The sequence below is a fragment of the Phaeobacter piscinae genome (assembly GCF_002407245.1).
In the GTDB taxonomy this organism is placed as follows: domain Bacteria; phylum Pseudomonadota; class Alphaproteobacteria; order Rhodobacterales; family Rhodobacteraceae; genus Phaeobacter; species Phaeobacter piscinae.
The window spans coordinates 968,518-1,026,188 of record NZ_CP010681.1 but is presented as its reverse complement, the minus strand read 5'-3'; the positions used below and the strand labels follow the sequence as shown (position 1 = coordinate 1,026,188).

Below are 57,671 nucleotides of genomic sequence, written 5' to 3'. Positions count from 1 at the left end.
GCAGCGCGTCGGGTTTGCCGACGACCCCAACAGTCGCCACCGCCGGATGCGTCATCAGGCAATCCTCAATCTCCGCCGGGCCGATGCGGTAGCCAGCGGAGGTAATAACGTCATCCTCACGCCCGACAAAGCGCAGATAGTCCCCCTCCCAGATGCCGCGATCTCCGGTGACCAGCCAGTCGTCGCGAAATTTCTCCGCCGTCGCGTCGGGGCGCTTCCAGTATTCCAGCATCATCGACGCAGCCCCCCGGCGTACGGCGACGTCGCCCTCATCTTTGGTGGGGGTGCCGTCGGTGTCTATAACCTCAACCACACATCCCGGAACCGGCTTGCCGATACAGCCCGGCCGCACGGGGAAATCTGCGGCGCAGGAGGTCACCGTCATGTTGCATTCGGTCTGGCCGTAGAATTCATTGATGGTCACGCCCAGGTGACGTTGGCCCCAGGCGAGCATCTCTGCGCCCAGGGGCTCTCCGCCGCTGGCGACGGAGCGCAGACCGTCGAGCCCCTGCCCCGCCGCCTTCAGCAGGCGCAACGCAGTGGGCGGGAAAAACACATTGCGCACATCGCCCTGACGAATGATCTCGGCGCAGGCCTCCGGCGTAAATTTGTCCAGCCGGGCGGCGACAACCGGCACGCCCAGCGCCAGACCCGGCATCAGCACATCGAAGAGGCCGCCGATCCATGCCCAATCCGCAGGGGTCCAAAGGCAGTCACCCGGCTGTCCCAGATGATCATGACTGATGGCCACGCCCGGCAAATGACCAGAGAGCACCCGGTGACCATGCAGCGCGCCCTTGGCGCTGCCAGTGGTGCCGGACGTGTAGATGAGCACGGCCGGGGTCTCTGGCGTGGTTTCCGCATAAGGCAGGAGATGCCCGCTGTGATCTGCGCTTGCCGATAGGATATCTGTCACCAGCAGCGGCTGCGCCAGCACGCCCAGCTGCGCCGCGCCTGCGCCATCCGTCAGCACCAGCTCAAGCCCCGCATCGCCAATACGCGAGGCCAGCGCATCGTGCTGGAACAGCTTGAACAGTGGCACGGAAATGGCGCCGATTTTCCAGATCGCGAGATGTGCCACGGCGCAATCGACAGATTGGCTGAGCAACACACCGACACGGTTGCCGGGCTGCACTCGCCGCATCAGATCGCGCGCCATCACATCGACCATTTGCCGCAACTCACCGTAGCGGACATCGCGCCGCGCCCCGGTGGTCAGATCGATGAGGGCGACCTGCTCGTCCGGATGATCCAGCGCCTGCGCCGCCATGTTCAGACAGGCGGGAAACTGCCAGCCACCGTCGGCGCGCAATCCCGGGTACGAAGTATGTCCAGACATGCCGCTCATCCCAAGCCCTTCGAAGAACGCATAACTGATATGCAGTTTTTCCCTGCATTCCCAAAGGGAAAGCGCGCCGCTTCTTGATCCAGATCAGTGTTCTGTCGCTGCCTGAGGCGCATACGTTCTTTGCAAACAAACGACCCGATCACGATAGAAGAGGGATAATCCCAATGACCCGTATGGTTTCCGCCCTGGCTCTTAGCGCTGCACTGGCAGCTCTGGCCGGCCCCGCCCTTGCCCAGTCCCAGGGGGATTGGACCCTTGGCGTCGGTATCGCCAACGTCAATCCAAAGTCCGACAACGGCACCGTTGCGGGCGCGGCTGCGACGATTGACGACGATACCGCACTCACCTTCACTGCGGAGTATTTCATCCGCGACAACATCGGTATCGAACTTCTGGCCGCCAGCCCGTTCGAACATGATATCTCCTTGAACGGCGCCTACACCGCGACCACCAAGCATCTGCCGCCGACCCTGTCGGTCAACTATCACTTTCCGACACAAACCCAGTTCAAACCCTTTGTCGGCATCGGCATCAACTACACCACCTTCTTTGAGGAAAGCTCCCCCGCGGGCGTGATCTCGCTTGATGACAGTGTTGGGCTGGCGCTGAACCTTGGTGCGGACTGGCAGATCTCTGACCGCGGCGCACTGCGGGTGAACGTCCGCTACATGGACATCGAAACCGATGTGACCCTCAATGGCGCCAAAATCGGCACCGCCGAAATCGATCCGGTCACAGTGGGCTTTGGCTACGTTCACCGCTTTTGATCCTTTTGACGAGTAGCAAACTGAGACGAGTGCTTCAGGGAGGGGCGGCGTGCCGAATGGCGCGCCGCTTTCTCGTTTTGCGAATAAGAAACCGCGCAGCATAAGCCCGGGCTGACCGACCGACCGCCCTAAGGCCCAAGCGTGGTTACATCTGGCCCATCAATTCGCGGCCAATCAGCATCCGGCGAATTTCCGACGTGCCCGCACCGATCTCCATCAGCTTGGCATCGCGGAAAATCCGGCCAACCGGGTTGTCAGAGAGATAGCCCGCACCACCAAAGGCCTGCACCGCCTGATGCGCCTGGGTCATCGCGACCTCGGACGCATAAAGGCAGCAGGCCGCCGCATCCTGACGGGTTACGGTGCCCTTGTCGCAGGCCTTCGCAACCTCATAAACATAGGAACGGGCCGTGTTCATCGCAGTGTACATATCCGCGATTTTGCCCTGCATCAGTTGGAAGTTCCCGATGGGCTGGCCGAACTGCTTACGCTCTTTCATGTAGGGCATCATCTCATCCATGCAGGCCGCCATGATGCCGGTGCCGATCCCGGCCAGCACCACGCGCTCATAGTCGAGTCCAGACATCAGAACGCGCACACCCTTGCCCTCTTCGCCCAGCACGTTGTCAAAGGGGACTTTCACGTCTTCAAACACCAGCTCGGCAGTGTTGGAGCCACGCATCCCCAGCTTGTCGAAATGCTGCGAGGTGGAGAAGCCTTTCATCTCTTTCTCGATCAGAAAGGCCGTAATCCCTTTTGACCCCGCATCCGGATCTGTCTTGGCATAGACCACCAGCGTGTCAGCGTCAGGACCGTTGGTGATCCAGTATTTATTGCCATTGAGGCGGTAGTGGTCATTGCGCTTTTCCGCGCGCAAGGACATCGAGACGACGTCCGAGCCGGCGCCCGCCTCGGACATTGCCAGCGCGCCAACATGCTCACCAGACACCAGGCGCGGCAGGTATTTGGCTTTCTGCTCGGCATTGCCGTTCAGCTTGATCTGATTGACGCAGAGATTCGAATGCGCGCCATAGGAAAGCGAGACCGAAGCACTGGCCCGCGCAATCTCCTCAACCGCAACAGTATGGGCCAGGTAGGACATGCCAGCGCCGCCGAACTCCTCAGGCACGGTGATGCCGAGAAGACCCAGCTCCCCCATCTCCTGCCAGAGTTCCGACGGAAATTCGTTCTTCTGGTCAATCTCCTGCGCCATCGGGCGGACGCGCTCCTGCGCCCAGCGGTGCACCATGTCGCGCAGGGCGTTAACATCTTCGCCCAGATCAAAACTCATGCTTGCATTGAACATCTTGCCGGTCCTCCCGAGTCGTCGCGGATTATTTGAACATGTGTTCATTTATGCTGATCCAAACTCTCGCGTCAAGCGCCATGGCGAGGCCACTTTTGTTAGTGAGTTGACTCACTCATTTTTACGCTCTACCCAAAGGGCTGGAAAGGACGACTCATGCAGAAACGCCAGAAACGCGCGAGCGAAAAGCAGACAAGGCTGGTGCAGGCGGGCGCCGAACTGTTCCGGTCCAGAGGATATGACGGCACCAGCCTCACCGACGTCGCCAAGGCCGCAGGCGTGCCGCCGGGCGGAGTGTTCTACCATTTCCGCACCAAGGCCGACCTCGCCGACGCGGTGATGCAGCAGCATCACCGGCATTTCAGCGGCCAGCTTCAGCAGATCGAGACCGCCACCCCGGATCCGCGTAAGCGCCTGCGCCTCTTTTGGGAGGGCGCCGAAAAGCTGGCCGCCGACCGCGCGGCGCTTGGCTGCCCGGTGCTGGCGCTGGCCGGGGACATGGCCGCCGATCCGGCCCGCCCGGAGGCCGCGCAGGAACACCGCAAGCTGGTCATGGCGCATACCCTGGGCTGGCTGGCCGCGCAGTACCGCGCGCTTGGCCTTGGCGCCGCGCAGGCGGATACCGCGGCCGCGGGCCTGTTTGCCACCATGCAGGGCGCATTTGCGGTGGGCCATGTCATGAACGACGCAGATATTATCCGCAGGATTTTTTCGGACAAACGCCAGGAACAGGAAAAGGCAGGATTTTTATGACGAAATATTTGGGTGACCAGGCTTGGTCACAGGCCACCGGCGGCATTCTGCGCCGACGCGACCGTGTGGCGCTGATGCGGCAGCTGGCCGGGATGCAGCTGGGCGAGCTTGCCCGCCGGCTGGGGCTGGCAAAAGGCCCCGCCGCATTGCCGCTGGACGTGGCAGACATCCCCGTGCCCGACAGCGCCACCTGTCGCGCCGCCGAGGAGCACGTGGCCGCCAGCCTGTCCCACGCTCTCGACCTGCACAGCCACCGGACCTATTACTGGGGCATGTTCCTGGCTCATAGCGAAGGCCTGCGCCCGGACCCCGAGCTGCTGTATGTCTCCGCCCTGCTGCACGACCTGGGCCTGTCCGCCGGCGAAATGCCCAAGGCCCGGAGCTGCTGCTTTGCGGTGAACGGCGCCCGGCTCGCCGGCTTGTTCCTGCAACAGCAGCAATGGGACAGTGCCCGCCGCCGGAGCGTGTTCGAGGCGATCTCGCTGCATCTCAACCTTGAGGTTCCTGCCTCCCGCCACGGCGCCGAAGCGCGGCTGCTGGCGCTTGGCGCGCATCTGGATGTGACGGGGCGCAACCTGCACCGGCTGCACCGGCGCAACGCGGGCAGCGTGCTGAAGCGCTTTCCCCGCGACGGCTTTGCCGAGGAGATCACGGCTTCGGTCAGCGCAGGGCATCACCCGCACACGCGGGCCGGCATCTTAAGCAAGCTGGGCTTCAAGGATCTGGCGCTGGCCAACCCGCTGGACCGCCCCCGGGCCTGACCCGGCCTCACCCCTCCTGAAACACCGCCCCGACCTCGGCGCGGATGATGCGGGCGATCTGGGCGCAGTCGGCCAGGCTGAAGGTCAGCGGCACCCGCATGTCGACGATCCCGGCCAGGATGCGGTCGCTCTGCGGCAGGCGGGGGGTCTCGGCATAGCGCCAGCTGTCATAGCGCGAGGTAAAGGCAACGGGTTCGGGCGTGCCGAACCATTTCAGCTCGACCCCCCGCGCAGCACAGCGCCGCAGGACTTCCCGAACGGCCTCCTCGCGCCAGTCCAGCAGCAGGAACTGAATGGAGGAGCCAACATAAGCCTCTTTTTCGGGGCGTTCGACCACCGTCAGGCCCGGCGTGTCGCGCAGGCCCTCCTCGACCTGGCGGTAACGGGCGTTCCAGCGCTGCACCTGCTGTTCAAGATCACGCAGCTGCGGGCGCAGGATTGCGGCGCGAACATTGTCCATCCGCCCCGAGATATTCGGCGTCTCATATTTGATGCGTTCAAACACCTCAGGTCCGGGCGCAGCGCGATGGCGGGAATAAAGCATATAAGACCCAGAGAGCATAATTGCGCGCGCCGCAATCTCTGGATCAGAGGTCACCAGCAAGCCACCCTCGCCTGAGTTCACATGTTTATACGTCTGGCAGGAATAGCAGCCGACCACTCCGTGACGCCCAGATAAAACCCCGTTCCAGCGCGCCCCCATGGTGTGGGCGCAATCCTCGATCACCGCGACATCCGAAGCGTCGCAGATCGCCATCAACCGGTCCATATCACACAGATGCCCGCGCATATGCGATAGCATCAGAACGCGCGGGTGCCCGTCGACCGAAAGCTGCCGCTCCAGATCCTCCAGATCCAGTGTCAGCGTCTCGTTAACGCCAACGTAGACCGGCACTGCGCCCACGGCCGCGATTGACCCGGGCACCGGCGCCAGGGTGAAGGCATTGGTCAACACTCGATCGCCAGGCTTTACACCGACGGCACGTAAGGCGGTCGCCAGAGCATAGCCGCCAGAAGCCACCGCCAACGCGTACGGTGCCTCCATTTGGGCGGCAAACTCCTCCTCCAGAAGGGTCACCTCGCCAGCCTCATCACCCAACACGTTATAGCGGTGCAAGCGACCGTGGCGCATCACCTCGACAGCGGCCTCGATGGCCTCTTCTGGGATGGGTTCCTGCTGGGTGAAGCTACCGGTAAAGATTTCTGTCATGCTGCGTTTGTCTGCGCCTGACTACATAAGGTCAAGCCCCCGGCCTGCGGCCTCAAAGCACCGTTAAATCGGCAGCAACCGCGCTGCCAGTGCGGGCAGATCCTCAAACCTGTGCAACAAAGCCTCCGGCCGCAGCGCTTCGAGGTCGCCGCCAGACGGACCAAAGGTGACCAGTACCGAGGCAACACCGGCGGCAGCAGAGGTTTTGCGGTCGGTATCAGAGTCGCCAATCAGGATGCTCCGCTCCGGGTCACCGCCAGCCCGGCGGACGGCCTCGCGCAGGGGGGCGGGATCAGGTTTGCGCACAGGCAGGGTATCGGCTCCCACCAGCGAGTGAAACGCATCCCGTACACCCAGGTTGCGGGTCAGCTTCTCGGCCAGCGCCTCAGGCTTATTGGTGCATATACCCACACGAAACCCGTCCGCCTTCAATTGCTCGACCGCGGCCATGGCACCGGGATACATCACGGTATGGTGGTCAATCGCATCGCGATAATGCTCCAACAGCTGCGGGTAATATTCTTCAACGGTTTCTTCGTGATAGTGATCAACCCGCTTCAGTCCGGTCGTCAGCATGCTTTTTCCGCCACGCAGGGCTACGCCCGCATCCCGCGGCAAGGAAAGCAGATCCCCCAACCCCATCTGACGAAAACAGGCGTTGGCAGCGGCCAGCAAATCGCCAGATGTATCCGCCAAAGTACCGTCAAGATCGAAGATAACCGTACGCATATCTGCCCCCTCTCGGCGCGTTTTCGCCACCGCTTGTTGCAACCCGCAACCTTGTTTGATGGCGCTTTGCCTTGCGCGCCTGCTGTTAGCGGATAAAACGGGGGCGCTGAAAAGACAAAGAGAAAACACCACATGAGCACCGCCCTCGTCATTCTGGCCGCAGGCAAAGGCACCCGGATGAACTCCGACCTGCCCAAGGTTTTGCATCCCATTGCCCACGCCCCGATGCTGGAACACGCGCTATCCGCAGGGCGCGCGCTGAACCCGGAACGCACAATTGTTGTGGCCGGTCACGGGGCAGATTATGTGCGCGCCGTGATGGCTGATATCGACGAAGAGGCTGAAATTGTTGTTCAGGAAGAACAGCTTGGAACGGCCCATGCGGTTGCGCAAACCCGTGACGCCTTGTCCGATTTTGAAGGCGATATCGTCGTGCTTTATGGCGACACGCCCTTCGTCAGCGCCGAGACATTGCAGCGGATGCTGGCCGCGCGACAGAACGCCGATCTGGTGGTGCTTGGCTTCACCGCGGCTGATCCCGCGCGCTATGGCCGGTTGGTCATGGATGGCGACAGCCTTGAGCGGATTGTCGAATATAAAGACGCAACCGAGGCGGAGCGGGCGATTGATTTCTGCAACTCAGGCCTGATGGCAGGCAATGCGGCGCAGATGTTTGCGCTGATTGACCGGGTTGATAGCGTTAATGCCTCGGGTGAATATTACCTCACCGATCTGGTCGAATTGGCACGCGCCGATGGGCTGCGGGTCACAGCTGTGTCCTGTGATGAGGTTGAGACCCTTGGCATCAACTCTCGCGCTGATCTGGCCCGTGCGGATCGCGTTTTCCAGCAGCGCAAACGCGCCGAGCTGATGGCAGATGGTGTCACGCTGATGGACCCTGAGACCGTCTATCTGGCCTTTGACACAGTCATCGGTCGCGACACAATCATCGAACCCAATGTCGTGTTTGGCCCCGAGGTCACGGTGGAAAGCGGGGTGTTTATCCGGTCCTTCTCCCACTTTGAGGGCTGCCACATCTCGCGCGGTTCCAAGGTTGGCCCCTACGCCCGCCTGCGTCCCGGTGCGGAGCTGGCCGAGAACACCCACATCGGCAATTTTGTGGAAATCAAGAACGCCGAAATCGCCGAAGGCGCCAAGGTCAATCACCTGAGCTATATCGGCGATGCCAGCGTGGGCGCAGCGACAAACATCGGCGCGGGCACCATTACCTGTAACTACGACGGCGTGATGAAGCATCGCACCGAAATCGGCGCCGGTGCCTTCATCGGCTCCAATACCATGCTGGTCGCCCCGGTGCGCATTGGCAATGAAGCCATGACCGCAACCGGCGCGGTCGTCACCAAATCGGTTGAGGACGGCGCGCTGGCGATTGCCCGTGCTGAACAACAAAACAAACCGGGCCGCGCGCGCAAGCTGATGGACATGCTGCGCGCGAAGAAGGCCCGTCTGAGCGAAGGAGCCGAATAATGTGTGGCATCGTCGGCGTTCTTGGCAATCACGAAGCAGCCCCCATTCTGGTCGAGGCGCTGAAGCGGCTTGAATATCGCGGCTATGACAGCGCGGGCATCGCCACGGTCAACAGCGGCACTCTGGATCGCCGCCGTGCGGTGGGAAAACTGGTGAATCTCTCTGATCTCCTGGTGCACGAGCCGCTACCCGGCAAATCAGGCATAGGTCACACCCGTTGGGCCACCCATGGCGCCCCAACCATCGGCAATGCCCACCCGCACCGGGCCGGTGGAGTCGCGGTTGTCCACAATGGCATCATCGAGAATTTCAAGGATCTGCGCGGCGCGTTGAACGAGAAAGGCATCACCTTTCAAACCGATACCGATACCGAAACGGTCGCTTTGCTTTGTGAGGCGTTGATCGCTGATGGCCGGGCACCCATCGAGGCCGCGCGTGAAACCGTCGGGAGGCTGGAGGGAGCCTTCGCACTCGCCTTCCTCTTTGAGGGAGAAGAGGATTTGATGATCGCCACCCGCAAGGGATCGCCCCTGGCAATCGGCCATGGTGACGGCGAAATGTTCGTTGGCTCCGACGCCATTGCGCTGGCGCCCTTCACCGATCAGATCACCTATCTGGAAGAAGGCGATTTTGCCGTCCTGACGCGCAATAGCGTCGAGATCTGGGATCAACGCGGTGCAATTGCCAACCGCGAGAAACGCCAGATCCAGCTAGTGAATGCCCGCATTGACAAGGACGGGCACAAGCACTTCATGGCCAAGGAAATTGCCGAACAGCCGGTGGCCATTGACCGCGCCCTGAAGGCCTATCTCGGCGACGACGGGCAGCTGGCGCTACCGGCTGAACTAGATTTCACCCAGATCGAACGGCTGACCATGGTGGCCTGCGGCACCGCGTTTTATGCCTGCATGGTTGCGAAATACTGGTTTGAGCAAATCGCCCGGATGCCGGTTGAGGTCGATGTCGCCTCCGAATTCCGCTACCGCGAGCCGCCGGTCTCGGACAAGACGCTGGCGTTGTTCGTTTCACAGTCGGGCGAGACCGCCGACACGCTGGCGGCGCTGCGTTACATGGACGGCAAAGCACAGCAGATCGTCGGGTTGGTCAATGTTCCCGAAAGCTCAATCGCACGCGAGAGCGACGTGGTGCTGCCGCTCCACGCGGGCCCCGAAATTTCTGTCGCCTCAACCAAGGCGTTCACCTGCCAGCTGTCGATTCTGCTTCTGCTGGCTCTGCGCGCGGCTGAGCAACGCGGTCTGCCACTGCCGGATGACATGCCTGCCGATCTGCGCGCCCTGCCCGGATTGATTCACCAATCACTGGCCGGAGAGACGCAAATCACCGCCTCAGCGCGCGGGCTGGCCAAGGCGCAGGACATTATCTTCCTCGGACGCGGGCAGCTTTATCCGCTGGCTTTGGAAGGCGCGCTAAAGCTCAAAGAGCTGAGCTATATCCACGCAGAAGGCTATGCCAGCGGCGAGCTGAAGCACGGGCCAATTGCCCTCATCGATGAAAAGGTGCCGGTGGTGGTCCTCGCCCCCCGTGATGCGCTGTTCGACAAGACCGTCTCCAACATGCAGGAGGTGATGGCGCGCGGCGGCAAGGTGATCCTTGTGACGGATGCGGAAGGGGCTAAAATCGCGGGCGATGGCACCCATGAGGTCATTGTAATGCCGCAAGTCCCCGACACGCTGGCACCGATCCTCTATGCGGTACCTGCGCAGCAGATCGCCTATTACACCGCAATCGCCAAGGGCACCGATGTCGACCAGCCGCGCAACCTTGCCAAATCGGTGACCGTGGAATGAACATGCTGACGATTGAGGTGGCATTGGCCGCGCTGGAGGCCGCTGCAGAGCCTGCGCGCGCGACCCAGATGGCGGGCTATCACAAGCAAAAACGCCGGGTGCTAGGCGTACCGAACCCGGTGATCAACAGCCTCAGCCAGGAGTGGCGCAAGATGCTCAGCGCGCAGGATGACGGCCTTACCGCCCGTTGCGTGCTGGCACAGGAGCTGTGGGCCAGCGATGTGTTCGAAGCCCGGATTGCCGCGGGCAAGCTGCTGACCCAAGCCCGGATCAAGGAGGACGCGCCGGTCTGGGATCTGTTGCAAAGCTGGGTGCCGGATTTTGACAGCTGGGCCATTGCCGACCACGCCGCCTCAGCCATTCAGAAACGGCTTCAGGCGCAGCCCGGGCGGCTGGACACAGTTGAGGGCTGGACGTCCAGCGACCACATGTGGACCCGCCGCGCCGCATTGGTTTCGACCCTGCCCTGGGCAAAACTGCCCAATCCAAAACCTGAAGAGCTGGCCGCGCGTGAACGGATCCTCGGCTGGGCTGCACGCTACGTGCCCGATCGCAACTGGTTCATTCAGAAAGCCATCGCCTGGTGGCTGCGCGATCTCAGCAAACATGATGCCGACCGCAGCCGCGCGTTTCTGGCCGAACATGGCGCGGCGATGAAACCCTTTGCCCGGAAAGAAGCGGCCAAATATCTAGTGTCCGCCGGTGAACCCACCGCAGATGCAGCCACCAGCGACAACCCATAGTCCGATACACTAAGAAAAGGCGCTAGGGAGACATCCCAGGCGCCCTTTTTCATCGCTTCAGGATGTCAGATCACCCCGCTGGCAACACCTGCACCTCGACCAGCTCGGTCAATGGCAGCCCCAGTGCGCGCATCGCATCAATGGACAAGCGGCTTCCGGCTCCGGTATCGCCGCCGATGGGCCGCAGGGTCAGCGTGACCTCTGTGCCGCGCGGCGAACGCACGCGGGCTGTCTGCGGGCTATCGACCAGCGGCGTCTCCATCCACAGACCCGATTGCGAGGGGTCGCCCAAGCTGGCGACGGTCGACGCGCGCCCGGTGTAGCCTGCGGTCACACCGGCAGAGGCGCTCTGCCCTTCTGCCGCATCCAAGGGTGCCTGTTCGACACCCGGGGCCAGCGGCACGGTATTGGTGGCGGTATCGGTGGCCGACTCCCCGGCGGTGCCAGCGGACGTCCGCCCGCCCAGAACCGATGAATTCCACTGCAACGGGCCACAGGCCCCAAGCAGCACGACAGAAGACAGGATCAAAACAGAATAACGCATAGCGCGACACTAGCTCTCACCTCACGGCTTTGCCAGCGGCAATCCCCGTTTCGGCTAAACTCAGGCCTTGCCGCAAGCGCGCCCCCGCTTTACCTAAGAGGGATGACTGCTCCGCTTATCGATCCCTTCGCCCGCGCCATCACGTATCTGCGTGTCTCGGTCACTGACCGCTGCGATTTTCGCTGCGTTTACTGCATGTCCGAGAACATGACCTTCCTACCGAAGAAGGAGCTGCTGACGCTGGAGGAACTGGACCGGATGTGTTCGACCTTCGTCAATCTGGGTGTTGAGAAGCTGCGCATCACCGGGGGCGAACCGCTGGTGCGTCGGGGCATCATGACCTTTTTCCGCTCCATGACACGCCATCTCGAAAGTGGCGCGCTGAAGGAGCTGACGCTGACCACCAATGGCTCTCAGCTGGAGAAATACGCGCAGGACCTCTACGACGCGGGTGTGCGCCGGGTGAATGTCTCTCTCGATACCATCGATGAGGGCAAATTCGCCGAGATCACCCGCTGGGGCCGCCTGCCGCAGGTGCTGCGCGGGATTGACGCCGCACAGAAGGCCGGGCTGCGGATCAAGATCAATGCGGTCGCTCTCAAGGGCTTCAACGAAGACGAGCTGCCCGCCATCACCCGCTGGTGCGCGGGGCGTGATATGGACCTCACCTGGATCGAGGTCATGCCAATGGGCGATATCGGCAACGAAAACAGACTGGGTCAATACTGGTCGCTGAAAGACGTGCGCCGCGCTTATGACGATCACTACAATGTCACCGATCTGGCGGAGCGCACGGGTGGGCCGGCGCGCTATGTGCGGTTGGAAGAAACCGGTCAGAAAATCGGCTTCATCACGCCGCTGTCGCATAATTTCTGTGAAAGCTGCAACCGCGTGCGGTTGACCTGCACGGGTGAGCTGTACATGTGTCTGGGTCAAGAAGACATGGCAGACCTGCGTGCGCCCCTGCGCAATCATCCTGAGAATGATCAGGCGCTGGAAGATGCGATCCGTGCCGCGATCACCCTGAAACCCAAAGGCCATGACTTCGATTATTCGCGGCAGAAGCTCGACGGGCAAATGCCCCGCCACATGAGCCATACCGGCGGCTGATATGTCCAGCCGCAAGACCAGCGCAGCGCCGCTGTTGTTTCACCTCTACCGCGCGGTCACTGCGGCGCTGGCGCCGTTTGCCTATCGCAAAGTCGCAGGCAAGCTCGCCGATCACGGCGTGTCTGCTGCCCGCCAGCGCGAACGGATGGGCTATCCAACAGAGCCGCGCCCAACACCCCAAACACCCGATGGCCACCCTGCGCCGTTGCTGTGGTTTCACGGTGCTTCGGTCGGTGAAAGCCTGGCCGCGCTGAGCCTGATCGACAAACTGGCCCCCCGCCTGCCCGGCGCGGAATTCCTACTGACTTCGGGCACCGCAACTTCTGCCGAGATGATGGCCAAGCGTATGCCCGCCAATTGCCGCCACCAGTTTGCGCCGCTGGATGCTACAGCCCCCGTGCGCCGCTTTCTGCGGCATTGGCAGCCGGATGCAGCGCTCTTTGTCGAAAGTGAGCTGTGGCCGGTAACGCTGGACGCGGCCAAACGCTCCGGCGTGCGGTTGGCATTGGTCAATGCCCGACTGTCGGCCCGCTCCATTGCGCGGTGGAAATCCAAACCGGCCACCGCTGCCTTTGTGATGCAGCATTTCGATGTGTTGCTCAGCCAGAACCCGCAGATGGGCCAGAGCCTGATCGACCTTGGCGCCCCGGCTGATCGCGTCCATCCCAGCGGCAACCTGAAGGCCGGGTCCGCACCGCTGCCCGTCGATAAGACCGCCCTTGCCTCCGGTCAGGCCGAGCTGGGAGCGCGCCCGCTCTGGGTCGCAAGCTCCACCCACCGTGGAGAGGAGGAGACCGTGATCGCCGCGCATAAAGCACTGCTGGCCGAGACCCCCGACCTCTGCCTGTTGCTGGCGCCCCGTCACCCGGAGCGCGCAACAGAAGTGATCGCGCTGATCAAGAAGGCGGGCCTCAGCGTTGCCCGTCGCAGCGCAGGCGATGCCCTCACCCCTGACACGCAGGTCTATCTGGCGGATACGCTGGGCGAGGTCGGCACATGGTATGTGCTATCGCCCATCGTTTTTCTGGGTGGCTCCCTTGCCCCCATCGGCGGGCATAATCCGTTTGAAGTGGCACAGGCCGGCGCCGCCGTCATCACCGGCCCGGGCTATTCCAACTTTGCCGAGACCTATCCACCGCTGATCGACGCCGGTGGAGCGGTTGAGGTCAGCGACGCCCCAACGTTGGCCGGCGCAGTCCAGCATTGGTTGACGGATGACACCGCCCTTAACACGGCTCGCACTGCTGCGCGCGGCGTGGTTGAGGCGCAGGCGGCAGCCCTTGACGGTGTGGTGGACCTGTTGATCACCCATCTGGCGCTCCCTTCGCCCAACACGCGCAACTGATCGGAGCCGCCAGATGGCCGACCTGCTTGTCACCAACTTCAATCGCAATTTCACCGGTGTCTCGGCGACCGCTGCGAATGTGGTGCGTCAACAGGCCGGACGGTACCAGATGGCGTTGGTGGGACGCGCCCTGCCCGGCTGCCTGGATCCGATTAGCATCGCCGCTGCCCGCGCGGCCTCACGCCATCATGACCCCGCCAAACCCTTCGCGATCTGGCACGTCCGGCGCAACACCGAAATGCGTGCCGCGATCTGGGCGCGCGACGTCCTGCGCCTGCCGGTGCGGATCGTTTTCACCTCAGCGGCGCAACGGCGGCATTCAGCGTTTCCGCGCTGGCTGATCTCGCGCATGGATGCGGTGATCGCCACCACCGAAGCTGCCGCAACCTATGTCCCTCATGTGCGTTCCGTGGTGCCGCATGGGGTCGACACCGATCTCTTCACACCGGCGGAGAACCGCGGCTCGGCATGGGCCGCGCTTGGCTATGGTGGCCAGCAAGGGATTGCCACAATCGGACGTATTCGGCCCGAGAAAGGCACCGATCTGTTTGTTGACGCTATGCTGCGGCTCTTGCCGAAACACCCCGGCGCTGTCGCTCTGGTAATCGGGCGTGCCACACGAGAGCATCAGGGCTTTTTGAAGGGCTTGCAGGCAAAGATCGCCGCGGCGGGCCTTGGCGAACGCATTCTGTTTCCCGGCGAAATCCCGGCAAGCGATCTGCCGCGCGTGATGCGGGCGCTGTCGCTGGTGATGCAGCTGCCCCGCTACGAAGGCTACGGTATGGCTCCGCTGGAGGGGTTGGCCAGTGCTGTGCCCTTTGTCGGTTCAGACACCGGATATTATCGTGCCTTTTCGGCGCAAGGGACCGTCGGCACCGTGGTGCCGTTGGAGGCCGCCGACGCCGCGGCAGAGGCCGCAGGTCAGTTGCTGTCAGCACCCGAAGAACTGTCACGCCGCGGACAAGCTGGTCGCGATTTGGCGGTCCACGCCTTCAGCGCCCGTGCGGAGGCAGATGGCATCGACGCCGTATATCAAAAGCTCTGGTCCGCAGGCTAAGCGCGAGCAGCCTCTCAAGCCCCCTAGATAACGCCAAAAAGAATCGCCTGCCCACAACGGGACAGGCGATCCTCTTAGCCGGTCTTTTGCCTCAGTGATCAGGCGGCGGGCATCCGCTGTTCGACAATCTCTGCCCACCAGCTGCACCCGGCAGGAATGGCCTCATCGTTGAAGTTATATTCGGGGTGGTGCACGGCAGCGGTGTCGCCGTTGCCAACCAGAATATAGGCACCGGGGCGCTCTTCCAGCATGAAGGCAAAATCTTCGCCACCCATCACAAGGGGCGCATCATCGCAGCCACCAGAGATATCCCGCGCCACTTTCGCGGCAAACTCGGTCTGTTCGTCATGGTTCACCATCACCGGATACCCCCGGTGGTAGGTCACTGCCGCCGTACCGCCAAAGGTCGCAGCGATGCCGTCGCAAATCTCATTGATCCGCTTCTCCGCCAGATCGCGCATCTCGCCAGACATGGTCCGCACTGTCCCCTTGATCTGAACGCTCTGCGGGATCACGTTGAAGGCCTTGGAGGAGGTCTCAAACGAGGTCACCGAAACCACGATCTGATGCACGGGATCTGCATTACGCGACGCGATGGTTTGCAGCGCCAGCACGGCCTGCGCCGACATCACGGTCGTGTCGATAGTTTCCTGAGGCTTCGCCGCATGACCTCCGCGCCCTTCAAAGGTGATGTCGAACTGATCGGTCGCCGCAAAGAATGCGCCCGGGCGGATCGCGAAGGAGCCAACCGGACGGCCCGGCCAGTTGTGCATGCCGTAGACTTCCTGGATGTTCCAGCGATCCATCATGCCGTCGTCGCACATTTCCTTGCCACCGCCGCCGCCTTCTTCGGCGGGCTGGAAAATCACCACCACGGTGCCGTCGAAATTGCGGGTCTCAGACAGGTATTTGGCCGCCCCCAACAGCATTGCAGTGTGGCCGTCATGGCCACAGGCGTGCATCGCGCCATCGGTCTTGGAGGCATAGTCCAGGCCAGTCTGTTCATGGATCGGCAGTGCGTCCATATCGGCTCGCAGACCGATCACCTTGCCGGAACTGTCAGACTTGCCCTTGATCACGCCAACAACACCCGTGCGGCCGATGCCGGTGACAATTTCGTCGCAGCCGAACTCTTTCAGCTTCTCTGCAACCAGCGCGCTGGTGCGATGGGTCTCGAACAGGATTTCAGGATTTTCATGGATATCACGTCGCCAAGCGGTGACTTCGCTTTGCAGTTCGGCGAAACGGTTCTTCACAGGCATGGTAAGGTCCTTTTTCTCTATCAATGCGCTGACGATCTTGGTCCGCGCTGTTTTCAGTTGAATGACGGTTGATGCAGACGACCCTTTCCCATCAGGGCAGTGGTAGCCGCTGTTCGATCAGGGTGACGAACCAGCTGCATCCGGCTGGGATGGCATCGTCGTTGAAATCATAAGCCGGGTGATGCAGGCCAGCCGAGGGTCCATTGCCAACACGGATCATGGCACCGGGGCGCTCCTCCAGCATGAAGGAGAAGTCCTCTCCGCCCATGGCCAGTGCCACCTCCTCACAATCGCCCGCCACCGCCAGCGCTGCCGCATGGGCGCATGTGGTCGCCTCCGCATCATTGATGGTCACGGGGACACCGTTCACAAACTCCACCTCCGCAGAGCCGCCAAAACTCTGCGCAATTCCGGCAGTGACAGCACGCAGCCGCTCTGGGATCTGTGCCCGGACTTCTGGTGAATGAGTGCGAATGGTGCCTTTCACCTCCGCCCGGTCCGGGATGACGTTATACGCCTTTGACGATGTCTCTGCCGAGGTGATCGATAAAACCCCCTGCATCACGGGATCGACATTGCGCGACACGATGGTCTGCAGGGCTGTGATCAGAGAGCACATCATCACCGTGGTATCGGCGGTTTCCTGCGGTTTGGCCGCATGGCCACCGCGTCCTTGCAGACGAATAATGAACTCATCGACAGAGGCCAGGATCGGCCCCGGGCGCAGGGCGAATTTGCCCAGTTCAAGCCCCGGCGAATTGTGGATGGCATAGACCTCATCAATACCGAAACGGTCCATCAGACCATCCTTGCACATGGCCTCAGCGCCATTGCCGCCCTCTTCGGCGGGCTGAAAAATCACCACCGCAGTGCCATCGAAGTTGCGCGTCTCTGCGAGGTATTTGGCCGCTCCCAGCAACATCGCAGTATGGCCGTCATGGCCGCAGGCGTGCATTGCGCCCTCAATCTGCGAGGCGTGCGGCAGGCCGGTGTCTTCTGCCATAGGAAGCGCATCCATATCGGCACGCAGACCAATCGCCCGGTTCTGCGTATCGCTGCGGCCCCGGATTAGTCCGACAACACCGGTCCGACCGATCCCCGTCACCACCTCGTCGCAGCCGAAGGCACGCAGCTTCTCGGCCACCAGTGCGCTGGTGCGATGTGTCTCGTAGAGGATTTCCGGGTGCTGATGGATGTCCCGACGCCAGGCGGTGATTTCGGCGTGCATTTCAGCAAAGCGGTTCTTCACGGGCATCGGGTCATCCTCAGGCTGCGGGCATACGTCGTTCGACCAGCTCGGCGAACCAGCTGCAGCCCAGCGGGATCGCCTCATCGTCGAAATCATAGGCCGGATGGTGGCACATGGCGGTGTCCCCATTGCCAAGGAAGATATAGGCGCCCGGGCGCTCTTCCAGCATGTAGGAGAAGTCTTCCGATGGCATGATCGGATCCGTGTTGTCGCTCACCTTGGGCGACACGGCGCGCGCCGCCTCCACCGCATAGCCGGTCTCAGCTTCGGTATTCACGGTCACCGGATAGCCCGGCATCCAATTGACCTCAGCCTGCGCGCCGTAGGCCGAGGCGATATCCTCCGCAATGCGGCGCACGCGGGTTTCGGCCTGGCTTCGGCATTCCGTGTCGAGCGTCCGCACGGTGCCCTGCAGCCGAGCCGAATGGGCGATCACATTGGAGGCGGTGCTGTCGGTTTCAAAGGTGCCAACGGTCAGCACCACACGCTTCAGCGGGTCGATATTACGCGCCACGATCGACTGCAAAGACACAACAATCTGTGCGGCCACAAGCGTGGTATCAATCGCCTCATGCGGAGTAGCCGCGTGCCCCCCTAGCCCGGTCACGGTGATCTCGAATTCATCGGAAGACGCCAGTAGAGGACCGGAGCGAATGGCAAATTCCCCAACCGGAATGCCCGGCGCATTATGAAGGCCATAGACCTCCTGAATACCCCAACGCGCCATCATGCCGTCATCGCACATCGCCTTGCCTCCGGCACCGCCTTCTTCTGCCGGCTGAAAGATCAGCACTGCCTTGCCGTCAAAATTGCGGGTCTCAGCCAGATATTTCGCAGTGCCGAGCAGGATCGAGGTATGGCCATCATGGCCGCAGGCATGCATCAGCCCCGGCGTCTGGGAGGCGTAATCGAGCCCGGTCGCCTCGGTGATTGGCAGCGCATCCATATCGGCACGCAGGCCGATAGCGCGGCCCGAGGTGTTGGTCTTGCCCTGGATGACGGCGACGACCCCGGTTTGGCCAACACCGGTGGTGATGTCTGTGATGCCAAAGCTGCGCAGCTTCTCCTCGACAAAAGCGGCGGTCTTATGCACCTCATAGAGCAGTTCCGGCATCTGATGCAGGTGACGCCGCCAACCGGTGATCTCAGCGTGCATTTCAGACAGGCGATTCTTGATCGGCATGGGCATCTCCCTAATATTGGTCCGCTGTCCCAGCTGCATCGCTGGCTGCCAAGCAACGAAAACACTGTTTCCAATGGCGCGAGCAGGCGGATAGCCGCATCAACGGTGAGGTCTGCGGCCACTCTCTTTCAGAAAACTTGCCTTATCAAGTAATGAGGTGCAAGCAGATCGCCGTCGGCCATGATCAGCCCGAGCAGAGCCCTCGAAATCGGCGCAGGCCAGTCGTCAGGCTGCGAGCCGGTCAACAAGCTGCTGCATGAACCGATGGCCCGCGTTGAACTGCGATACCTCGATATACTCATTTGGCTGATGCGCCTGCGCGATATCACCAGGCCCGCAGATCACAGCGGAATAACCCGCTTCCTGAAACTGCCCCGCCTCGGTCCCATAGCTCACCACATGGGTGCCGTTGTCGCCGGTGAGCGCACGCACCAGAGTTTCGGCTTCGCCTTCGACCTCGGGAACCAGGCCCGGCACATTGAACTTCTTGCTGACATCAATGCGGGTGTCGGGATGGACCGCCTGCATCTCTGCCTCGATCTCGCGCAGCTTCGCCAGATAGGCCGCTTCCCACTCGGCCGCAGATTCGCCAGGAACAACCCGGAAATCCATCACGAAACGGCAAACTTTTGCCGTGATGTTATGGGCCGTGCCGCCATTGATCATACCGACGTGGCAGGTGGTGAAGGGCGGCGTGAACAGGGATGCAACGTCATCCGGTGTCTTGGCCATATTTTCCGCATTGCGCGCATTGGCCCAATCAATCAGCCGGGCCCCCTGCATGATGGCGCTGACACCCGTGTGCATGAGAGAGCTGTGCACCTCAAAGCCCACCAGATGGGTGCTGTAGCCAATACCACCCTTGTGCCCGGTCACCGGGCGCATCACCGAAGGTTCCCCAACGATGACACAGGATCCCTTGGGTAGAACGTCCTGCATTGCGGCAATCATCGGCGGCGCGCCGGTGCAGCCCACCTCCTCATCAAAGCTGAGCGCCAGCTGCAAAGGCCGTGCGACACCTCGGTGGTGCGCCGCCACTAAAGCCCAGATCGCCAAGGCGTCAAAACCTTTCATGTCGCAGGTGCCGCGACCAAAATACTTGCCGTCCCGCTCAACCACGGTGAAGGGATCGCTGTCCCAGGGCTGCCCCTCAATCGGCACAACATCCGTATGCCCTGACAGCACCACAGCGCCCTCGACCTCGGGGCCGACATGGGCAAAAACCGCCGCCTTATGCGGCTGATCGGGACCCACCCAGCGGTGCGCGGTGATGCCGTGACTGGCCAGATAGCCCTCAACCCAATCCACCAGCGGCAGGTTGGTTTCGCTGCTGACGGTGGGAAAAGAGATCAGCTTGCTCATGATCTCCAGCGGGGTGAGCTGCTCTGCCATGTTCTTAATAACCGCTATCAGTGGTCAGAACAAAATGCCCCGGTTCCACCTCCATGTACTGCGAGGGTTCGGGCTGGTAGTTCAGATCATGGATCGGAGACGGGATCGGTTTGAAATTCAGATCCTTCTCCGATTTGCGCTGGTTCGGATCAGCGATCGGCACCGCCTTCATCAGCGCTTGCGTATAGGCGTGTTGTGGGTTCTCAAACACGCGCGCCCGCGGTCCGAGTTCGACAATGCGGCCCAGATACATCACGCCAACCTGATGACTGACGCGTTCGACAACGGCCATATCATGGCTGATAAACAGGAACGACAGCCCCAGTTCGGACTGAAGTTCCATCATCAAGTTCAAGACTTGCGCCTGCACCGACACGTCCAACGCCGAAACGGCCTCATCCGCGACAATCAGTTTCGGATTGAGTGCAAGGGCGCGGGCAATAGCAATCCGCTGACGCTGACCACCGGACATTTCATGCGGATAGCGGCGCATGAAGCTGCGCGGCAAATGCACCCGATCAAACAGGGTGGCGACCCGGTCCTGCAGTTCTGAACCAGAAGCCAGACCGTAGTTGCGCATCGGTTCCGCCACCTGGTCCAGCAGCTGCATCTGCGGATTGAGAGAGGCAAAAGGATCCTGAAAGATCATCTGCATATCAAGCCGCGCCTTGTGCAACTCACTCTGGTTCAGGCCAAGGATATCGCGGCCTTCGAATTCCACCGCACCGGATTGCGGCTCCACCAAGCGCAGGAGCGACCGACCGGCAGAGGATTTGCCGCAACCAGATTCACCAACCAGCGACAGGGTCTGCCCCTTGAACACCTTGAAAGACACATCTTCGACCGCATGCACGTTGGCCACGGTACGGCGCAGGATGCCTCCCTTCACCGGGAAACGGGTCACTAGGTTGCGAACCTCCAGCAGCACTTCGTCGCTGCCCTTGATGGGTGCGATTTCCTGCTGCTCCACACCCATCAGCTTCATCGGCTCCGGGTAGTCTTTGCCGCGCATCTCGCCCAGCTTAGGAACCGCCGCCAACAGGGCTTTGGTGTAGTCATGCTGCGGGTTCTCGAAGATCTCCGTGACGGTGCCTTCCTCGACCTTGTTGCCACGGAACATGACGACCACACGGTCTGCCATCTGCGCGACCACCGCCATATCGTGGGTGATGAACATCACGGCTGTACCGGTTTCCCGCTTCAACCGGTCCATCAGCGCAAGGATTTCAGCCTGAATGGTCACATCCAACGCCGTCGTCGGCTCATCCGCGATCAGCAGACGCGGCTCGCAGGCCATCGCCATCGCGATTACCACCCGCTGACGCATCCCGCCCGACAATTCATGCGGATACTGTTTCAGGCGGCGTTCCGGCTCTGGGATGCGAACCTCACGCAGCAGCTCCAGCGCGCGTGCTTCGGCGTCTTTCTTGCTGAGGTTTTTGTGGATCCGCAGCCCTTCTGTCAGCTGACGCCCAACTGTGAACACCGGGTTCAGCGCGGTCATCGGCTCCTGAAAGATCATTCCGATCTCATTGCCGCGAATCTGTTTCATCAGCGCCTGATCGGTTTTGCCGAGATCCACCTCACCTCCTTCGCGGCGGTCAAACAGCAGCTGCCCTGAAGTGATATCGCCGCCACCAAACTCAACCAAACGCATCAGCGACAGCGAGGAGACCGATTTCCCAGACCCGGATTCGCCAACAATGCAAACGGTTTCGCCGGGATTAACGTCGAAGGAGACATCCTTTACGCCCACCACCGGGCCGTCTTTGGTCTGAAACTCCACCCGGAGCCCTTTGATTTGCGCGATTGGTTGATCCAGCACCGTGACGTCCCCTTCGTATTCTTCTTTTTCGATGGCGTTGACAGGAAGGTGTACGCACCTGCGCTGACCCCGTCAAACCCAGGGCCAGAGCCTGCGCAATTTTTTCTCGGCTGCAAGTCTTGCATTTTGGCAGGAGTCTGTATTCGATACCCGCAGTGCAGCCACGCCTGCCTCCGGTTGCAAGCCAAGATCGCGGTAACGTGACCGCAGCCACAACCCGGCAGAGACCGCGTGCTCAACCGCACAAACCACAGCGATGTGGCAAATCTCCGGGGTGCAACAGACCCGGTCAAAAGAAGGCACATACGTGTCCGACAAGGAGTGAATTATGAAAATTAAGACCCTTTTGCTGGGTGCAATTGCGTCCGCCGCGCTTGCCCCCGCAGCCTTTGCCGAACGGGGATCGGACGGCCAGGTTAACATTATTTATTGGCAAGCCCCCTCCATCCTGAACCCGTTCCTGTCGGGCGGCACCAAGGATGTGGAATCTGCGTCGCTGGTGATCGAACCGCTGGCACGCTACGACCCACAGGGCGAAATGGTTCCCTATCTGGTTGAAGAGATCCCGACTGTCGACAATGGCGGCGTGAGCGAAGATCTCACCTCGATCACCTGGAAGATCAAGCCGGGCCTTCTTTGGTCTGATGGCACGCCCTTCACCTCCAAGGATGTGAAATTCACCGCTGACTACTGTATGCACCCCGAAGGCGGCTGCGCACAGGTCACCAAATTCGAAGGCGTCACCAGCGTCGAAGCGGTCGACGATCTGACCGTCAAGGTCACTTTCGACAAACCGACCCCCTTCCCCTATGGCCCCTTTGTTGGCGGCGAAAGCCCGATCATCCAGGCTGCGCAGTTTGCTGATTGCGTCGGTGCCAAGGCACCCGAATGCACCACCGCCAACTTTGCGCCCATCGGCACCGGCCCGTTTGTCGTCGATGAGTTCAAGCCTAACGACGTGATCACCATGTCGGCCAACCCCAACTACCGTGACCCGGCGAAGCCTGCCTTTGCCAAGGTTCTGTTCAAAGGTGGCGGCGACGCAACCGCAGCAGGTCGTGCCGTTATGGAAACCGGCGAGTTCGACTATGCTTGGAATCTCCAGCTGGCCCCCGAAGTCATCGCGCAGATGGAAACTGGCGGCAAAGGCGTGCCAGTCGCGGGCTTTGGTCCTCTGGTTGAGCGTATCATGCTGAACAACACCAACCCCGATCCGGCGCTTGGCCCGGATGAGCGTTCGGTGATCCGCCCGCATCCGTTCCTCAGCGATCCGGCGGTCTACAAAGCCATGTCACTGGCCATCGACCGTCCGCTGCTGGTGGAAATCGGCTATGGCAAGGCAGGCAAAGTCGGCTGTAACTGGGTTCCTGCCCCTGCAGCCTTTGCGTCGGATACGTTCGACTGCTCCACTCAGGATCTCGCCGCCGCTAACGCGATGCTGGACGAAGCCGGCTACAAGGACACCAACGGTGATGGCGTGCGGGAAACTCCCGACGGCAAGCCAATGAAAATCCTGTACCAGACATCGACCAACGCTGTACGTCAGGATTTCCAGGCGCTGATCAAACAGTGGTGGAGCGAAATCGGCATTGAGACCGAGCTGCGCAACATCAACTCTTCGGTCTTCTTCGGTGGTGATCCGGGTTCCCCCGACACCTTCCAGAAGTTCTATGCTGACGTCGAAATGTACGCAAACACCTTTAACGGCACCGACCCGCAGTCCTATCTGGGCAACGGTCTGTGCGACAAGGCACCGCGTCCTGACAGCCAGTGGCAGGGTGAGAACATCTCCCGCTTCTGCGATGAGGAATTCGACAAGCTGCACGCCGAACTGTCCCAAACGGCTGGTCTGGAAGCGCGCGCGGAAATCGCCAAGCGCCTGAACGATATCATCGTCGAAAAAGGTGGCATGATTCCGCTGGTTCACCGTGGTCGTCTGTCCGCGCGCTCCAACACCCTGGGTGGCGTGGATCTGAACGTCTGGGACACCGAGCTGTGGAACGCAGCTGACTGGCACCGCACCGAGTAAGCGTCAAACGCCTGCAGTGGCCCCGGTAATGCGCCGGGGCCTCTTGCCATTTACGTCCGAATGACGTCATTGCATCGGCCAGAAATGGATCTCAGGCAAAAGACCGCCCAGTTCCACCCCATTCTTCCAATTGCAAAGGCGCCTACTGGATGCTGACCTTTACAATCAGACGCCTTGTTCTGTCGGTTCCGACGCTTCTGTTCATCAGCCTTGTTATCTTTTTGCTGCTTGAACTCGCGCCCGGTGATCCGATGGCTCAGGTTCCTCTGACCGTCCCCCCCGAAGTCAAAGAAAAGATGCGTGAGGCGCTTGGCCTTGGCCAACCCGCGCATATCCGATTCTGGAAATGGATCGTACAGTTCTTCTGGATCGAACCTCAGGTTCTGATCGACCATTATTTAGGCACTAGCTTTTCAGCCGGTGACCTGCGCGTAATCTCTTGGCAGACCCGCTCGCCGGTGATGGATATCGTCGTACAGCGCATGCCGCAGACCCTCTGGGTTGTGGGCACGGCCTATCTGGTGGCGATCGCCATCGCCCTGCCTATTGGCATTTATTCGGCCTACCGCCAGTATAGCTGGTTCGATCAGGTCGGCACCTTTGTGTCGATGGTCGGCTTCTCGGTGCCGCCGTTCTTCTCAGGCGTGTTGGTGATCGTGATTTTCTCGGTGCAGCTTGGCTGGTTCCCCTCGATCTATGACACCACGCATGTGGTGAACAGTTGGGACTCCTTCGTTAAACAGCTGCAACAGATGGTCATGCCGGTCATGGTTCTGGCGTTGCAAATTACCGCACAGCTCAGCCGCTTCATGCGCGCTTCGATGCTGGACAACCTCAATCAGGATTATGTCCGCACCGCCCGCGCCAAAGGCCTGAGCGAATATGTGGTTGTGATGGTCCATGTGCTGCGCAACTCGATGATCCCCGTGGTTACCGTGATTGCGCTTGGTATTCCGGCCATCTTCGGCGGTGCGATCATCACCGAACAAGTGTTCAAGGTAAACGGCATCGGCCAGCTGCTAATCGGCGCGATTGAGGCCAACGATCTGCCGATGGTGCAAACGCTGACCTTTATCTTTGCTGTGCTCATCGTGTTGTTCAACCTGATCGCAGATGTGCTCTATGGCATTCTAGACCCGAGGATCCGCTATGACTGATAAGGACCGTCTGGTTCCCGACGAAGGGATTGCCCCCGCCTCCACTGCCCTGCCCGCCGCAGGTGCGATGGAAGAGCTGGACCAACCGCCCCGCAGCCAGTGGCTGGATGTGTGGGATCAGTTCAAATCGCACAAAGGCGCCATGCTTGGCGGTGCGCTGTTTCTTCTGATCGTTCTGACGGTCTATCTTGGTCCGTTTTTCTGGGATATCGATGCCACCCGCATTGATATCCGCGCCCGCAATCAGGGCCCCAGCTGGGCGCACCCCTTCGGGACCGATCAGCTGGGCCGCGACATGCTGGCCCGGATGATGGCAGGGGGGGCGACTTCCGTTTCCGTTGGTCTGACCGCAATGCTGCTGGCGCTGTTCCTCGGCTCGCTGGTGGGCGTATTGGCGGGGTTCTTCAAGCGCCTCGACGGGCCGCTGATGCGACTGACAGATCTGTTTCTGGCGCTGCCTTTGCTGCCGCTCCTCCTGGTGATGATGCTGCTGTTCCGCGAGCCGCTGAACGCGACCTTCGGGCCGGAACAGGGCATCTTCATCCTGATCGTGGCTTCCATCGGCATCACCAGCTGGATGCCCACCGCACGGATTGTGCGGGGCGATGTTCTGGCGATCAAGGAACGGGAATTCGTGTTGGCGGCGCGCTCCATCGGGACCACCAACAGCAAGCTGATTTCGCGCCACATCCTGCCCAACGTGCTGTCACCGATCATGGTGTCGGCCACACTGGGCATTGCGACCGCGATTATCACCGAGTCGGCCTTGTCCTTCCTCGGCCTCGGCTTTCCGCCGGATTTCCCGACTTGGGGACGGCTGCTCTATGATGCGACGGATTATCTCCAGCAGTATCCTGAGCGGGTGTTCTGGCCCGGCATGGCGATCTCTCTCACCGTGCTGAGCGTCAACTACCTCGGCGACGGCCTGCGCGACGCGCTGGACCCTCGGATCCGGGGGCGCTGATACCGAAGACGCAGTACTGGGCATAACACCCCTACACATTCAAATAAAAACATATCAATCGGCCACTCCCTCAGAGTGGCCGATTTGTTTTTACCCACTGCAAGCGCGGCGGGACGTCTGACCCAGATAGATCACCTCGGACGGAATAATTTCCTGCACGATACGCCATGTCATCTGGCCTCAAGGCTTGCTGCCTGCCGAAAAAACGGTCATTTCGGGAAAATATTCCAAAAGCGATGGATCCCGTCGCACTCCTATCGCAGTCACGGAGACCGCATATGTTCGAAACACTTGGCTTTGAAGACACCACCGCCCGTTCGGTTTCGGTCCTGTTTGCCTTGGGTGTCGGGATCCTCTTTGGTGGGCTGGCGCAGCTGACCCGGTTTTGTTTTCGCCGTGCTGTAGTCGGCGCGGATCGCCGTCTAGCCGCTGGCGTCTGGGCCATGGCGCTCGCGGTTGCGGTTCTGGGCACCCAAGTCGCTGTGGCGCTTGGCTGGATCAGCTTTGGTGAACACCGCCTGATGGTGGCCGATCTGCCCGTGGCAGCGGTGGTCCTTGGCGGGTTGATGTTCGGTGCCGGCATGGTGCTGACACGCGGCTGTGTCTCCCGGCTGATGGTGCTGACCGGCAGCGGCAATTTGCGCGCGCTGGTGGTGATCGTGATTTTCGCCATCGTCGCCCATGCGACACTTAAGGGCGTACTGGCTCCGCTCCGCACTTGGATTGGCGGCCTGACGGTCCCCATAGGCGACTACTCCTCTCTTGCGGCCTTGGCCGGAGGACCACTGGTCGTGGCTGCGCTGATCGCCCTTGTCGCTGTCGCAGTCGCCCTGAAATCTGGAAACCGCGCTCTGCCCCTTCTTGGCGGGGCACTGATTGGCGCGCTCGTGCCCCTCGCATGGGTGGGCACTGGCTATGTGCTGTTCGACGAATTTGACCCGATTGCCATGGAAAGCCTCTCCTTCACCGCGCCATCAGCGGAGACCCTGTTCTACACGCTGGCGTCCAGCGCCGTACCGGCTGGCTTTGGCACGGGTCTGGTCGGTGGCGTGCTAATCGGCGCACTGGTCACCGCGCTGCTGAGTGGCAGTTTTCACTGGCAGAGCTTTGAGAGCCCGCGCCAGACCGTCCGCTACCTCAGCGGCGCTGTGCTGATGGGCGTTGGCGGTGTTCTTGCAGGCGGGTGCACCGTCGGCGCAGGCCTTGCGGGTATTCCGACACTCAGCCTGGCTGCGGTGCTGGCACTGGCGTCGATTGCGGCAGGTGGCCTGGCCGCAAATGCCTGGCTCAATGCAGCCGCTTCCGGATCTGGCGCACAGCGAGCCACACCATCAGTACAACCGGCAGAGTAAGGGCTGCCGTCATCATCCCCTTGCTGAGGCCCAGAACCGCGGCAAGGGGATAGAGCGCATAGGACGCCAGTGACACCGCATAGTAGCTGATCGCCACCACAGACAGCCCCTCCACCGTATGTTGCAGCCGCAGCGCCATATCCGCGCGGCGGTCCATGCTTTCCAGTAGCGCCTGGTTCTGTGCGGAGCGTTCTACATCAACGCGGGTCCGCAACAGCTCCCCTGCCCGCCGCGCGCGATCCGCCAATGTGGCCAGCCGTCCTTCGGTTGATTTTACGGTCCGCATGGCCGGTTCAAACCGGCGCAGCATGAACTCGGCAAAGGTTTGATACCCTTCAAATCGCGCCTCCCGCAGCAGGGCAATGCGCTGGTTGACCAGCGCATCATAGGCCCCTGTCGCCCCAAAGCGGAACGCCGCCTGCGCCGCCATCGCTTCCAACTCTGCCGAGACGATCAACAGCTGCGACAGCGTCTGTTCGGCAGGCATGCGGTCGCCGGTCATCTCCACCATCATCTCACTCAGATGGGTATCCAGCGCCCCGATTGTGGGGCTGAGGCCACGCGCCCGCGAAAACCCCAGCATCGACATGGCGCGATAGGTTTCAATCTCGCAAAGACGCTGCACCACCCGGCCAATCCGCTGGGCGCCCGTCTCCGTGTTCGGAAAAACGGCGAACCGCATGTGGCCTGCCGGGTCGATCCGGAAATCCCCAGCCACCACACAGCTGTCATCCAGCACCCGCGCAACGGCCAGACTCTCAGGCACAAACCAATCGGTCAGCGCCCGGCGTACATCCGCAACCTCGCCGCGCGGCAGGACCCGCAGCATCAGCGAGGTGATGCGCTGCCCCGGCGCCTCGGACAGCCAATCAGAAGGGAACACATCGAAATCCGCAGGATCGTAAGGCCGCTCGCTGATGCCGTCGAAATACAGCGTGTAAGACACGAACTCGGTATGCTGTTCCCATTTCAGGGTATGGCGCCCCAGCTGTGCGGAATGATGTGTCGCGCCCGGTTTCGGATGCGGCACCCCGTGCCGGTCCAGTAGCTCAATGAGATGGGCAAGATCCCGGCTGCGATCGCGATGCACCGCCTCCTGCGGCTGCTTGATCGCAAGATAGATCACCGTCGACGGATTGCTCATCGTCGGGAACGGGCGGGCGTGCAGCTCATTTGCCAGCTGGTAACGCAGCGGGTGGTCTTGAATTGGCGGCATCTGTGGTCTCCCTGAGCGGCAGACCACAGGTTAGCGGAGGCGAATTGACCTGTAAAGAATTACGTTATTTCAATGCCTTAACTGGATACAACCGTATACAATCGAGGCAAGCCTGACGCCAGACGAGGGCATTATGCCGCCTCAAACACCTCAATCGCCGCATTCAAACCATTGATGGCCGCAGGCATTCCGCCATAAACCGCCATCTGCCAAATCACCTCCAGAATCTCTGCCTCACTTGCGCCCGCCGAACGGGTGTGCGCGATATTTACCTTCAACTGCGGCGTTGTCTGACCGCCAAGCGCCGTCAGCGCGGCAATCGTACAGAGCTGCCGTGTGCGCAGGTCCAGGCCATCACGCGCGTAGTGGCGTCCATAGGCCCATTCCACCAAGCTCTCCGCCATTCCCGGCAAATGTGCGTCGTAGCGCTCTGCCAGGATCGTCTCCAGATTCGGGTTCATCTCTGCCAGCAGCTTGCGGCCATTGGTCAATGCGTCAGACATCTGCGCTGTCCTTTTCCAGGTCATGGTAGATCGCCACCTTGCGATCCATCAGGGCAAGCGTGTCATGAAGCTGCTCCAGCTGGCGGCGGATCACCTCGCGGTGGGCTTCCAGCATTTCTCGCCGTTCGGCCAGTGTTTCCCGCCCCTTTGCCCGTAATCTGGCATAGCGGACGCGGTCCGCCTGCTTCATCCCTGTGGCGTTCAACTGCCCCAGAAAACGGATCCAGCCGAGGATATCGCGGTCATAGACCCGCCGCCCGGCGGCATCCCGCGCGGGCGGCTCTATCAGCCCGATCTTCTCGTAAAAGCGCAGGGTATCCACGCTCAGGCCAGTGGCCATCGCCACGTCTGAAATCTTCATGCACGTCTCTCTTGCTGCCCACCCACCATGGGTGAGTCGGGACACCCTAGCGGCTGGAGTACACTCCAGCTCAAGCGGTATCTGCAGCCCGCCCAATCGGTTGCCACAATTCTATTGGATTGCCCTCAGGGTCGTGCAACCGCGCGAAATAGCCGATCTCACCGTCCCACTCCGGCCGTGTCTCCACTGAAATATCCGCGGCCTGCAACTGCGCGATCATCGCGGCCAGATCCGTTACCCGGAAATTGATCATCCACTGTTTGCTTGTGTCTCCAAAATAGTCGGTGTCCTCAGCAAACGGGGCAAAGACAGTATAGCCGCCTCCCTGCATCCAGGGTGTCCCCCCAACGGGGTCAATTCCCAGATGGTCATTGTACCATCGGCTGAGCGCTTCGGGGTCTTTGGCGCGGAAGAACACGCCGCCTATGCCTTGGGCCTTTTCCATATCATCCTCCTCGGCTGCCCTATGATAGCACAGGCCCCAGTCCGCATTGGCCAATAAAAAGAGCGCCCCGTCAGGAGCGCTCTTTCGGTGTGTGCAGCGATGAGCCGAACAATCAGCTGATCATGGTCAGCAGCTTGTCGAGGCTGGCCTTTGCATCGCCATAGAACATGCGGGTGTTTTCCTTGAAGAACAGCGGGTTCTCGATGCCGGAGTAGCCCGTGCCCTGACCGCGTTTGGAGACGAAGACCTGCTTTGCCTTCCAGCACTCCAGCACCGGCATGCCGGCGATCGGCGAATTGGGGTCTTCCTGTGCCGCTGGGTTCACGATGTCGTTCGAGCCAATGACAATCGCCACATCCGTTTCTGGGAAATCGTCGTTGATCTCGTCCATCTCCAGAACGATGTCATAAGGCACCTTGGCTTCCGCCAAGAGCACGTTCATGTGACCGGGCAGACGTCCTGCAACCGGGTGGATCGCAAAGCGGACGGTTTTGCCCTTGGCCCGCAGACGACGGGTCAGTTCCGCCACATTCTGCTGGGCCTGCGCCACTGCCATACCGTAGCCGGGGATGATCACCACAGAGTCAGCCTCCTCCAGCGCGGTTGCCACGCCGTCGGCGTCGATGGCGATCTGCTCACCGTCGATCTCCATCGCCGGGCCCGCGGTGCCGCCAAAGCCGCCGAGGATCACCGAGATGAAGCTGCGGTTCATCGCCTTACACATGATGTAGCTGAGGATCGCACCGGAGGAACCAACCAGCGCGCCGACCACGATCAACAGATCATTGCCGAGCGAAAAGCCAATCGCCGCCGCGGCCCAGCCCGAGTAGCTGTTCAGCATCGAGACAACCACCGGCATGTCGGCGCCGCCGATGCCCATGATCAGGTGGTAGCCGATGAACAGTGCCGCCAGAGTCATCAGGAACAGCGGGAAGAGGCCGCCAGTGTTGAAATACCAGATCAGGCAGATCAGCGAGAGCCCGGCCGCACCGGCGTTCAGCATATGCCCACCGGGCAGCTTGGTGGCCGCCGAGGACACTTTGCCCGCCAGCTTGCCATAGGCAATCACCGAACCGGTAAAGGTCACAGCCCCGATGAAGACACCAAGAAACAGCTCAACCCGCAGGATCGCGATCTCAACACCGTCTTTCTTGGCCAGCAGCGCGCCAAAACCTTCAAGCGCCTTCTTGGCGGTGTCATCCATCGCCAGAACACGACCCAGCTCAATATGGGCGATAAAGCCCACAAAAACCGCTGCAAGACCCACCAGAGAATGCATCGCCGCCACCAGTTGTGGCATTTCGGTCATCTGCACGCGTTTGGCAACATAGGTGCCAATGATGCCACCTGCAGCGATCAAGGCGATCGACAACAGCCACAGACCAGCACCCGGCCCGATCAGGGTTGCCAGCACCGCCAGCGCCATACCCGCAATGCCGTACCAGACCGCGCGCTTTGCGCTTTCCTGCCCGCTCAGGCCGCCCAGCGACAGGATGAAGAGAACAGCCGCAACCACATAGGCGGCAGTTGTAAAGCCAAAGTCCATAATCCCGGCCTCCTTAAGATTTCTGGAACATGGCAAGCATGCGCCGGGTGACGAGGAAACCGCCGAAGATATTGATCCCGGCCATGAATACCGACACTGCCGCGAGGAAGATCACCAGGAATGATCCCGATCCGATCTGCATCAGCGCCCCAAGAATGATGATCGAGGAAATCGCATTGGTGACAGCCATCAGCGGCGTATGCAGCGAGTGTGCAACACCCCAGATCACCTGGAAGCCCACAAAACAGGCCAACGCAAACACGATGAAATGCTGCATGAAGCTGGCGGGCGCAAACAACCCCACCAGCAGCACCAAGGCCCCGCCAACAGCCAACAGAGTGACCTGATTTTTGGTCTGCTGCTTGAAAGCCTCGACTTCCTGCGCCCGCTTCTCTTCAGGCGTCAGCTCCTTCACCTCTTTCTTCGGTTGGGCCGCGATGGCCTGCACCTTGGGCGGTGGCGGCGGGAAGGTGATTTCCTTCTCGAAGGTCACTGTCGCGCCACGGATCACATCATCTTCCATGTTGTGATTGATCTGACCGTCCTTCTCGGGCGTCAGGTCAGTCATCATGTGACGAATGTTGGTGGCATAAAGCGTCGAAGCCTGCGCCGCCATGCGGCTGGGGAAATCGGTATAGCCGATGATGGTCACGCCGTTTTCGGTCACGACCTTCTCGTCCATCACCGTGCCCTCGACATTGCCGCCCTTTTCAGCTGCAAGGTCAATGATGACGGATCCAGGCTTCATCGCCGCGACCATATCCTCAAGCCACAGCTTGGGGGCCTCGCGGTTGGGGATCAGCGCGGTGGTGATGACGATATCAACATCAGGGGCCAATTCGCGGAACTTGGCCAGTTGGGCCTCGCGGAACTCGGGGCTGGAGACAGCTGCGTAGCCACCGGTTGCCGCGCCATCCTGCTGGCTTTCCTCAAAATCAAGGTAAACGAACTCTGCGCCCATGCTTTCGACCTGCTCGGCCACTTCAGGGCGCACGTCAAAGGCATAGGTGATCGCGCCAAGGCTGGTGGATGCCCCGATGGCGGCCAGACCGGCAACACCGGCGCCCACCACCAGAACCTTGGCGGGCGGCACCTTGCCTGCCGCCGTGATCTGACCGGTGAAGAAGCGGCCGAAATTATTGCCCGCCTCGATCACCGCGCGATAGCCCGCAATATTGGCCATGGAGGACAGGGCGTCCATCTTCTGCGCGCGGGAAATCCGCGGCACCATTTCCATCGCGATCACATTGGCGCCCTTGGAGCGTGCAAGCTCCATACCGGCCTCATTGCCGCCCGGATTGAAGAAGGAAATCAGCGTCTTGCCCGCTGTCATCCGCTTCAGTTCCGTCTCAGTCGGCTGGCGCACCTTGGCCACGATATCCGCCGCTTTCCATAGCGCGGCCGGTGTTTTGACGATCTCAACGCCAACAGCCTCATATGTGGCATCTGCAAACCCAGCCGCCGCGCCTGCACCGGTCTCGATCGCACAGGTATAGCCCAGCTTTTGCAGTTGAACCGCAGAGTCCGGGGTCATCGCAACCCGCGCCTCGCCGTCGAATACTTCTTTTGGCGTGCCTATTTTCACCTTGTCGGTCCCCCTCATTGTCCCCGCGCCAGACTTACTGAGCACGTATCGCAAATATTTTGACTACATTGCGCAACATTTTTGCGCAACAGTTTCGCTGCGTCGCCGCAACGGATTGCCGCGGTGCCGCAAATCCATCACAGCCATCGCCGTGTCTTCTGTTCATACCGTGCCCAGTCCGCGCGGAACTGCCTGCGCAACCGGTTTTCGTCCGGCAGAATGAACCGCCGCTCCAGCACCCAAACGAAAATCGGCAGCAGCGCCAGCGACAGCACCGCATCAAACCGCAGGATCAGCCCCAGCAGCAACAGGCAATCACCGAGATAAATCGGATTGCGACTGCGTTTGAAAATGCCGGATTGCACCAGCTGGCTGGGCTGCCCATGCGGGTGAAGCGTAGTCTTCTGGCGCCGCAATTCCGTCACGGCCAGCAGTATCAAAACGATCCCCCCGCCGATCAGCACACCGCTGAGAAACCCCACAAATGCGCCGATTGCGCCCCCCGAGAATCCAAGCCCCAACGGCAGAAACCGGGCCTGGCACCAGGCCAGCACCGCAAAGCCCAACAGCCACACCGGAGGCACGTCGATCCATTTCATTGCAGGCGACACTCCGGGTGATCCTTGTCAGATTTGATGCGCATCAGCGGCAGTTTTCCCTCATGAGGCCAGAAGGTCCACCCTTCGGAGCGCTCTTCCGAAGGATAAGGACAAATTGCCCTGAATGGTCGTGAAACGGCGAATCCGTTCCATTTGCGGCATGATCCTGCACAAATTGTTGTGGATAGCCACGTATACTTTGGCATGCCCAAACGGGTGATCAGCGCAGACGGCGCCAATCACCGGTCACAAGTGCGTCAATGGCCAAAGCGACAGCCCCCCTGCGGCTATTCCCACTCCATTTCCTCATAGACGCGACCGGCATTCTTGGTCGCCAATTCCTCGAAGGTATCGAGCTGCTGCCAGCGGGCCTGATCCACGTAATAAGCCGACGCCAGATCGCCGCCCTCTTCGAGATGGGCACCAATCTTGCTGCGCAGATCCACGAGGTAGTCCAGCGTGTAGCGCCGCACCTGATCGAAATTGGTCGGATGGCCGTGACCGGGGATCACATAGGTTGGATCCAGCGGTTCCAACTTTTCCTGCCAGGTCTCAATCCAGCAGCTGGTGCAGGTATGTTCAAAAATCGGCAGCATCCGCTCGTGAAACGCGATATCCCCGGCGATCAACATTCCCCACTGCGGAATCCAGACCTGAGTATCGCCAGGATCATGCGCCGGGCCCAGATGCAGGATCTGAAAATCGACGCCCCCCAGCGACAGATCATAGCGATCCTCAAAGCTGAGGTTGGCAGGCTCAATCCGTGTCGCGCCCGCGCGGTCCTTATTGTAGCTCTGCATGCCTTGCAGGATGAAATGGCCGTTCTCTTTGACCTCTGCCGTGGCCTCTACATGGGCCAGAACATCCACGCCCTGATCGCGCCAATAGCCATTGCCCAGCATTGCATGGCCCTGACCATTTTCATTGATCACCAGCACCACCGGCTGATCGGTCAGCGCTTTGATCTCCGCATGCAGCGCAGCCGCCAGCGCGTCCGACGCGCCCGCATTGATGACGACAACACCCTGATCCGTCACGACAAAGCTGAGATTGTTGTTGTGTCCCGCGTTCTCATAGGTTGGTGGTGCGGTGGCCCCGATAGCGGAAAATACCTGCGGGATCACCTCCACAGGTTTGGAATACAGCTCGGACTGGGGGTATTGATCGGCGATATCTTCGCTCGCCAGCGCAGCTGCGGGCGATATCAGCGCGGCCAAAAGGCCAAGGGCCAGAGTTTTCATGTTATCCTCCATCTGCAACGGGGGCCTGTCGCCACCTTTGGCCTGACATTCACACATTGGAATATTTATGTAAACAACCTCTCGGAGGTGATCCGAAACGGGACAATTCCCCTGCCCCTGAAATGCCCGACAAAGTGACGGAACGGAGATCTTGCCTGCCTTCGCGCGGCGGTTAGGCTCTTCCCACAGCCGGGAGATATCCCGGCAAAGAACACCAACACCCAACAGCGGAGCAAGGCCATGACACTCAAAGGAAAACACGCGTTGATCACCGGCGGCGGTACCGGCATTGGCCTGGCGATGGCACAGGCGCTGGCCGCAGAAGGTGCAGAGGTCACCATCACCGGACGCAGGCAAGAGGTTCTGGAGGAGGTCGCAACCGACGGGCTGCACCCGTTGGCAATGGATGTGCGTGACGAAGCCGATGTCATCGCCAAGATCGACACCGCCACTGCCGCCCGCGGGCCGATCCAGATCTGCGTGCCCAATGCTGGCATCGCCGAGGGCAAGGCCCTGCACAAGATGTCGATGGAGTTCTGGCGCAATATGATGGCCACCAATCTGGACGGCGCCTTTTTGACGATCCGCGAATCCATGAAATCCATGCGCCAGACCGACTGGGGCCGCGTCGTCACCGTCTCTTCCATCGCGGGCCTGCGTGGCCTGCAAGGCGCGCCCTGCTATTCGGCCAGCAAACATGGGCTTATCGGCCTGACACGCTCGCTGAGCGAGGATTATCTGGGCACGCCTTATACCTTCAACGCCCTCTGCCCCGGCTACGTCGATACCCCGATCATCGACCGGAACGTGACCTCAATCTCTCAGCGCGCGGGCGTCAGTGAGGAAGACGCACTGAAGATCATGGTTTCCGCCAATCGTCACAAACGCCTGATTCTACCCGATGAGGTGGCCGCAGCGCTGCTGTGGCTTTGCGGTCCCAGCTCACAGTCGATCAACGGGCAGACAATTGAGATTGCCGGCGGGCAAACCTGATGACACGAGAAGAGTTCAACGCGTTCTGCGCCAGCTTTGCCGCCACGTCCCATGTGGTCCAATGGGGCAATGCCGACGTGTGGAAGGCAGGGGGCAAGGTTTTTGCCATCTGCGGCTGGGCTGATGGCAAAGACGCCTTTACCTTCAAGACCGGCGATATCGCTTTTGAGGTCCTGCAAGAGCGTCCGGGCGTCCGCCCGGCGCCCTATCTGGCGTCGCGCGGGATGAAATGGCTGCAGCATTTCAAGGACCCCGGCCTGAGCGACACGGAACTGAAAGAGCAGATCAGCCTGTCCTATCGTCTCGTCACCGCTGGCCTGTCCAAGCGCAAACGCACCGAGCTGGGCATCCCCGAGCCGCAGCCGGGTGGCGCCCAGAGCGGGGATCCTGGATCCTAATCTCTGGACAGGGGCGGCACGATGCGATAGCACTCCAGAAACTTTAAGCATAAAATATGCTGACCGCCAGATCACCCATGCTCACGAGGTTCAGATGACCGATTTTGCCGCGACCAAGGCCATGTTCTCCCTGCCGGAAGGGATGATCTACCTCGATGGCAACTCTCTCGGGCCAATGCCCCGCGCCACCGCAGAACGGGTGCGCAGCACGATTGAGGACGAATGGGGCGAGATGCTGATCACCGGCTGGAACAAGGCCGGTTGGATGCAGAAACCCACCGCCATCGGCGACCGGATTGCGCGTTTGATCGGCGCAGAACCGGGCCACGTGGTGATGGGAGACACCCTGTCGATCAAGGTCTATCAGGCCGTCGCTTCGGCGTTGGAGCTGAACCCAACCCGCAAGGTGGTGCTGTCCGACAGCGGCAACTTCCCTTCCGACCTCTATATGGTTGAGGGGTTGGTGAAATCGCTAGGCCCGGACTACGCCCTGCGCGTTGTCGCGCCGGAAGAGGTCAGCGCCCATATCACCGATGACATTGCGGTGCTGATGCTGACTGAAGTGGACTATCGCACAGGGCGCAAACACGACATGAGGGCGCTGACAGAACAGGCCCATGCCGCAGGGGTTGTAACGGTCTGGGATCTGGCCCATTCCGCAGGCGCGCTGCCGGTGGATCTGGCTGGCTGCAAGGCAGATTTCGCGGTCGGCTGCACCTATAAATACCTCAACAGCGGCCCCGGTGGTCCCGCTTTCATCTACGTCGCCCCCCGCCACGCAGATGCCGCCCGCCCGGCCCTGTCCGGCTGGCTGGGGCACGCCGCACCGTTTGATTTTGACCTGAACTACAAACCCGGCAACGGCATCGAACGTATGCGGGTCGGCACGCCACCTGTGCTGCAACTCGCAGCGCTTGAGGCGTCGATGGACATTTGGGATCTGGCCGATATGGCCGATGTGCGTGCCAAGTCGATTGAACTTTGCGATCTGTTCATCGCTGAGGTCGAAGCCCGCTGTCCCGATCTCACCCTTGCCTCCCCTCGCGATGGCGCTGGCCGTGGCAGTCAGGTCTCATTCCGCTTCCATGAGGGTTACGCCGCCATGCAGGCGCTCATTGCCCGTGGCGTGGTCGGTGACTTCCGCGCGCCTGATATCATGCGCTTTGGCTTTACTCCGCTCTACATTGACGAGGGCGATGTGCGGGCCGCCGTCGATATCATCGAGGATGTGATGACCAACGCGCTGTGGGACAGTGCCGAATACAAGACCCGCAACGCCGTCACCTGATGATGGCTCTGCCCGCATACCGCGTGCCACTGTGCCGTCCGGCTGGCTGGGTCGCCCTGTGGCGGCGGCTGGCCCAATGTGGCACGCTCAATTCGAGAAAGGCTCCTGTTTCCGCAATCTGATACACTTCCGGAACACCAAGGAGCCTTTCCATGTCCACCCCCTATGACCCCGCAAAAGAAGGCGCGCAGATGTCGTTTGACGGACGCATGTCCTACGGCGACTACCTGTCGCTCGACACGCTGCTGACCGCGCAGAAGACCTGGACCAACACCCATGACGAGATGCTGTTCATCATCCAGCATCAGACCTCGGAACTGTGGATGCGCCTCGCCATCCACGAGCTGACCGCCGCCCGCGCGCGCTTGCTGGATGACAAGCCGCATGAGGCCTTCAAGATGCTTGCCCGTGTCGCCCGCATCTTTGAACAGCTGAATTCGGCCTGGGATGTGCTGCGTACCATGACACCCTCCGATTACACCGCCTTTCGTGATGAGCTGGGGCAAAGCTCGGGCTTTCAGTCGCACCAGTACCGCCAGATCGAATTCATGCTCGGCAATCGCAACAAGGCGATGTTGCGCCCCCACGCCCACCGGCCCGACATTCTGGCCCTGTTGGAGGAAGAGCTGAGCCAGCCCTCGCTCTATGATGTGGCGCTACGGACGCTTGGCCAGCGCTTCGACCTGCCGGATGAGGTGCTGAACCGCGATCTGTCAGAGGCCTACACGCCCCACCCCGTGGTCGAGGCTGCCTGGTGCGAGGTCTACCGCAACACTGAGGCGCATTGGGATCTCTATGAGCTGGCAGAAAAGCTGGTGGATTTTGAGGATTACTTCCGCCGCTGGCGCTTCAATCACGTGACCACGGTCGAGCGCGTCATCGGTTTCAAGCGCGGCACCGGCGGCACTGGTGGTGTCAGCTACCTGAAACGGATGCTGGAGGTGGAACTGTTCCCCGAACTCTGGCACCTGCGCACCGTGCTCTGACGCGCCACTCCCTGAGGCAGGCCTGCTTGGTCTGCCTCAGCGCGGGGACAGCCCCACCGCAAACAGCTGCGCCAGCTGACGCACACCTGCGCGATAGCTGGCGTAATCCGCAGAGGTGTGTTTCACGCCCTTCATCGCGCTACAAAATGTCCGTGCGACCTCTTCGGCCGTGCCTGTCAAACGAATGGTGCCCGTCGCAGCCATCTCAGCCAGCCATGCCGCGTAAACATCCCGCAAAAGCGCCTCGCCTGCGTCGATATGATTCCCGGCACTGCTCAAGCTGGCTTCCAGCACTTCCATTCCATGGGGCGTGTTCAACATTGCTTCCATCGCCTCACCGCCCTGCGCCTCAAAGGCCGCAAGCAGTTGCGCCGCTGCTGTGCCTTTGGACGTCAGCGCCGCGCGGAGCCGGTCAGCAGTCTCCGCATAATGCGCATCAATCAACGCTTTCAGGATCGCTTCCTTGTTCCGGAAATGCAGATAGACCGCCGGGCGCGACATGCCCGCCCGCCTTGCAATGTCGTCCATCGAGGTCTTGCGATACCCGTAGGTCGCAAATCCCCCCCAGGCCGCTTCAAGAATGGCGCGTTGTTTCGGATCGCTGGGAGCTTTGATCATGAAATCGCTTCTGACACTTCACCTCAATTATGTCAATTGACAACCTGACAAAATAGGCTAATTGTGTCAACACGTCAGCCAATCGAGAAAGAGCCCGCCATGTCCACCACCCTTCGCATCAATGGAACCTCTCATCAGGTCGATCTGCCGGACGACGTGCCCCTGCTGTGGGTGCTGCGGGATGAGATTGGTCTTACCGGCACAAAATTCGGCTGCGGCGTCGCGGCCTGCGGCGCCTGCACGGTGCATATTGATGGCGAGGCGGTGCGCTCCTGTCAGGTGGCACTCTCCGACGTCTGGGGTGATGTCACCACAATCGAAGGGGTCGGAACACCCGACACAATGGCCGTTGTGCAAAAGGCATGGGTCGCCAATCAGGTGGCCCAATGTGGCTACTGCCAGTCCGGCCAAATCATGCAGGCAGCGAGCCTCCTGGCAGAGAACCCCTCCCCCAGTGACGCAGAAATCGACGAGGCGATGCAGGGCAACCTCTGCCGCTGCGGCACCTACCCGCGTATCCGCGCCGCCATTCACGACGCTGCCAGCATGATGAGAGAGGTCTGATTCATGGCCAGCCTCAAGAAAATCGCCCGCCGCAGCTTTCTCATCGGCTCTGCCGCCATCGTCGGCGGTGTTGCCTTCGGCACCTATAAATACCACCAGCCCGCCCCCAATCCGCTGGCACAGGTAGACGGGCGCGCGGTACTCAACCCCTTTGTCTTTGTCGATCAGTCTGGCGTCACGCTGATCGCGCCTCGGGCCGAAATGGGACAGGGTGTGAAATCCGCATGGGCCAGCCTGATTGCCGAGGAGCTGGACGTCGATCCCGCCAAGGTCACCGTACTGCATGGCCCCGCGGCCAAGGCCTATTACAACAGCGCCATGATGTCCGAGGCGCTGCCCGGTCGCGGTTATGATGCCTCCGATTTCCAGCACTCGCTGGGCGAAATCGTCGGCCACATGTCAAAGTTTCTTGATCTGCAGGTCACCGGCGGCTCCTCCTCCATGCGGGACGGGTTTGAACGGATGCGCCATGCCGGCGCCAGCGCCCGCGAAACCCTGAAACAGGCCGCCGCCGATCAACTGGGTCTCAGCCGTGATCAGCTCACGACCGAGGACGGTCATGTTATTGCTCCCGACGGCGCCCGCCTGCCCTATAGCGCGCTTGCAAATGCCGCTGCCTCCCTTGCGCCGATCGAAGCAGATCTGCGCCCGGCGTCTGAATGGCGTCTGATTGGCAAAGACGTGCCGCGCATCGACATGGTCGCCAAATCCACCGGTACTGCAGAGTTTGGCGTCGACGTCCGCCTGCCCGGCATGAAATTCGCTGCCATCCGGCAAAGCCCGCATTTCGGCGTCGGCAAAACCGCCTTTGACGCCAGCGCTGCCGAGGGGATGGCCGGTGTCGAAAGGATCCTTGACCTTGGCGATGCGGTTGCAGTCGTGGCCAACAATACATGGCTTGCCCAGCAGGCCGTGGACGCGATTGATGTCACCTGGGAAAAAGCCCCCTACCCCGAGACGACTGAGGCGATTTTTGACGAAATCAGCCGCAGCTTTGACGCCGCACCAAATTCCACCATGCGTGATGACGGCGATGTGGACGCTCTGCCAGAGGGCGCGACCGTGATCGAGGCTGAATACCGGTTGCCTTACCTCGCCCACGCCACGATGGAGCCGATGAATGCCACCGCGCTCTATTCCGGAGACAGCTTGCAGATCTGGGCTCCCAATCAGGGTCCAACCATTGTGCAGAAAAACGCCGCAGCCTTGGCAGGGCTCGACACCGACGCGGTGGAGGTGAATACCACCTATCTGGGGGGCGGCTTCGGGCGGCGTATCGAAACCGACTACACGGACCGTGCAGTGCAGATCGCCCTGCAAATGCCCGATACCCCGGTGCAGCTGACATGGAGCCGCGAGGAGGACATGACGCACGACGTCTACCGCCCCGGTGCCGTTGCCCGCTACCGCGCGGCGGTGAAAGATGGCAAGGCCGTGATGGTCCATGGCAAGATCGCCGCACAATCCGCCACGGTTGAGGGCGCAGGCCGGATGCTGGGCCTGCCGATGAGCGGCCCGGACAAGGGGCATGTCGACGCTGCCTTCAACCAGCCGCTGGCCATCCCAAACTTCCGGGTTGAAGGCTATCTGGCCAAGCCCATGCTCCCGGTTGGTTTCTGGCGCTCGGTCGGGGCGTCGTTCAACGGGTTCTTCTCCGACAGTATTATTGACGAAATGGCCCATGCGGCGGGCCGCGATCCGCTGGACTTCCGGCTGGAATTGGCCCGCGCCGAATGGGACCCCGCCGCCAAGGTGCTGGAGACCGTGCGCGACATGTCCGGCTGGACCGGCCAGACACCCGACGGCATCGGCCGCGGGGTCGCCATGGCCTACAGCTTTGGCACACCGGTCGCTCAGGTGATCGAAGTGGCCGATGAAGAGGGCCAGATCCGAATGACCAACGCCTGGATCGCTGCCGATCTGGGGCGTGTCATCGACCCGAAGAACACCCGCGCGCAGATGTTTGGCGGCATGGTCTACGGCTTGTCAGCCGCCTGCTTTGGAGAGATCACCATTGATGGCGGCGCTGTCGAGCAGGAGAACTTCCCCGACTATGACGCGCTGCGCATGCACACGATGCCCCGGGTTGAGGTGACCCTGCTGGAAAATCAGCCCCGAATGGGCGGAGCCGGTGAACCGGGCACCCCGCCTGCCGCGCCTGCGCTGGCCAATGCTCTCTTTGACCTCACGGGCAAGCGCGCACGGCAATTGCCGCTGATGCATGAGTTTGACCTTCTGGTCTGAGAAGGCTTCCCTGACACGACAACAGGCACCGTCATCGCGGTGCCTGTTGATACAAACGCAAGCAGAAGCAGCCCCGTCAGATGCCTCACATCAGGCGCTTTGCCGATGGCCCCGCGCTCCGGTCCCATCCGCCCAATCCCGCACCGCATCCCCGAAGGCCGTGAACAAGGGCCGCGACACCGGATCATTGGCGGCGTCCCATTCCGGGTGCCATTGCACCGCAAGGGTAAAGCCGGGCGCGTCTTTCACATAGATCGCCTCAGGCGTGCCGTCAGGCGCAGTTCCGTCAACCACAATCCGGTTGCCCGGTGCCTTGATCCCCTGCCCATGCAGCGAATTGGTCATCACCTCAGGCGCACCGAACAATCGGTGGAACACACCGCCCTCGCTCAGCTCCACGATATGGCGCATGGCGAATTTCTCCTCCAGCGTACCATCGGGCGGCATCCGGTGGTTCATGCGCCCCGGCAGGTCACGGATTTCCGGGTACAGCGTGCCACCCATGGCCACATTCACCTCCTGAAACCCCCGGCAAATTCCGAGGAAAGGCTGCCCCCGCTCCACACAGGCCCGCACCAGCGGCAACGCGATGGCATCGCGCGCCCGGTCAAAGGCGCCATGCGCATCGGTTTCCGCCTCACCATATTCATTTGGATGCACGTTCGGCCGCCCGCCGGTCAGCAGGAAACCGTCGAAACTCTCCAGCAGCTCCTCAACCGAGAGGAACCGGGGATCGGAGGGGATCAGCAGCGGCATGCAGCCCGCCACCTCAGCCACCGCCTCGGAGTTCATGGTTCCCCCGGCATGGGCCGGGTATTCATCGTTGATCAGATAGGAGTTGCCAATAATGCCGACTTTGGGGCGTGTCATTCTGTCCTCAGCGGTTTGGGCACCGGTCCCGCGCCCTTACGGGCGGCACGACCGGATCAGGACAATCCTACAGCCACGCTGCGGCGAGTGGCAATTCCCCTTAAGGGCGGGACCCGCCGTCAGCCCGTAAAAAGCTGCATATGGGCCGCAGCTTTCACATCGGTCATGTCGTCTGTGGCCTGTCTTCCTGCCCGACCTCGCATGATGTCGGGCAAACCAATCACGCCTCGCCGTTCAGGCCGGTGGCCCGGATGCCCGCCATCGCGGCCTCCGCGTCATTGTCGGAGGTATCCCCGGTAACCCCAACCGCACCGATCACGACCCCCGCCTCACTGCGCAGCAGAACGCCGCCCGGAACCGGCACAACCTGCCCACCATAGACACCGTTCACGGCCGCCATGAAATAGGCCTGTTGCTCAGCCCGCGCCATCTGGGCTGTGCCCGCCATGCCCAGCATCACCGCGCCGTATGCCTTGCCATGCGCGATGGCAAAACGCCCCGGAGCGGCACCATCTTCACGTTCAAACGCCAGCACATGACCGCCGGCGTCCAGAACGACGACCGATAGCGGTTTGAGCGCCATCTCGCGGCCCTTCGCCCGGGTGTGGTCAATGATGCTGCGGGCCTGATCCAATGTAAGGGTCATTTCGGTGTCCTTGATATGCTCTGGTATGTTCGCAAAAAAAGAGGCCGGGCACAGCGCCCGACCCCATCTGTTCTCTTAGCCCTGCGCCTTGAGTTCAAGACGGCGCGCATGCAGCACCGGCTCGGTATAGCCGGAGGGCTGAATTCGCCCGCGAAACACCAGATCGCAGGCCGCCTGAAAGGCAATTCTATCAAATCCCGGTGCCATAGGCGTGTAGCTGGCGTCGCCCGCGTTCTGTCCGTCCACGACTGCGGCCATTTTCTGCATCGCGGCCATGACCTGCGCCTCGTCCACAATGCCGTGATGGAGCCAATTGGCGAGCGCCTGGCTGGAAATCCGGCAGGTTGCACGATCTTCCATCAGGCCCACATTGTGGATGTCGGGCACCTTGGAGCATCCCACGCCCTGATCGACCCAGCGCACCACATAGCCCAGAATACCTTGCGCGTTGTTTTCGATCTCCTGCGCGATTTCGGCCTCCGACAGGTTTTCGCCCTGCATCACCGGGATGGTCAGCAGATCATCCAACGTGCCCCGCGCGCCGCCCGCTTTCAGCTGATCCTGCACCTGATGGACGTTCACGCGGTGGTAATGCGTGGCATGCAGCGTCGCGGCGGTTGGCGACGGCACCCAGGCGCAGGTCGCGCCGGATTTCGGATGGCCGATCTTGGCCTCCAGCATCTCGCCCATGCGATCCGGCATCGCCCACATGCCCTTGCCGATCTGGGCCCGCCCTTTCAGGCCGCAGGCCAGACCGATATCAACATTGCGATCCTCATAGGAGGCAATCCAGGGCGTCGCTTTCATCTCGCCCTTGCGCATCATTGGCCCCGCTTCCATCGACGTGTGGATCTCGTCACCCGTCCGGTCAAGGAAGCCGGTGTTGATGAAGGCAACCCGATGTTTCGCGGCCCGGATACAGGATTTGAGGTTTACCGAAGTGCGACGCTCCTCATCCATGATGCCGATCTTGACGGTGTGACGCGGCAAGCCCAGCGCGTCTTCGACATGGGCGAAAATTCGGTCGGTAAAGGCAACCTCCTCCGGCCCGTGCATCTTTGGCTTCACCACGTAGACGGACCCATGCAGCGAGTTACCGCCCTCCGCCTGAAGATCATGCATCGCACACAGGACGGTGGTCATCGCATCAATGAAGCCCTCGCCTGCCTCGCGCCCAGCGCTGTCGCGGACGGCGGGGTTGGTCATCAGATGGCCGACGTTGCGCACCAGCAGGAGAGAGCGCCCCTTCAGCACCAGTTCCGAGCCATCCGGTGCGGTGAACGTCTGGTCGTCGTTCAGCACACGGGTGAAGGTTTCACCACCCTTCGTCACCTCTTCGGCGAGGTCGCGTTTCATCAGCCCAAGCCAGTTCGTATAGGCCGTGACCTTGTCCTCACCATCGACGCAGGCCACGGAATCTTCGCAGTCCATAATGGTGGAGAGCGCCGATTCCAGGACAATATCATTGATCCCGGCCTGATCGCCCGTGCCGATGTTCCCGTTAGCATCCACCACGATCACCGCGTGCAGGCCATTGTTCTTCAACAGAATCTTGCCCGGCGTGGCCGCATCGCCTGCATAACCTGCAAACTGCGCGGCATCCTTGAGCGTTGGTATCAGCGCGCCGCCTTCCACAGACAGACCGGTGCAGTCGTTCCACGATCCCTCAGCCAGCGGGAAGGTCTGATCAAGGAACCCGCGACCCCAGGCGATCACCCGCGCACCGCGTCCGGCATCATAACCTTTGCCCTCAGGGAGATCACCCATGGCATCAGTGCCATAGAGCGCATCATAGAGGCTGCCCCAACGGGCATTGGCCGCATTCAGAGCAAAGCGCGCATTGGTGATTGGCACCACCAGCTGCGGTCCCGGAACATTCGCGATCTCATCGTCGACATTCTGCGTCTCGATCTCAAAATCGTCGCCCTCAGGCAGCAGATAGCCGATATCGCGCAGAAACGCCTCATAGGCGGCGGCGTCATGGGCCTGCCCTTTGCGTTCGATGTGCCAGGCGTCAATCTGTCCCTGTAGATCCGCACGTTTTGCCAGAAGGGCGCGGTTCTCATCGCCCATCCCGTTGACCAGCCCGGACAGACCGGCCCAGAACGCATCCGCTGTCACACCAGTGCCGGGCAAAGCCTTGTCTTCGATGAAGGACACCAGCGTGTCAGCCACCTGCATATCATGACGTTCCTGCATCCCGCTCATGGGGTGATCCTCCTGTAAATGCGCGTTTGCAGACCCGGATACACCAAAAGTTTCCTATCAGCAACGATGGTGGTAATATTAGTTTACCAATTCAGGCGAAGCTGCTTCAAATAAACACGATAGGTGTTGTTCTCCCTTTAGGATTTCCCGGAACAAACCCAGCGCTATAGAAAAAACCAAAAAAAGACCCGGCAGAAATCTGCCGGGTAGGTCGGGGAGGAACTCTAGGTGGTCGGGGGTGTGGGTCAGTCGTCCGCGATGGTCGCCTGCACCTCGGCAGCCGTCTGCGGTGCTTCAACGACGTCTTGCTCGCCGCCTTTGTTGAAAACCCAAAGCAGGAAAACGGCAAACATCAGCAGCACGGCGACCACAACGCCCCGAACCCCCAGCAGGGCCGGCTTGTGCAGCTTCTCTTCGCGTTCAACATTGGTGTCAGGTGCTGACATGGGCCGCTCCTTTGTCTACAAGTTTGCGCGGTTGCTGGCGCGGGGCCGCAGCCGCTGGTACACAGGCTTGTAATAGATACGCTGACCGACCCGCTCGGGTTCCACGGAACAGGAAAAAACCATGAAAGATGCCGCGCCCACCACCGCACCGGAGACATTTTATCTGAAAGATTACAAACCTTTCGGATTTGAGGTGGAGGCGGTAGAGCTGACGTTCAAGCTGGCGCCGAATTCGACCCGCGTGCTGAGCAAGATCCGCTTTGCCCCCAAGGAAAACGCCGCCGATCCGCGGTTTTTCCTGCACGGTGAGGCCCTGAAACTCATCTCCGCCAAGATCGACGGCGCACCCGTGACGCCGGAGCTGATCGCGGGTGGTCTCATCTGCGACACACCCGACACCCCCTTCACCTGGGAAGCGGAGGTGGAGATCGACCCCGCTGCCAACACCGCGCTGGAAGGGCTTTATATGTCCAGCGGCATGTATTGCACCCAATGTGAGGCCGAGGGGTTTCGCAAGATCACCTATTACCCTGACCGCCCTGACGTGATGTCGACCTTCTCGGTCCGTATCGAAGGGAATGAAAAGGTCCTTCTATCCAATGGCAATCCCACTGGGTCAGGCGACGGTTGGGCGGAGTGGCACGATCCATGGCCGAAACCGGCCTATCTCTTTGCGCTGGTGGCCGGTGATTTGGTGAACCATCCCGACAGCTTCACCACCCGGTCCGGCAAGGATGTCGAACTCAACATCTGGGTCCGCCCGGGAGACGAGGGCAAATGCGCCTTTGGCATGGAAGCGCTGAAGAAGTCGATGAAATGGGACGAGGATGTCTACGGCCGCGAGTACGATCTGGATATCTTCAACATCGTGGCAGTAGATGATTTCAACATGGGCGCGATGGAGAATAAGGGGCTGAACATCTTCAACTCCTCCTGCGTTCTCGCCTCGCCCGAGACCTCCACGGATGCCAATTTCGAACGGATTGAGGCGATCATCGCCCATGAGTATTTCCACAACTGGACCGGCAATCGCATCACCTGCCGCGACTGGTTCCAGCTGTGTCTGAAGGAAGGCCTGACCGTCTTCCGCGATGCCCAGTTCACCGCTGATATGCGGTCAGAGCCGGTGAAGCGGATTGAGGATGTGATTGCGCTCCGCGCGCGCCAGTTCCCGGAGGACAACGGCCCCCTCGCTCACCCGCCGCGCCCGGAACAATTCCAAGAGATCAACAACTTCTATACCGCCACCGTCTATGAAAAAGGCGCTGAGGTCATTGGGATGGTGAAGCGCCTTGTGGGCGATGAGAATTACGCAGCGGCGCTGGATCTCTACTTTGACCGGCACGACGGTCAGGCCTGTACGATCGAAGACTGGTTGAAGGTGTTTGAGGATGCCACCGGGCGTGACCTCAGCCAGTTCAAACTCTGGTACAGTCAGGCAGGCACCCCGCGGGTGCAGGTCTCTGAGGACTATGCCGACGGTCGCTATACCCTCACCTTTGAGCAATCGACGCCGCCCACCCCCGGCCAGCACGACAAGGCCCCTCGCGTTATTCCAATCGCGGTGGGGCTGCTTTCCCCCAACGGCGGTGAAGTGCGCGCCACGGAGGTGCTGGAGCTGACCGAAGCCAAGCAGAGCTTCACCTTTGATGGCATCGCCGCGAAACCCGTGCCCTCCATCCTGCGCGAGTTCTCGGCCCCGGTGATCCTGGAGCGCGAGACCACCAACGCAGAACGCGCCTTCCTGCTGGCCCATGACACTGATCCCTTCAACCGCTGGGAGGCGGGCAACGCTCTGGCCACCGAAACCCGCGTCAGCATGGTGACCGAGGGCGCCGCGCCCGACGGGGCCTATCTGGATGCGCTGGAGAAACTGGTGCGCGATGACACGCTTGATCCGGCCTTCCGCGCGCTGGTGTTGTCGCCGCCCAGCCAATCCGAGATTGCCCAATCTCTGCACAACCGAGGTGTCACCCCCGATCCGCAGAAGATCTACGATGCGGCAGAGACCTTCGCTCAGACGCTGGCGCAACAGCTGGAGACCAGCCTGCCCCGGCTTTATGCCGCGACCACCGTTGATGGCCCCTATCAGCCCGATGCCCATGGTGCCGGTCTGCGGGCGCTGAACGGTCGTATCCTGTCCCTGCTTACCCGGCTGGATGGCGGCGAACAGGCGGCACGCCAGTATCAGGCCGCTGACAATATGACCCAGCAATATGCGGCGCTGGCATCACTGATGAAGGCGGAAAATGGCGAGAGCCAAAGTCAGGCGTTCTTCGACCAATGGCAGAGCGATCGTCTGGTGATGGACAAATGGTTCGCCCTGCAGGTGGCCTGTGCCGCCCCCGATGCGGCAGCCGGGGTTGCCTCAGACCTCACCGGTCACGCGCTCTTTGACATGAAGAACCCCAACCGCTTCCGCGCCGTGATGGGCGCGCTGGCGGGCAATCACGCGGGCTTCCACCATGTCAGTGGCGCGGGCTATCAGCTGCTGGCAAAGAACCTGATCGCGCTGGACAGCCTGAACCCCCAGACCACCGCGCGGATGTGTGCGGCCTTCCAGACCTGGAAACGCTACGACAGTGCGCGACAGGCCCTGATCCGGGTTGAGCTGGAGCGCATCCTCGCCACAGAGGGTCTCAGCCGGGACACACATGAGATGGTCAGCCGGATCCTGCAGGGGTGACGCCCAAGCCACGCAGAAAGAGCGGGCGGCCTGACTGCCCGTTCCCCTCTGTAGATCTGGAAACGGTGCAGCTTTGCCGTCAGCCGGATCTCGGTGACACCCGCCGTGCCGTAGGTCTGGCGGGTGTCTGACGGCGGTGTCTCCTCCACGGCGTATCGCTACAGCCGGACCGCCCGCACACCGCGCCTCACCGTGGCGCTTGGCCTCTGGGCGGTCGGCATTCTGATCATAACGCTGTATTTCTCCGCCGCCGTCTGGATCACTGTGATGCTGGCGCTGCCTCTGCTCCCCGGCCTGTGGGAGCTATGGCGCAACCCTACTGCGATGCTGGCGCTGGACAGCAAGGGCCTTAGCTGGCGTAACGCCGCCTCCGGCAGCACAGATATCCCCCTGGATCGGATCAGCCACATTCGGCTCGACAGGCGCTGGGATTTCTCCCATCGCGCCACGGTTTTCACAGACAGCGGCAAACGCCTGCGTATCCCGCCGGATTGCCTGCCGCCGCATCAGCGCTTTGAGCAGGCACTGATTGCCGCCAATCTGCGGGTTGAGCGACATCATTTTCAGATCTTCTAGCGGTCTGCGCGGCGCCTCCGCCGCAAACCCAACTCTTAACGCCCGTTAACCTGCCACTGGAATATCCCAATCGTCCTCTGCAATGGCGCGCGCGCGCCATGATTGCGCCCCAAAGCCGGGTCAGTTTGTTTTCAGTGATTTAAGCTGCCAGCACGCGGACATCGATATGCTCAAAAAAAACACCCCAGCGCGCGATCTTTTCAAACAGGTTTTTGCGACATTTCTGCCCGGCGACGGGCGCGCACAGACTGTCCAGACCGCCGATGGTCACCCCGTCCGCTTGCCACAACCAACAACGGTTCAGGACAGCACCTCCGAGCCGCGCAGTCACAGCAGCGCCATCACTCAATCAACCGAGCAACTGATCGTGCCAATCTGCGATCCTGCGCACTCAGACAGTGACTGCGCGGCACTGCAGGATCAGGGGCAGTTCCTCGCCCGTCAGGATCGCTGGGCTGACCTCTCCGCCCGGATCGCAGAGGCTGATAGGGCGCGACGCAACACGCCGCATGGCCTTCCCGTCGCCGAACTGCTGGCCCATGGTGCCCGCGGCGATGTGGTCAATGCCGTCGAACACGCGCTGAGCCTCGGCCACGCCGCAGACCGGCGCAAGATGATCGAAGGTGTCATGGGGCTGGAGGCCATGTCCGTCGAGTATCGCGACGATCCCTATCTGCGCACCTTGGTGGCCCTGGCCCATATTGATGTGGCGTGGATCTGGCGGGGGTATTCCGACGTCTTGTCGATCACAGTCGCCAACGGTCAGCGTTGTGCAGCCCATTTCGACAGGGCCGCCGCGCTGTTGCACCCGCTGGATGGCATTGCGCTCGACAGTCCCTTCATAGCCGCCGCCAAAACCGCTCTTCTGGCCGGGCAACGCTCTGCCGGAACCACGCAGGTCGCCGATGACTTTGCAGCGCTCATTGATCTTGACCCCGACAACCATCGCCACATGCGCAGTCTGGGCACCCATATGCTGCCGCGCTGGTTCGGCGACTATACCGCGCTCGAACTGGAGGCCCGCCGCACCGCCGCCCGCACCGAGGCCACTTGGGGCCACGGCGCCTATGCCTGGGTTTATTTCGACGCCATTGCACTGGACCCAGAGGCCTGCGCCCGCGTCGATATCGACTTCTTCATGGACGGTCTGCGCGATATCGTGGCCCGTCGCCCAGATCAGGAGATGATCAACCTTCTCGCCTCCTATTGCGCTGTGGCCCTGCGCTACGGCGAGGAAGCCGCCACCAAAGGCCCCCCGCAGCGCGCCCAAATCGTGGAGGCCGCAGAATGGCTGATCCGCGATCACCTGCGCGAAATCCATCCCCTGATCTGGGCCCACGCAGCCCAGCGGTTCGACAACAACCTGCGCATCGCCTCCCCGCGCCGCTTTGCCGATCACGGACGCAAGGATGCACTGGCATTTATCGCGAAACTGTTCCGCAATGAGATCGAGGCAGGCCAGAGGGTGGAATTCTCCGCCAGCGGCCTGAGGGTCTCCTCAAACTAGCACAGGCGCCTCGCGCGCCTGCGTGGCCCTCGTGCTCCATCCGGTGTCCTGCTATCGCTTCTTGAAAGCATCCATCAGAGCGGCCCCCAGCGCGCCGGTATTCTGATCAGTCTTCTGGCCGGAGTTTTGACGCGCGCTTTGAGTTTTGCCCTGCTTCTGCCCCGGGCCCTTATGCCTGCCATGAGCTGACGCAGGCTTGCCGCCCTGTCGCGGGCCTGCCCCCTTGGCCGGTCCGCGTGCGTTACGCTCCTCTTTGGCAAAGGCTCCGCCGTCCTTCTTCATGGTCAGCGCAATCCGCTTGCGCGGCACATCCACTTCCGTGACGGTGACCTTGACCACCTGGCCAGTCTTCACCACCTCATGGGGGTCTTTCACAAACCGGTCCGCCAGCTGGCTGACATGCACCAGCCCGTCCTGATGCACGCCAATGTCCACAAAGGCGCCAAAGGCTGCAACATTGGTCACCGTGCCTTCCAGTACCATACCGGGCTTAAGATCGGTAATCGTCTCAACCCCATCCTTGAACGAGGCCGTCACAAAAGACGGACGCGGATCGCGGCCCGGCTTTTCCAATTCCTCAAAAATGTCGCGCACAGTCGGCAGTCCGACCTCGCCGCCGACAAACTCCTCTGCCCGCAGAGACTTCAGCGCTGCCCCGTCGCCCATGATCTGACGAATATCGCGCCCGCAGGCAGCCACAATCTTGCGCGCCACGGCATAGCTTTCGGGGTGAACCGAGGACGCATCCAGCGGCTCCTTGCCATCCCGGATGCGCAGGAAACCGGCGCATTGTTCAAACGCCTTGGGACCAAGCCGCGCCACTTTCAGCAGCTCGAGGCGCGAGGCAAACGCCCCGTTCACATCGCGATGGGCGACAATCGCCTCTGCCAGACCGGGGCCAAGCCCCGAGACATGGCTCAAGAGCGGCGCCGATGCCATGTTAAGATCCACGCCCACCGCGTTGACCACATCCTCGATCACCGCCTCCAGTGATTTTGACAGTTTATGCTGATCCACATCGTGCTGATACTGGCCAACACCGATGCTCTTGGGTTCGATCTTCACCAGCTCCGCCAGCGGATCCTGCAGACGCCGCGCAATGGACACCGCCCCACGCAGGGACACATCCAGATCCGGGAACTCCCGCGCCGCCAGTTCCGACGCCGAATATACCGACGCACCCGCCTCGGACACCACCACCTTGGTCGGCGCCTTGATCTTGGCGGGCAGGTGTTTCAGCACCTCTGCCACCATCCGCTCAGTCTCGCGGCTGGCGGTGCCGTTGCCGATGGCGATCAGCTCGACGCCATGTTCCGCGATCAGCTTGACGATGGACACCTGCGCCCCGCGCAGATCGTTCTTCGGCTGGAAGGGATACAGCGTTTCGGTGGCCACCAGTTTCCCGGTCGCATCAACCACCGCCGCCTTGACGCCGGTGCGAATGCCCGGGTCCAGCCCGAGAGTCGGCCGCGCACCGGCTGGCGCTGCAAACAACAAGTCTTTCAGATTGCGTGCAAACACCTGGATGGCGTCTTCCTGCGCACGACCGCGCAGGTCTCCCATCAGCTCCAGCATCATCGACAGCGACAGCTTCACCCGCCAGGCCCAACCCGCGACCTTGCGCAGCCAGATATCCCCCGGCCCGTTGCCGCCCGCGCCCAGCTCCGCCGCAACCATGCCTTCGGCCCGCGCGGCACCTTCTTCCGGCTCCGGCCCCACATCCAGCGTCAGCACGCCCTCGTTTGACCCACGCAGCATCGCCAGCGCCCGGTGCGAGGGCACATCGGCCCAACGCTCGGTATGGGCGAAATAGTCGGAGAACTTGGCGCCCTCCTGCTCCTTGCCCTCGATCACCTTGGCGGTGACCACCGCTTCCTTTTGCAGGAACCCCCGCAACCGCCCCAATAGGGCCGCATTTTCCGTCAGCCGCTCGGTCAGGATATCGCGCGCGCCATTCAGCGCATCCTTCACCGTTTCCACCGCCTCGGTAATGTACCCTTCCGCCAGCTTTTCCGGGTCTATGCGGCGGTCGGCCAGAATGGCCTCTGCCAGTGGCTCCAACCCGTTTTCGCGGGCGATCATCGCCTTGGTGCGCCGCTTTGGCTTATAAGGCAGATAGATATCTTCCAGCTGCGCCTTGGTCTCAGCCTTAGCGATCGAGGATGCCAGCGCATCGGTCAGCTTGTCCTGCGATTTCACCGACTCAAGGATCGCCGCCCGCCGCTTTTCCAGCTCACGCAGATACTCCAGCCGTTCCGCCAGCCGGCGCAGCTGGGTGTCGTCCAGACCCCCGGTCGCCTCTTTCCGGTAGCGCGCGACAAAGGGCACGGTGGCGCCTTCGTCCAGCAGCGCGACAGCGGCGCTCACCTGTTTTGCGGCAGCGCCGATTTCCGTGGCAATGGTCTGGCTGATACGGGCGGATGTGTCCAAGGCGGCCTCCTGTTGAACTGCTCGGGCTGCCAGTTCTATCTGCACGCCCTAACCCCGCCAAGAGGGCAAATACCGCCGCGGCAATCCCGTGCCGCCATTGCCCTCTTGCTCCTGCCCGCGCAGAGGCCTAGAACGCTTGCCAACTATAGACATTCGGATACGGCGGAAAACCATGCTCGACCTGACATATGAACTCCCCAAGCCCAAAGTAATCGCGGGCGCCAAGCATGACTGGGAACTGGTCATCGGCATGGAAGTGCATGCCCAGGTCAGCTCCAATGCCAAGCTGTTCTCCGGCGCCTCCACGCGCTTCGGCGCCGAGCCGAACTCCAACGTCGCCTTCGTGGATGCGGCGATGCCGGGGATGCTGCCGGTGATCAACGAATACTGCGTCGAGCAGGCGGTGCGCACCGGGCTGGGGCTGAAGGCGGATATCAACCTGTGGTCCGCCTTTGACCGCAAGAACTATTTTTACCCCGATCTGCCGCAGGGCTACCAAATTTCACAGCTCTATCACCCCATCGTGGGCGAGGGCGAAGTGCTGGTGGAGCTGGGCGACGGCACCGCGCGCAATGTGCGAGTGGAACGCATCCACATGGAGCAGGACGCAGGCAAGTCGATCCACGACATGGATCCCAACATGTCCTTCGTGGACCTGAACCGCACCGGCGTCTGCCTGATGGAGATCGTCTCCCGCCCCGACATCCGCGGGCCCGAGGAAGCCGCCGCCTATATCGCCAAGCTGCGCCAAATCATGCAGTATCTGGGCACCTGCGACGGCAACATGCAGAACGGCAACCTGCGCGCCGACGTGAACGTCTCCGTCTGCCGCCCGGGCCAGTATGAGAAGTATCAGGAAACCCAGGATTTCTCCCACCTCGGCACCCGCTGCGAGATCAAGAACATGAACTCCATGCGCTTTATCCAGCAGGCCATCGACGTCGAGGCCCGCCGCCAGATCGCCATCATCGAGGCGGGCGGCACCATCGATCAGGAAACCCGCCTGTACGATCCCGACAAGGGCGAAACCCGCTCCATGCGCTCCAAGGAAGAGGCGCATGACTACCGCTATTTCCCCGACCCGGATCTGCTGCCGCTGGAAATCGAACAGGCTTGGGTGGATGATATCGCCGCCAACCTGCCGGAACTGCCGGACGAGAAAAAGGCACGTTTCATCAAGGATTTCGGTCTGTCCGATTATGACGCATCGGTGCTGACCGCCGACGTGGAATCGGCCACCTTCTTTGAGGAAACCGCCAAGGGCCGCAGCGGCAAGCTGGCCGCCAACTGGGTGATCAACGAACTCTTCGGCCGCCTGAAGAAGGATGAGGACAAACAGATCACCGACAGCCCGGTCTCCCCGGCGCAGCTCGGCGGTATCATTGACCTGATTTCTTCCGATGCGATTTCCGGCAAAATCGCCAAGGACCTGTTCGAGATCGTCTATACCGAAGGTGGCGACCCGGCTCAGATCGTCGAAGAGCGCGGTATGAAGCAGGTGACAGATACCGGCGCCATCGAGGCCGCGCTGGACGAGATCATCGCAGCCAACCCCGCACAGGTGGAAAAGGCCAAGGTGAACCCCAAGCTCGCAGGCTGGTTTGTCGGCCAGGTGATGAAAGCCACCGGCGGCAAGGCCAACCCCAAGGCGGTGAATGAGCTGGTGGCCAAGAAACTGGGCGAGTGAGCGCAAGCCGCCAGTCGCAGATCAGACCGAATTGCAGATTGACCAAGGGCGCCCCGGTGGCGCCCTTTTTGGTGCCTGCGCAGGCTGCAACTCAGCCGCCTGTGTCCCCTTTGTGCTGACATCACAGCGCAAGCCCCCGTCATCAAACTGGAATTCCGCCGCGGAATTTGGTTATACTGCAGATCGACTTGCCCATCGACAGGTCCCCGCCCATGGGGAACGCGGACGCTTGACCCCCCGCACGCTTGCGCTAAACCTGCCGTCGACACAGGAGACGTTTATGCAAGCTTTTGAGTACAAGGTTGTTCCCGCCCCCGCCAAGGGCACCAAGGCCAAGGGGGTCAAAACTGCCGAAGCCCGGTTCGCCAATTCCATCGATATTCTGCTTAATGAGATGGCAGCAGAGGGCTGGGAGTATCAGCGCGCGGAGCTTCTGCCCTCAGAAGAACGCAGCGGGCTGACCGGCTCGACAACCAATTGGCGCAACGTGCTGATTTTCCGCCGCGCCCTGCCAGCAGCGGCTGAGGACTCGCAGTCCACGGCCATCGCCCAGCTGGCCGCACAGCTCAGCGCCCAGATCGCCACTCAGACCACGGGTCCGGCCATCAGCGAGCCGACAGATCCGGACACCAAGGACGTCGCAGCCGCCACCGCGGAGCCCGCGGCCGCCAGTCGCCCGGAAACCACCACTGTGCCGACCCTTGGTCCGGCGACCACCACCGCCATCGTACCGCCCACCGCCATTGCCGGTGATCCGGAGGCCCCGGCGGGCGCCATCGCCGTTCCCGGTCGTGGTGCACGTGCGATGATGGCTGATGATGGCGTGGAGGAACTCAGCCCGGTGTCCGGCGTGACCGCCGCACTGAAGGCCCGCGCCACCCTCGCCGCAACGCCGAAAGGCGCCGCAACCAAACCCGCCGCAAAGGCCGAGCCAAAGCTGACAAAGGCGCAAGACCCCTCCAAAGATCCGGCAGGGAGCTGACCAGCCCCTTACCCGAATTCCCCGCCGACGTTGCCGCTTGGTCACATAGGCGGGGCTTTGCCTGACTTGCCGCGCTAGGCGCCGATATCCAGCGCCAGCGCGTGGATGCGCGGCACAATGTCGCCCAACGCCTTATGCACCGCACGATGCTGCGCGACGCGGCTCATGTCCGCAAAGGCCGCGGCCCGGATATGCACGTTGAAATGGCTCTCGCCGCGCCCGTCGTGGCCTGCATGGCCGATGTGTTGATCGCTCTCATCCTCGACCCGCAGCACGCTTGGCGCAAATTCAGCACGCAGGCGGGCCTCAATCTCATCACGAATGCTCATTCTGCCGTGTCCTGCATAAAAATCCCCGTATTAATTTTCCCAGCCCCCTTCAATCTGCCGCCCCTTAGACTAAACTGCTGCCTCCGAGTCGAACAGTTGCGTCTAGAAGGTGCGCCCCATGACCAAGTCAGATCCCTTTGGTTTCGATATGTCCATCCGGTCAGCGAAGAAAAAGAACCCCCGCGGGCGGCGGGCCGCCACCGGCGCGTCCGAGACCTCCCAACGCGTCTGCGACAAGGACGGTTGCAATGAACCCGGCAAATTCCGCGCCCCCAAGGCGCCCGATGTGCTGGATGATTTCTACTGGTTCTGCCAGGAGCACGTGCGCGAATACAACAACAAGTGGAACTTCTTTGAAGGCACCACTGAGGCTGAGATGAACGCCCAGCAGTCCAAGGACAAGGTCTGGGAACGCCAGACCAAACCCATGGGCGACCCGGAGGCACGGGCCTGGGCGCGGCTTGGTATTGAGGATCCGCATCAGGTGCTCGGTCAGAACGCCACCCGCAATCCGGGCCGCTCCGCCCCTGCCGGGCGCCGTCTGCCGCCGACCGAACGCCGCGCGCTTGAGGTGCTGGAGGCCAAAGATGACTGGAGCAAGGCCGACATCCGCAAGGCCTACAAAAAGCTGATCAAAGTGCTGCACCCCGATATGAACGGGGGCGATCGCAGCCAGGAAGAACAGCTGCAAGAGGTGGTCTGGGCCTGGGACCAGATCAAGGACAGCCGCAGCTTCAAGTGAGCCGCAGCACCTAAAGCAGGTTCGTCTCACCGGTGTCTTTGCCGTTTTGAAAACACCAGAAAGCGTCGCGCAAGCGGTGCTTTTTATTTACCCAATGCTTCGCCTCCCCCAGCTTTTTGCCGATCCGCAGGGCACCCGTTGAACATCGGAGCGGGGTCGCGCCCACTTCTGGCGTCTTCGACCTGCGCCGAGGTCAGGTCATTGAACCGGTCGAGGAATGCCCGAAAATCGTGTGCCTGTGAGAGCCGCTCCGCTGTTATTAGGAGCGATCTTGGCCAAATGGAGAAATCCAAAGACCAGTCGATAGGTTTCCCAACACGACTTGCAGTCACGACAAAACAAAAAAGCCACGGCACATTGGTGCCGTGGCTTCTTCATTTTACGCTGATAGGCGGCTCAGCTGCCCTTGCGCTGCGGTCGCGCGTTGCCGCCGGGCTTTCCGGAAACGGCTGCACGCGCCTTGTTCTTCTTGCTGTTGGGCTTGCCCTTCGGCGGTGGCGGCCCCTTGCGACCGGATTTCCCCGGATTGGACCAATCGCCTTTGGGCTTGCCCGGAACCGCAGGTTTGGCAGGCGCCGACGGCGTTGCCACCC

51 protein-coding genes (2 of these 51 only partly in view) are annotated in these 57,671 nt (G+C 61.4%); 25 read left to right on the top strand and 26 right to left on the bottom strand.

From position 1 onward, the window contains the following. Positions 1-1,348, bottom strand: the 5' portion of a protein-coding gene (locus phaeop14_RS04720) for an AMP-binding protein (protein WP_096788901.1). Its footprint begins 206 nt before the window's first position; only the first 1,348 of its 1,554 coding nucleotides appear in the window; its start codon is at positions 1,346-1,348; its stop codon lies off the left edge, out of view. A gap of 164 nt (positions 1,349-1,512) precedes the next feature. On the opposite strand from phaeop14_RS04720, the gene phaeop14_RS04715 reads away from it, so the two are divergent. Next, the gene (locus tag phaeop14_RS04715; RefSeq protein WP_040172784.1) at positions 1,513-2,115 is read left to right on the top strand and encodes an OmpW/AlkL family protein; all 603 of its coding nucleotides are present in this window, start codon (positions 1,513-1,515) and stop codon (positions 2,113-2,115) included. Between the two features lie 145 nt (positions 2,116-2,260). Here phaeop14_RS04715 and phaeop14_RS04710 read toward each other — a convergent pair whose 3' ends face one another. Beyond that, positions 2,261-3,421 carry an isovaleryl-CoA dehydrogenase gene (locus phaeop14_RS04710; RefSeq protein ID WP_096788900.1) on the bottom strand — a complete coding sequence of 387 codons (1,161 nt, stop codon included), beginning with the start codon at positions 3,419-3,421 and terminating at the stop codon, positions 2,261-2,263. Between the two features lie 156 nt (positions 3,422-3,577). Between phaeop14_RS04710 and phaeop14_RS04705 the strand changes: the two genes are divergently transcribed. After that, a complete protein-coding gene (locus tag phaeop14_RS04705; RefSeq protein ID WP_096788899.1) occupies positions 3,578-4,174 on the top strand; it encodes a TetR/AcrR family transcriptional regulator in 597 nt (198 codons plus the stop codon). After that, a complete protein-coding gene (locus tag phaeop14_RS04700) occupies positions 4,171-4,935 on the top strand; it encodes an HD domain-containing protein (protein ID WP_096788898.1) in 765 nt (254 codons plus the stop codon). Before phaeop14_RS04705 ends, phaeop14_RS04700 begins: the two co-directional genes overlap by 4 nt. Before the next feature lie 7 nt (positions 4,936-4,942). Here phaeop14_RS04700 and phaeop14_RS04695 read toward each other — a convergent pair whose 3' ends face one another. Continuing rightward, positions 4,943-6,145 carry a DegT/DnrJ/EryC1/StrS family aminotransferase gene (locus phaeop14_RS04695; protein WP_096788897.1) on the bottom strand — a complete coding sequence of 401 codons (1,203 nt, stop codon included), beginning with the start codon at positions 6,143-6,145 and terminating at the stop codon, positions 4,943-4,945. A gap of 63 nt (positions 6,146-6,208) precedes the next feature. After that, a complete protein-coding gene (locus phaeop14_RS04690) occupies positions 6,209-6,874 on the bottom strand; it encodes an HAD-IA family hydrolase (protein ID WP_096788896.1) in 666 nt (221 codons plus the stop codon). Between the two features lie 132 nt (positions 6,875-7,006). On the opposite strand from phaeop14_RS04690, the gene glmU reads away from it, so the two are divergent. The 3 genes from glmU to phaeop14_RS04675 are packed head-to-tail and all read left to right on the top strand — an operon-like array spanning position 7,007 to position 10,913. Further along, positions 7,007-8,362 carry a bifunctional UDP-N-acetylglucosamine diphosphorylase/glucosamine-1-phosphate N-acetyltransferase GlmU gene (gene glmU / locus phaeop14_RS04685; protein ID WP_096788895.1) on the top strand — a complete coding sequence of 452 codons (1,356 nt, stop codon included), beginning with the start codon at positions 7,007-7,009 and terminating at the stop codon, positions 8,360-8,362. Further along, entirely contained in the window at positions 8,362-10,170 is a 1,809-nt protein-coding gene (gene glmS, locus phaeop14_RS04680) for a glutamine--fructose-6-phosphate transaminase (isomerizing) (protein ID WP_096788894.1), read from the top strand. Before glmU ends, glmS begins: the two co-directional genes overlap by 1 nt. After that, complete coding sequence (locus tag phaeop14_RS04675) at positions 10,167-10,913, top strand: DNA alkylation repair protein (protein WP_096788893.1); 747 nt, start codon at positions 10,167-10,169, stop codon at positions 10,911-10,913. The genes glmS and phaeop14_RS04675 overlap by 4 nt, the downstream gene beginning before the upstream one ends. A 70-nt stretch (positions 10,914-10,983) precedes the next feature. On the opposite strand, the gene phaeop14_RS04670 is transcribed toward phaeop14_RS04675, so the two are convergent. Beyond that, positions 10,984-11,457 carry a hypothetical protein gene (locus phaeop14_RS04670; protein WP_096788892.1) on the bottom strand — a complete coding sequence of 158 codons (474 nt, stop codon included), beginning with the start codon at positions 11,455-11,457 and terminating at the stop codon, positions 10,984-10,986. 102 nt (positions 11,458-11,559) lie between these two features. Here phaeop14_RS04670 and moaA point away from each other — a divergent pair, with 102 nt between their 5' ends. From moaA to phaeop14_RS04655, 3 genes are read left to right on the top strand one after another with little or no spacing between them, the layout of a single operon-like run. Then, complete coding sequence (gene moaA, locus phaeop14_RS04665) at positions 11,560-12,567, top strand: GTP 3',8-cyclase MoaA (RefSeq protein WP_040177912.1); 1,008 nt, start codon at positions 11,560-11,562, stop codon at positions 12,565-12,567. A 1-nt stretch (position 12,568) separates the two neighbouring features. After that, positions 12,569-13,912, top strand: coding sequence for a 3-deoxy-D-manno-octulosonic acid transferase (locus phaeop14_RS04660; protein WP_096788891.1), 1,344 nt, complete (start codon positions 12,569-12,571; stop codon positions 13,910-13,912). 13 nt (positions 13,913-13,925) lie between these two features. After that, positions 13,926-14,969 carry a glycosyltransferase family 4 protein gene (locus phaeop14_RS04655; RefSeq protein ID WP_096788890.1) on the top strand — a complete coding sequence of 348 codons (1,044 nt, stop codon included), beginning with the start codon at positions 13,926-13,928 and terminating at the stop codon, positions 14,967-14,969. Between the two features lie 98 nt (positions 14,970-15,067). Here phaeop14_RS04655 and phaeop14_RS04650 read toward each other — a convergent pair whose 3' ends face one another. From phaeop14_RS04650 to phaeop14_RS04630, 5 genes are all read right to left on the bottom strand, one after another. Continuing rightward, positions 15,068-16,231, bottom strand: a complete 1,164-nt coding sequence (locus phaeop14_RS04650) for a M20 aminoacylase family protein (RefSeq protein WP_096788889.1) — start codon at positions 16,229-16,231, stop codon at positions 15,068-15,070. Between the two features lie 91 nt (positions 16,232-16,322). Beyond that, positions 16,323-17,486, bottom strand: a complete 1,164-nt coding sequence (locus tag phaeop14_RS04645; RefSeq protein ID WP_096788888.1) for a M20 aminoacylase family protein — start codon at positions 17,484-17,486, stop codon at positions 16,323-16,325. A 10-nt stretch (positions 17,487-17,496) separates the two neighbouring features. Then, positions 17,497-18,663, bottom strand: a complete 1,167-nt coding sequence (locus tag phaeop14_RS04640; RefSeq protein WP_040177908.1) for a M20 aminoacylase family protein — start codon at positions 18,661-18,663, stop codon at positions 17,497-17,499. 225 nt (positions 18,664-18,888) lie between these two features. Further along, on the bottom strand, positions 18,889-20,055 hold the full coding sequence (gene argE, locus phaeop14_RS04635) for an acetylornithine deacetylase (RefSeq protein ID WP_096788887.1): 1,167 nt from the start codon (positions 20,053-20,055) through the stop codon (positions 18,889-18,891). Between the two features lie 4 nt (positions 20,056-20,059). Then, positions 20,060-21,880, bottom strand: a complete 1,821-nt coding sequence (locus tag phaeop14_RS04630) for an ABC transporter ATP-binding protein (RefSeq protein ID WP_096788886.1) — start codon at positions 21,878-21,880, stop codon at positions 20,060-20,062. A gap of 328 nt (positions 21,881-22,208) precedes the next feature. Here phaeop14_RS04630 and phaeop14_RS04625 point away from each other — a divergent pair, with 328 nt between their 5' ends. The 4 genes from phaeop14_RS04625 to phaeop14_RS04610 all read left to right on the top strand — a co-directional run bounded on the left by phaeop14_RS04625 (position 22,209) and on the right by phaeop14_RS04610 (position 27,382). Beyond that, positions 22,209-23,909 (top strand): peptide ABC transporter substrate-binding protein, encoded by a 1,701-nt coding sequence (locus tag phaeop14_RS04625; RefSeq protein ID WP_040177905.1) that lies wholly within the window; start codon positions 22,209-22,211, stop codon positions 23,907-23,909. A 149-nt stretch (positions 23,910-24,058) separates the two neighbouring features. Then, positions 24,059-25,066: an ABC transporter permease gene (locus tag phaeop14_RS04620; protein WP_040172757.1), complete on the top strand. Its 1,008-nt coding sequence runs from the start codon at positions 24,059-24,061 to the stop codon at positions 25,064-25,066. Then, complete coding sequence (locus phaeop14_RS04615) at positions 25,059-26,030, top strand: ABC transporter permease (RefSeq protein ID WP_040172755.1); 972 nt, start codon at positions 25,059-25,061, stop codon at positions 26,028-26,030. Before phaeop14_RS04620 ends, phaeop14_RS04615 begins: the two co-directional genes overlap by 8 nt. A 278-nt stretch (positions 26,031-26,308) precedes the next feature. Then, the gene (locus phaeop14_RS04610) at positions 26,309-27,382 is read left to right on the top strand and encodes a YeeE/YedE family protein (RefSeq protein WP_096788885.1); all 1,074 of its coding nucleotides are present in this window, start codon (positions 26,309-26,311) and stop codon (positions 27,380-27,382) included. Here the strand turns inward: phaeop14_RS04610 and phaeop14_RS04605 are convergent. From phaeop14_RS04605 to phaeop14_RS04570, 8 genes are all read right to left on the bottom strand, one after another. Further along, the gene (locus tag phaeop14_RS04605; protein ID WP_040172752.1) at positions 27,318-28,598 is read right to left on the bottom strand and encodes a DUF3422 family protein; all 1,281 of its coding nucleotides are present in this window, start codon (positions 28,596-28,598) and stop codon (positions 27,318-27,320) included. The genes phaeop14_RS04610 and phaeop14_RS04605 overlap by 65 nt on opposite strands. Before the next feature lie 131 nt (positions 28,599-28,729). Then, complete coding sequence (locus phaeop14_RS04600) at positions 28,730-29,101, bottom strand: carboxymuconolactone decarboxylase family protein (RefSeq protein WP_096788884.1); 372 nt, start codon at positions 29,099-29,101, stop codon at positions 28,730-28,732. Then, positions 29,094-29,462: a MerR family transcriptional regulator gene (locus phaeop14_RS04595; RefSeq protein WP_040177902.1), complete on the bottom strand. Its 369-nt coding sequence runs from the start codon at positions 29,460-29,462 to the stop codon at positions 29,094-29,096. Before phaeop14_RS04595 ends, phaeop14_RS04600 begins: the two co-directional genes overlap by 8 nt. Before the next feature lie 70 nt (positions 29,463-29,532). After that, positions 29,533-29,907, bottom strand: coding sequence for a VOC family protein (locus phaeop14_RS04590; RefSeq protein ID WP_096788883.1), 375 nt, complete (start codon positions 29,905-29,907; stop codon positions 29,533-29,535). 112 nt (positions 29,908-30,019) lie between these two features. Then, a complete protein-coding gene (locus phaeop14_RS04585) occupies positions 30,020-31,453 on the bottom strand; it encodes an NAD(P)(+) transhydrogenase (Re/Si-specific) subunit beta (protein ID WP_096788882.1) in 1,434 nt (477 codons plus the stop codon). Between the two features lie 13 nt (positions 31,454-31,466). After that, positions 31,467-33,038 (bottom strand): Re/Si-specific NAD(P)(+) transhydrogenase subunit alpha, encoded by a 1,572-nt coding sequence (locus tag phaeop14_RS04580; RefSeq protein ID WP_096790229.1) that lies wholly within the window; start codon positions 33,036-33,038, stop codon positions 31,467-31,469. Between the two features lie 137 nt (positions 33,039-33,175). Then, on the bottom strand, positions 33,176-33,637 hold the full coding sequence (locus phaeop14_RS04575) for a methyltransferase family protein (protein ID WP_096788881.1): 462 nt from the start codon (positions 33,635-33,637) through the stop codon (positions 33,176-33,178). 287 nt (positions 33,638-33,924) lie between these two features. Further along, the gene (locus phaeop14_RS04570) at positions 33,925-34,878 is read right to left on the bottom strand and encodes an MBL fold metallo-hydrolase (protein ID WP_096788880.1); all 954 of its coding nucleotides are present in this window, start codon (positions 34,876-34,878) and stop codon (positions 33,925-33,927) included. Positions 34,879-35,118: 240 nt separating this feature from the next. Here phaeop14_RS04570 and phaeop14_RS04565 point away from each other — a divergent pair, with 240 nt between their 5' ends. The 4 genes from phaeop14_RS04565 (at position 35,119) to kynA (ending at position 38,543) form a co-directional block, all read left to right on the top strand. Next, a complete protein-coding gene (locus phaeop14_RS04565) occupies positions 35,119-35,871 on the top strand; it encodes an SDR family NAD(P)-dependent oxidoreductase (protein ID WP_096788879.1) in 753 nt (250 codons plus the stop codon). Continuing rightward, complete coding sequence (locus phaeop14_RS04560) at positions 35,871-36,269, top strand: MmcQ/YjbR family DNA-binding protein (RefSeq protein ID WP_040174142.1); 399 nt, start codon at positions 35,871-35,873, stop codon at positions 36,267-36,269. The genes phaeop14_RS04565 and phaeop14_RS04560 overlap by 1 nt, the downstream gene beginning before the upstream one ends. A gap of 94 nt (positions 36,270-36,363) precedes the next feature. Next, positions 36,364-37,557 (top strand): kynureninase, encoded by a 1,194-nt coding sequence (gene kynU, locus phaeop14_RS04555; RefSeq protein WP_096788878.1) that lies wholly within the window; start codon positions 36,364-36,366, stop codon positions 37,555-37,557. Between the two features lie 152 nt (positions 37,558-37,709). Beyond that, entirely contained in the window at positions 37,710-38,543 is an 834-nt protein-coding gene (kynA, locus tag phaeop14_RS04550) for a tryptophan 2,3-dioxygenase (protein WP_096788877.1), read from the top strand. Positions 38,544-38,579: 36 nt separating this feature from the next. Here kynA and phaeop14_RS04545 read toward each other — a convergent pair whose 3' ends face one another. Further along, the gene (locus tag phaeop14_RS04545; RefSeq protein ID WP_096788876.1) at positions 38,580-39,161 is read right to left on the bottom strand and encodes a TetR/AcrR family transcriptional regulator; all 582 of its coding nucleotides are present in this window, start codon (positions 39,159-39,161) and stop codon (positions 38,580-38,582) included. Positions 39,162-39,260: 99 nt separating this feature from the next. Here phaeop14_RS04545 and phaeop14_RS04540 point away from each other — a divergent pair, with 99 nt between their 5' ends. After that, positions 39,261-39,725: a (2Fe-2S)-binding protein gene (locus phaeop14_RS04540; RefSeq protein WP_040174150.1), complete on the top strand. Its 465-nt coding sequence runs from the start codon at positions 39,261-39,263 to the stop codon at positions 39,723-39,725. A gap of 3 nt (positions 39,726-39,728) precedes the next feature. Further along, positions 39,729-41,969 carry a xanthine dehydrogenase family protein molybdopterin-binding subunit gene (locus tag phaeop14_RS04535; RefSeq protein ID WP_096788875.1) on the top strand — a complete coding sequence of 747 codons (2,241 nt, stop codon included), beginning with the start codon at positions 39,729-39,731 and terminating at the stop codon, positions 41,967-41,969. A gap of 90 nt (positions 41,970-42,059) precedes the next feature. On the opposite strand, the gene phaeop14_RS04530 is transcribed toward phaeop14_RS04535, so the two are convergent. From phaeop14_RS04530 to phaeop14_RS04515, 4 genes are all read right to left on the bottom strand, one after another. Continuing rightward, the gene (locus phaeop14_RS04530; RefSeq protein ID WP_040174153.1) at positions 42,060-42,839 is read right to left on the bottom strand and encodes a gamma-glutamyl-gamma-aminobutyrate hydrolase family protein; all 780 of its coding nucleotides are present in this window, start codon (positions 42,837-42,839) and stop codon (positions 42,060-42,062) included. A 220-nt stretch (positions 42,840-43,059) separates the two neighbouring features. Further along, positions 43,060-43,485, bottom strand: a complete 426-nt coding sequence (locus tag phaeop14_RS04525) for a GlcG/HbpS family heme-binding protein (RefSeq protein ID WP_040174154.1) — start codon at positions 43,483-43,485, stop codon at positions 43,060-43,062. Between the two features lie 75 nt (positions 43,486-43,560). Beyond that, positions 43,561-45,693: a malate synthase G gene (locus tag phaeop14_RS04520; protein ID WP_096788874.1), complete on the bottom strand. Its 2,133-nt coding sequence runs from the start codon at positions 45,691-45,693 to the stop codon at positions 43,561-43,563. A 245-nt stretch (positions 45,694-45,938) separates the two neighbouring features. After that, on the bottom strand, positions 45,939-46,139 hold the full coding sequence (locus phaeop14_RS04515; RefSeq protein ID WP_040174156.1) for a hypothetical protein: 201 nt from the start codon (positions 46,137-46,139) through the stop codon (positions 45,939-45,941). Between the two features lie 121 nt (positions 46,140-46,260). Here phaeop14_RS04515 and pepN point away from each other — a divergent pair, with 121 nt between their 5' ends. From pepN to phaeop14_RS04500, 3 genes are all read left to right on the top strand, one after another. Beyond that, a complete protein-coding gene (gene pepN / locus phaeop14_RS04510; RefSeq protein ID WP_096788873.1) occupies positions 46,261-48,825 on the top strand; it encodes an aminopeptidase N in 2,565 nt (854 codons plus the stop codon). Between the two features lie 123 nt (positions 48,826-48,948). Further along, entirely contained in the window at positions 48,949-49,401 is a 453-nt protein-coding gene (locus phaeop14_RS04505) for a hypothetical protein (RefSeq protein WP_096788872.1), read from the top strand. A 166-nt stretch (positions 49,402-49,567) separates the two neighbouring features. Further along, entirely contained in the window at positions 49,568-50,908 is a 1,341-nt protein-coding gene (locus tag phaeop14_RS04500) for a hypothetical protein (RefSeq protein WP_244905807.1), read from the top strand. Between the two features lie 51 nt (positions 50,909-50,959). Here the strand turns inward: phaeop14_RS04500 and phaeop14_RS04495 are convergent, their stop codons facing one another. Beyond that, on the bottom strand, positions 50,960-53,338 hold the full coding sequence (locus phaeop14_RS04495; protein WP_096788870.1) for a Tex family protein: 2,379 nt from the start codon (positions 53,336-53,338) through the stop codon (positions 50,960-50,962). Positions 53,339-53,510: 172 nt separating this feature from the next. Here phaeop14_RS04495 and gatB point away from each other — a divergent pair, with 172 nt between their 5' ends. Both gatB and phaeop14_RS04485 read left to right on the top strand, forming a co-directional pair. Next, the gene (gene gatB / locus phaeop14_RS04490; protein WP_096788869.1) at positions 53,511-55,025 is read left to right on the top strand and encodes an Asp-tRNA(Asn)/Glu-tRNA(Gln) amidotransferase subunit GatB; all 1,515 of its coding nucleotides are present in this window, start codon (positions 53,511-53,513) and stop codon (positions 55,023-55,025) included. A 280-nt stretch (positions 55,026-55,305) separates the two neighbouring features. After that, on the top strand, positions 55,306-56,007 hold the full coding sequence (locus phaeop14_RS04485; protein ID WP_096790228.1) for a DUF4177 domain-containing protein: 702 nt from the start codon (positions 55,306-55,308) through the stop codon (positions 56,005-56,007). Positions 56,008-56,081: 74 nt separating this feature from the next. Here the strand turns inward: phaeop14_RS04485 and phaeop14_RS04480 are convergent, their stop codons facing one another. Continuing rightward, a complete protein-coding gene (locus tag phaeop14_RS04480; RefSeq protein ID WP_096788868.1) occupies positions 56,082-56,336 on the bottom strand; it encodes a BolA family protein in 255 nt (84 codons plus the stop codon). A gap of 118 nt (positions 56,337-56,454) precedes the next feature. Here phaeop14_RS04480 and phaeop14_RS04475 point away from each other — a divergent pair, with 118 nt between their 5' ends. Beyond that, a complete protein-coding gene (locus phaeop14_RS04475; protein WP_040174166.1) occupies positions 56,455-57,078 on the top strand; it encodes a DnaJ domain-containing protein in 624 nt (207 codons plus the stop codon). Positions 57,079-57,474: 396 nt separating this feature from the next. Here phaeop14_RS04475 and phaeop14_RS04470 read toward each other — a convergent pair whose 3' ends face one another. Continuing rightward, positions 57,475-57,671 carry the end of a DEAD/DEAH box helicase gene (locus phaeop14_RS04470; RefSeq protein ID WP_244905806.1) on the bottom strand. The gene runs 1,918 nt beyond the window's last position, so 197 of the gene's 2,115 nt are visible here — the last part of the coding sequence; its start codon lies beyond the right edge, outside the window — the gene reads right to left on this strand; its stop codon occupies positions 57,475-57,477.

Coding starts and splice junctions, on each gene's coding strand:
- phaeop14_RS04605 (WP_040172752.1), bottom strand. CDS start 28,598: ATGCCGCCAATTCAAGACCACCCGCTGCGTTACCAGCTGGCAAATGAG.
- phaeop14_RS04675 (WP_096788893.1), top strand. CDS start 10,167: ATGAACATGCTGACGATTGAGGTGGCATTGGCCGCGCTGGAGGCCGCT.
- phaeop14_RS04700 (WP_096788898.1), top strand. CDS start 4,171: ATGACGAAATATTTGGGTGACCAGGCTTGGTCACAGGCCACCGGCGGC.
- phaeop14_RS04545 (WP_096788876.1), bottom strand. CDS start 39,161: ATGATCAAAGCTCCCAGCGATCCGAAACAACGCGCCATTCTTGAAGCG.
- phaeop14_RS04540 (WP_040174150.1), top strand. CDS start 39,261: ATGTCCACCACCCTTCGCATCAATGGAACCTCTCATCAGGTCGATCTG.
- phaeop14_RS04595 (WP_040177902.1), bottom strand. CDS start 29,462: ATGAAGATTTCAGACGTGGCGATGGCCACTGGCCTGAGCGTGGATACC.
- phaeop14_RS04500 (WP_244905807.1), top strand. CDS start 49,568: ATGCTCAAAAAAAACACCCCAGCGCGCGATCTTTTCAAACAGGTTTTT.
- phaeop14_RS04530 (WP_040174153.1), bottom strand. CDS start 42,839: ATGACACGCCCCAAAGTCGGCATTATTGGCAACTCCTATCTGATCAAC.
- phaeop14_RS04525 (WP_040174154.1), bottom strand. CDS start 43,485: ATGACCCTTACATTGGATCAGGCCCGCAGCATCATTGACCACACCCGG.
- phaeop14_RS04650 (WP_096788889.1), bottom strand. CDS start 16,231: ATGCCTGTGAAGAACCGTTTCGCCGAACTGCAAAGCGAAGTCACCGCT.
- moaA (WP_040177912.1), top strand. CDS start 11,560: ATGACTGCTCCGCTTATCGATCCCTTCGCCCGCGCCATCACGTATCTG.
- phaeop14_RS04715 (WP_040172784.1), top strand. CDS start 1,513: ATGACCCGTATGGTTTCCGCCCTGGCTCTTAGCGCTGCACTGGCAGCT.
- kynU (WP_096788878.1), top strand. CDS start 36,364: ATGACCGATTTTGCCGCGACCAAGGCCATGTTCTCCCTGCCGGAAGGG.
- phaeop14_RS04615 (WP_040172755.1), top strand. CDS start 25,059: ATGACTGATAAGGACCGTCTGGTTCCCGACGAAGGGATTGCCCCCGCC.
- phaeop14_RS04480 (WP_096788868.1), bottom strand. CDS start 56,336: ATGAGCATTCGTGATGAGATTGAGGCCCGCCTGCGTGCTGAATTTGCG.
- phaeop14_RS04485 (WP_096790228.1), top strand. CDS start 55,306: ATGCAAGCTTTTGAGTACAAGGTTGTTCCCGCCCCCGCCAAGGGCACC.
- phaeop14_RS04690 (WP_096788896.1), bottom strand. CDS start 6,874: ATGCGTACGGTTATCTTCGATCTTGACGGTACTTTGGCGGATACATCT.
- phaeop14_RS04575 (WP_096788881.1), bottom strand. CDS start 33,637: ATGAAATGGATCGACGTGCCTCCGGTGTGGCTGTTGGGCTTTGCGGTG.
- phaeop14_RS04585 (WP_096788882.1), bottom strand. CDS start 31,453: ATGGACTTTGGCTTTACAACTGCCGCCTATGTGGTTGCGGCTGTTCTC.
- phaeop14_RS04620 (WP_040172757.1), top strand. CDS start 24,059: ATGCTGACCTTTACAATCAGACGCCTTGTTCTGTCGGTTCCGACGCTT.
- phaeop14_RS04570 (WP_096788880.1), bottom strand. CDS start 34,878: ATGAAAACTCTGGCCCTTGGCCTTTTGGCCGCGCTGATATCGCCCGCA.
- phaeop14_RS04695 (WP_096788897.1), bottom strand. CDS start 6,145: ATGACAGAAATCTTTACCGGTAGCTTCACCCAGCAGGAACCCATCCCA.
- pepN (WP_096788873.1), top strand. CDS start 46,261: ATGAAAGATGCCGCGCCCACCACCGCACCGGAGACATTTTATCTGAAA.
- argE (WP_096788887.1), bottom strand. CDS start 20,055: ATGGCAGAGCAGCTCACCCCGCTGGAGATCATGAGCAAGCTGATCTCT.
- kynA (WP_096788877.1), top strand. CDS start 37,710: ATGTCCACCCCCTATGACCCCGCAAAAGAAGGCGCGCAGATGTCGTTT.
- phaeop14_RS04640 (WP_040177908.1), bottom strand. CDS start 18,663: ATGCCGATCAAGAATCGCCTGTCTGAAATGCACGCTGAGATCACCGGT.
- phaeop14_RS04645 (WP_096788888.1), bottom strand. CDS start 17,486: ATGCCCGTGAAGAACCGCTTTGCTGAAATGCACGCCGAAATCACCGCC.
- phaeop14_RS04475 (WP_040174166.1), top strand. CDS start 56,455: ATGACCAAGTCAGATCCCTTTGGTTTCGATATGTCCATCCGGTCAGCG.
- phaeop14_RS04515 (WP_040174156.1), bottom strand. CDS start 46,139: ATGTCAGCACCTGACACCAATGTTGAACGCGAAGAGAAGCTGCACAAG.
- glmS (WP_096788894.1), top strand. CDS start 8,362: ATGTGTGGCATCGTCGGCGTTCTTGGCAATCACGAAGCAGCCCCCATT.
- gatB (WP_096788869.1), top strand. CDS start 53,511: ATGCTCGACCTGACATATGAACTCCCCAAGCCCAAAGTAATCGCGGGC.
- phaeop14_RS04660 (WP_096788891.1), top strand. CDS start 12,569: ATGTCCAGCCGCAAGACCAGCGCAGCGCCGCTGTTGTTTCACCTCTAC.
- glmU (WP_096788895.1), top strand. CDS start 7,007: ATGAGCACCGCCCTCGTCATTCTGGCCGCAGGCAAAGGCACCCGGATG.
- phaeop14_RS04705 (WP_096788899.1), top strand. CDS start 3,578: ATGCAGAAACGCCAGAAACGCGCGAGCGAAAAGCAGACAAGGCTGGTG.
- phaeop14_RS04590 (WP_096788883.1), bottom strand. CDS start 29,907: ATGGAAAAGGCCCAAGGCATAGGCGGCGTGTTCTTCCGCGCCAAAGAC.
- phaeop14_RS04710 (WP_096788900.1), bottom strand. CDS start 3,421: ATGTTCAATGCAAGCATGAGTTTTGATCTGGGCGAAGATGTTAACGCC.
- phaeop14_RS04535 (WP_096788875.1), top strand. CDS start 39,729: ATGGCCAGCCTCAAGAAAATCGCCCGCCGCAGCTTTCTCATCGGCTCT.
- phaeop14_RS04610 (WP_096788885.1), top strand. CDS start 26,309: ATGTTCGAAACACTTGGCTTTGAAGACACCACCGCCCGTTCGGTTTCG.
- phaeop14_RS04600 (WP_096788884.1), bottom strand. CDS start 29,101: ATGTCTGACGCATTGACCAATGGCCGCAAGCTGCTGGCAGAGATGAAC.
- phaeop14_RS04565 (WP_096788879.1), top strand. CDS start 35,119: ATGACACTCAAAGGAAAACACGCGTTGATCACCGGCGGCGGTACCGGC.
- phaeop14_RS04520 (WP_096788874.1), bottom strand. CDS start 45,693: ATGAGCGGGATGCAGGAACGTCATGATATGCAGGTGGCTGACACGCTG.
- phaeop14_RS04625 (WP_040177905.1), top strand. CDS start 22,209: ATGAAAATTAAGACCCTTTTGCTGGGTGCAATTGCGTCCGCCGCGCTT.
- phaeop14_RS04655 (WP_096788890.1), top strand. CDS start 13,926: ATGGCCGACCTGCTTGTCACCAACTTCAATCGCAATTTCACCGGTGTC.
- phaeop14_RS04670 (WP_096788892.1), bottom strand. CDS start 11,457: ATGCGTTATTCTGTTTTGATCCTGTCTTCTGTCGTGCTGCTTGGGGCC.
- phaeop14_RS04560 (WP_040174142.1), top strand. CDS start 35,871: ATGACACGAGAAGAGTTCAACGCGTTCTGCGCCAGCTTTGCCGCCACG.